Below are 57,671 nucleotides of genomic sequence, written 5' to 3' on the forward strand. Positions count from 1 at the left end.
CTGTTGAAACAGGCATTTGCCATTGCAAAATCCGGAATACCTTACGATGAGAACCATATATCGAGATTGGCTTAAAAAGACTTGCTTTTTAACTCAGTTCTTTGTTGTAGCAAGTTTTTTTTGAGTATTCGAAATCCTACCAAAATGATTCCAGTTCCGATTGCAAATAAATTTAACTTAATTCTATGCATATTCTCAATTCCGTGATACCTTTTTATTCCATCAAATTTGTTCATTAAAATGATAAATCCAATCGGTATTAAAAAAAGTAGTAATAATAGAAATTCAATTGAAGTGTCAGGTGATCCGTCTATAATTAAAGAGTTAATTAAATTAAACAGAGAAAAGTAAAACCAACCTGTTATTAATATCCATCCTGTTTTCTTTTTCAGAAATAGTCCAATTAACAAGGCGATTGACGCAATGGATGCGGTGAACATGTTTGAGATTTGAAGCCCATAAACAATGTTTGGCAAGTCATATCTTTCGTCCCAAGGAACTACTACTCCGAGAAAATCGTCAAACATTTTTAATTCCCAAATCCAAATTCCCACCACCAAAAGAAATAGAAGAAAATATATACTGAAAGTAATATGTCGGTTAGTGATTTTGATTTTCAAAATTTGCTACAACTTGTTTATATAGAAGTAAAATACATCTATATACACCCAAAATAGGAATAAAACCAATGATCGGCGTCATTTATTATTTAAAATCAAATAACTCTTTTACGTCAACCTCGAGAGCTTTGGCCAGTAATTTCAAATTGGATATTGTAGTGTTTACCTCGCCGTTTTCAATACGCCAAACTTGATTTTTGGATAATCCGGCGATGGCCTCCAGTTTAGTCTGCGACAAATTCCGTTCTTCACGCAAAGCCTTGAGATTCATACCAAAATCACGTATAAATAATTTTTCTTCAAGGCTCAATTTATTTCGCATGCTCCAATTTGCACTATATATAGAGATAAATCTTCCCTATATATAGTGATAGATAGAAAAAAGATATTATCTTTAAATATCTACTTAATCAATTTCGATGCTAAAAAGCCCAATACAAACCATTAGTAACTTCCTCCACCAAGCTTCCCCTGCCCCATTACAAATCACCTTTGCAACCTTAGAAATCCACAACTCCCAAAACGGGCAGTTCCTAAACCATGTTCGTCGCCCGCAGAGCCGCATTATCCTTAAAAAAATATCTTGTAGCGATGTAGCAGAACTTACGGTGCTGGACAATCTGGTGTTCCGCTTTTCCTTTCAATTCCGTATGCCGCCGACCAAAGAGTTTCATACTATAAAAATGCTATCCCTGCCCCGCCCCTTGGACCATGGTAAGCTGCTGGTAGATGAAGAAAAAATAATGCTATCCTTTAGGATAGATGCCCCGGACCCATCACTTAGGGTGGAGGTAACGCATACCTACCAAGGCATTTGCGACCTAAAAGAGCTCAGTGCGCCCGTTCCAGAAAAAACGTTGAAGCTGCACAACAAAGGCTAGCCCCCCACCTGGGCGCTTTTTTTACTGTTCTTGAACTCACTAGGGCTCAGCCCAAATTTCTCCTTAAAGATCTTGGAAAAATAACTCCGGCTCGTAAACCCGATGGAGTAGACGACTTCGGAGATGTTCATTTCGGTGGTGGCAATGTAGTTTCTGGCCAGCTCTAAACGGGCGTGCCTTATATATTCGGTCACCGTTTTGTTGTAGAGCAGCTTAAAGCCTTCCTGTAGTTTGGCCTGGGTGAGCCCGGTATCGGCCGAAATGTCCTCCAACGAAAAATCCTTGGCAATGTTCTTTTCTATCTTTTTGGCATAGTTGCGAACCACCTTTAACTCCCTTTTCAGCAAACTGGTCTGCGGTCTTTTGTCCAACACCTCTTTGTTGTGCTGGATCATGTGCATGGATAGAATCTGGTACACCAGCCCTTCGATCATCATAATGCGGATCATACCTTTGGTCTTCACCTTTTTTATGGCCGTTACCACCTCGGCCATTTTTAGGTTGTAGGACCCATAGTAGGCAAAAACCTTTTCGTGGTCGGTATCCAAAAATACTTCGTACAGCTTTTTATTGAGTTCTTCCCCTTGGTTTAATCTTTTGCGCAAAAATGGTTTTCTGCGCACCTGTATCACAGTTTGGGAAATTTTTACATCCTTGGGAAAATACCTGTCAGTAATCCCACCATCGCGATTGGTAAGGATAACGGACTGGAACTGCTCCATGATCTTTATCTTATCTTCTGGCTGGTACCCGAACTTATGGCCACAATAGCCCTCCAAACAATAATAAAAACTGATCGGGTTAAAGTCGGATGTGTCCACTTCTATCAAAACCTCATCAAAAAAGGTAATGTCCAACTCCAACAAGCTCACGCCCCAGTCAAACGTTATAAAACGTATAGTGCCCTTTGCCTTGTCGTTGGAAACTTTCAACTGGTGCTGCCCCCACTGCTCTTCAATAGCTCCTCCTAAAACATTTTTTATCTGCTCCACAGATTCCGCAGTATCTTGGGCCTTTACTTTAATTTTGATCATTGGGTTTACAACTGACTTTTGTTTGATTATTGGGTCTAAATCCTATAAATATACTCTTTGTTGGCCTTTGTACAAGGTCAGTCCCCTAATTCCATATATCAAAAGCAACACGATTAAAACTATTTGCGTCAACCTTTCCGAGCTTCTTTTGCTTACTTGGGGTCATATTACAGAAGATTATGATTTACAAACTTTCAAATGAAGCTAGCACAAGCGAGATAGAAAAGGAGTTTGGAATTCCCTTCAGATATCCAAATTTATACACTCCCAATCCATTGATCAACGGCTTTAATGAGACCAACATAAGCGTGGTGACGATGGAAAACAAAAATGAGATAACATTTGCCATATGGGGCCTTATGCCGCAGGACTTTAAAGAAGATTGGCACATTTTCCAAGACAATGCCAATACTTTGAACGTGCAACTGGATGAATTGGAAAACGTTTCTTGGATGAAGGATTCTTTTAAAGAAAGGCGTTGTGTAATTATTGTCACCGGATTTTACACTCATTTGTTGGACAACGGCAATACCTGTAGCTATTATATTCAACAAGAATCTGAAAAACCGTTCTACTTGGCGGGCACATACAATATGTTGAACGATGGATTTTTATGCGCCGCACTGATGGTCGGCAAAACCGACAACTTTGTTTCGAACTACCACAACATCAGCAACCTTGCCCCCATTATTGTTCCAAAGGAAAAAGTATCGGTTTGGCTGAACGATGGCCATGACATGGAAAGCCTAAAAGAAATCATTGAAAGACCACATAAGACCAAATTGAAGGCCAAACGTATTTCCAACGAATTCTTTCTAAAAAACTTGACCTCAAATTATCAGATAGATTCCCTGTTTTCCTGAAAAATTAAGGCAAACCACTATACATCAATATATTAAGATTCTATTTTTTTGAGTCAACATATAATCGGAAAACGGCAAGCTTAGGGAAAAAAGTAAACGACATTTGTAATGTACCGATTAAAGGATAATCGGGCACTAACTTAAAAAACACTACTATTATGTTACGTTGGACAATCATCTTTATCATCTTGGCCATTATTGCCGGTGTATTCGGTTTTGGTGGAATCGCTGCAGGTGCAGCAAGTATAGCCAAGATTTTATTCTTCATATTTATTGTGCTGTTTATCATATCGTTGATATCAGGAAGAAAAAGATTATAAAACCAAGAAACACAATAAAATCATTAACCCTTAAATATAGAACCCATGAGAAAATCAATAAGTTTATTCGCACTTTTTATTGCAATGGCACTTACCTTGAGTATGACGAGTTGCAGAGAAACAAATGAAGATAAGGCCGAAGAAGCCATCGAAGAAGTAGAGGATGCTGCTGAAGATGTAGGTGATGGTATCGAAGACGCGGCAGAAGACGTTGAAGACGAAGTAGAGGACGCTACAGACGACAGCCCTCAATAAAATAACCATTAGCACACACTAGAAAAACTCTGGCACCATCGCCAGAGTTTTTTTGATTGGCACCAATTTTACCACAAAATACGGGAGCGGTAAATTCATTTCGTTATACCTTAGGAGAAACAAACACCACCATTAGTTGTGAATACCGCTTTAACCACAATCTACATTCTCACCTCCATTTGGGCCATTGGGGCCGTTATCTACCACGGCAGGAGGCCATCAAGATCCATAAGTTGGGCGCTTGCCATTATTTTTCTTCCTTATTTGGGCGCGGCGCTCTATTATCTATTTGGTATGAACCGCCGAAAGTTCAAATTTTTCAATACCAAGGAGTTCGACAAAAGAAATAAGTACACCCACCCCAAGATTTCCACCCAAGAAAAATTCTTGACCCATTTTGATGACGATATCCGAAAAGAACGGCTCAATAGATTGATCGAGACCAATTCCGACAGTACAGCAAAAAAAGGCAACTCCATAACAGCGCTCCAAGATGGGGGCGAAACCTTCAATGTTCTTTTTAAGGCGATGGAGAAAGCCGAAAAGTTCATCCACGTTCAATACTATATTTTGGAAAGAGGCACCCTACTGGACAAAATGCTGGAGCTTTTTAAAAGAAAAATACGGGAGGGCGTAGAAGTTCGAATCATCTACGACTCCCTTGGAAGCTACAAGCTACGTGGGCGTCCCAGAAAAGAGTTTGAGGACATTGGTGTAAAAATATACCCCATAATGCCGATACGGCTGACCAATTTATTGTTCTCCCTTAATTTTAGGAACCATCGAAAAATCGTCATCATCGATAACAAAATTGCCTTTACCGGTGGTGTGAATGTATCGGACAAATATATAAGTCGAAAAAATGAGCTGGGCAAATGGAAAGATATCCATCTAAAGCTCGAAGGCCCCATTGTAAACGATCTACACCTTATTTTTCTGAAAGATTACTTTTTTGCGAGCAACAAGGAAGATTTTCATATCCCTGATTACCTTACCGAACAACAAAAGGCCGGCGATGTGGATGCACAACTCGTTGCAGGGGGGCCAGATTCGAAACATCCCACTATAATGCAACAATACATTGGGATGATGAACCAGGCTCAAAAGTCCATTTGTATAGCAAACCCCTACTTTGTACCGGGAGAGGCCTTTCTGGAGAACATGAAAATAGTTGCCATGGAAGGTGTGGAAATACGTTTGTTGGTTCCCAAAAAATCCGATTCGCAAGCAGCTAAATTTGCTATGTTCTCCCACTTTGAGGAATTATTGGAAGTAGGGGTCAAAATTTATTTTCGGCCCGATTTTTCCCATAGCAAGATCATGATCGTGGATGATGACCTGGTCTCCATCGGTTCCGGGAATTTTGACATTCGGAGTTTTGAGCTCAACTACGAGACCAATATTCTTATCTACAACAAGGAAATAACAACAGAAATGATAGGCGAGTTCGAAAAACTATGTGAAAAAGCGGATTTGGTCACATTGGAACGCTATCAAAACAGAACCATCTGGCTAAGATTTCTTGAAGGTCTTTTCAAATTCTTCAAACCCGTCATCTAATCTTCCTGCTTATTTGAATCAATGATTAATTTATTTGAGATAAGCAGATTCTGGGACAGAGTTACCTTTGTGTCAAAATAAAACTATCATGAAAAACGCAATTTTATTTCTATTTTTAATCGGAGCAACAGCACTTAGTGCCCAAAGTATATCCAAGAACGCATTGGGTATAAGAGTTGGCGACAATGACGGTTTTGGAGGGGAAATCTCCTATCAGCGTTATTTGCACGAGAACAACAGATTGGAGTTTGACCTTGGTTGGAGAGATTCCGATAATGTAGAAGCCTTTAAACTGGTAGGTCTTTATCAGTGGGTAATGCCCATAGATGGAGGATTCCATTGGTACGTAGGTGCCGGTGGTGGTGTTGGGTCTTTTGATGCTGGTGAAAACGATGGTGCATTTGCCCTGATCGCTGGTGATATAGGTATTGAATACGATTTTGATATTCCATTGTTGATTTCGTTGGATATGAGACCGGAAATTGGTTTCAACGATGACTACTCGGACGACCTTGACCTGGATATCGCCCTAGGGCTTAGATACCAGTTTTAGAAAAACAAATAATCACACTAAAAAGGGCAAATTGTAATTTGCCCTTTTTTTAACCCATAAATTTTGAAAAGAAAGCTAAAACTACTTTTACTACTGTCCCTATCGGTATTTTTAGTTATCAGTATTTTGAAGAAACCCAAAAACAGCATACCCGAGAGCATCGAGCAAGAGGCTAGAATTGCACTGGGCTACTTTCCGGAACTAGAGGGCATCCCTATTGAGTTCAAGTTCAAAAAGAACATCAAAAAATCGGTAATGCAGGCCCAACCTACTTGGAGCGGTCTGCTAAAACCAAAGAACAAGCGCAGCTATGTGATCTTGATCAGTGAAAAGTTCAAGATATCCGGTGAAGAGTTCAAGACCGTGGATGTACCCAAAGATGTTTTGGTCGGGTGGATAGGTCACGAACTGGGCCACGTAATGGACTACCAGCAAAGGGACAACCTAAACCTCATAGGATTTGGCATTAGATACGTTTTGCTAAAAGAATTTGTGAAAAAAGCCGAGCGTGCGGCAGATTCCTTCGCCGTGTCCAGGGGAATGTCCGAATACATTCTGAAAACAAAACGGTTTATCCTCGATAACTCTGAAATAGACGAGACCTACAAGACACGCATCAAACAATATTACCTTTCTCCGGATGAGATTATGGAAATGGTGAAAGAACTGGATTCGATAGAAGGAAATGGTTAAGCTTTTTGAGATACAAAATCTTCCCACTCCTTAAAACGCTCCTCTCCCATTACACGCTCCATTTTCACTTGTCCTCCTTTTTTCTTGTTGGCACCGCTCCATTCGGCAAACATCTGTTGGGGCACAAAGTGCACTTTCACACCTTCCAAGGCTTTGCTACGCGCCACTTTGTAGTTTTTATTGGCCCCTTTTAAATAATCGTCCAAAACGTTGGCAGTTTTCTCTTCGTCCAATTTACTATCAGAACCCAAATACCACGTGTGGTAAAAACCATCATCAAAACGTTTCGCACAAAGGGTATATTCCGGCACTTTAATGTCCAATTCATCTTCCAAATGCTTCACGGCATCGTTCAGTTTGTTCACAGAAAGTTGAGAACCCACTGTATTTAAGAAGAACTTGGTCCGGCCGGTGATTTTAATCTCGGCCCTTTCCTTATCGGTAAAGGCAATGGTGTCGCCAATAATATAACGCCAAGCGCCGGAAACCGTGGATATGATCAAAACATAATCCACATCTTCTTCCACCTCGCCCAACGAAATGGATGGGGCATCGTCTGTTAGCGACCCATCTTGGTTTACATATTTAGGCTCAAATGGAACAAACTCAAAATAGATCCCGTTGTCGGTAATCAATTTCATGGCTGTGGTCTCAGGCCTGACCTGACAGGCAAAAAAGCCTTCTGAAGCCAAATAGGTATCAATTATTTGGATGGGACGACCCAACAGCGCATTAAAACTTTTCTCGTAAGGATCAAATGCAACACCACCTGATGTGTAAGCCTGCAAGTTGGGCCATATTTGATGAATATTGTCTACATTGTGATAATCGATTACCTTTTTGAGCATAAGCTCCATCCAAGATGGTATTCCGCTCAAGGCACCAATATCCCAGTTTTTGGCATTTTTGGCTATGGTGAGCACCCTTTCGTCCCAATCGTCAATTTTGGCAATTTGGTCGCCGGGCTTATAATATTTTTTGAACCAAAAGGGTATGTTACTGGCACTGATACCACTAATCTCCCCCTCTTTTTTGCCATCTCGTTCCTGTAAGTTGGTGGAGCTTCCCAGCATCATAATTTCCTTCTCGAAAAAGTCCGCGGGCATATCAAAATTACTCATCGCATAAACTTGATGCCTCCCTGCTCGGGTTATGGAATCGATCATATCTTCGGTTACCGGAATCCTTTTGGATTTTTTACCTGTTGTACCTGAACTTAGAGCAAAAAAGTCAGGACTTCCAGGCCAAGCAACATCAGGTTCACCATCAATGGTCTTGCTCCACCACTCTTCGGTGATTTTATTATAATCGTGGTACGGTATGGCCTCCGCAAATACTTTTTGAATATTATCCGACTCCAAAATGGCGGCAAAATCATATCGCTTGCCAAATTGGGTATCCTTGGCCCTTTCCAATAATTCATTAAGTACCTCTTTCTGTTCGTCTATAGGATTGGGTTCGCTGCTCAAGGCCTCTTTTGCCTCGATAACCCCTTTGATAATGTTTCCAATAATTGCCATATCGAATACTTTTAATAAAGTAAAATTACCCATATCCATAGATTGGGATTTACTCAATCCATTTTTTGATCAACGTAAATGATCTTAAAAATTAAGCGTAGCAAAAACAGGTGAAGAGATTTTGGAAATTTTCTTGGAAACGGGCTGTTTCAATTTGTTGGCAATTTTGGAATAAAGAGGTTCAGGTGTATCTCCATGCACCGAGACGTTGCCTTTGACCGCATCTATTTCTATTGCCACCAAAGAAAGATAAGGCATTAGATGTTCTGCCTCTTTTATTACTATCTTTACCACCTGAAGCCGCACGGCATATTCTAAATCCACCTTTTGTTTGTGGTCTAAAGCAGTCTTTCCCGTTAAGCTCTTCCAGATGATTTCCAAGTCAAAAAATTTTGGACCAAAAGTACTTCAAATAATGATAAACTTACAATTAAGTTACATTAATTTAACATTGAAATTGATTTGGACTTGTCGTTTTCAACAAATTGTCCAATAAAAAAGCAACACAGAATCAATTACTTAACACTTATTTGACTATCCTATTTAGATTTTTTCAACACTTCACCAAGAGACTTCTTAATGTTTTCATAAATATGAAAATCAAATGGTTCCATAGGCAAAAAATATCAAACTAACTCTTATATTTAGCCGATTGCGAATAATTTTAAAAATAAAAAATGACCCACGAGTTACTAGAAAAGGCGGAAGAGTTTGAAAAAAGGCCTATGAGCCATATGTCCACCAGCGATAGGGTTAAGGCCTCAAGAGAAGCAAAGAGCTTGATTCTTTCGATCAACGAGATTTATAAAAAGACAAAGGATTCCAAATTAATGGAAACCATGAAGAACATTACTGCTAAAAAGCGTAAAATAGAAAAACGGCTCAAAGGTTCTCCTTTAGCTTAAATCATCTTTTGGGGAAGGGTGTTGGTTATAAAAAATACATCTTTCCCCAACAATATCTTCATACTCCTCCCCTCAAAACATTCCTAACACACTGTTTTTCAGCAAACAAACCGTTTATTGAACAAGAGCCTCTATATTCCAAAAAGAGCGCTTTTTCCATTTACATAACTTTTACGACCAATTATGCCCAAAAAAGTGCAACCAATAAAAATATAGATTGCACACGGGTGTGTTTTGAATAATTTAGGGCTGAAGTTTTAACTCAACTAAAAACAAACACCAAAAAAATGAACACTGTAGAAGCAAAGCTTGGATACCTATTTTGGTACGCTGTAATTGCACTATCCGTTTACTCTCTTTTTAGCAGCATATACTTATACATTAGTTAACTATACTAAACACTGGCCCAATCCAAATTGCCCATAGTTAAAAAATGTGTCTCAAAAAGGGCCCCCTTACAGGTGCCCTTTTTCATTGCTATCCCATCCCTTCAAACAACCATATCTCTTTTTTTAAAAATCGTACCGGAAAACATCCTGTCCTCAGAATTACTCTCTATCTTTAAGCAGCGTTTTTAATCCCAGCTAAATCCAAATAAGTTGAGCAAAAACCTACTTTTAATTCTTACCCGCAACCCCGAACTTGGTAAATGTAAGACCCGATTAGCTTCTAAAGTAGGGGATAAGGCCGCATTGGAAATTTATAAGTTTTTGTTGGACAAGACCGTGTCGTTCACCAAAGATTTGAAGGTTGAAAAATGGGTCTACTATTCGGAAGAGGTTTGGGAGAATGATATTTGGAACAACAACTTATATTCCAAAAAACTCCAAACCGGAACGGATTTGGGCGAACGGATGATGAACGCTTTTAAAGAGGGCTTCCAAGCAGGTTTTAAAAACATCATTATTATTGGAAGCGACATGTACCATCTGAATCAATCCGATTTGGAAGAAGCATTTTCAAAACTTGAACATCACGAGTATGTGATAGGTCCTGCAGAAGATGGGGGATACTATCTTTTGGGAATGAAATCTTTAAAAACAGCATTGTTCCAAAATAAAAAATGGGGAACAAACACCGTGCTTGCCGATACTTTATCCGATATAAAAGAGGACAGTTTCGTTCTTTTGAATGAAAAAAACGATGTCGACTACTATGAAGACATTAAAGATATTGAGGCCTTTGCGCCATTTTTAAAACACATGAAAAAATGACAAAAAAACAGATAGCAGAATCCGTTGAATACTTAAAAAAACGAGGATTTGAAACCCCTGAAATTGGTATTGTACTGGGCACAGGGCTAGGACAATTGGTGGACAGCATTGAAGATTCCATTGATGCACACTATAACCATATTCCTTATTTTCCGTTGGCCACAGTGGAATTCCACACGGGCAAATTGATTTACGGAAGCATTGAGGGCAAGAAAGTAATCGTAATGCAAGGACGCTTTCATTTGTATGAAGGTTATGATTTTTTGGATATCACCTATCCTATTCGTGTCATGCACCAACTTGGTGTCAAAAAACTGTTTGTCTCCAATGCTGCTGGCGCCATCAATCTTGACTTTAAAAAAGGGGAAATTATGCTGATCGAAGATCACATCAACCTTCAGGGAGGTTCACCTTTAGCATTTAAAAATGTATCCGAATTCGGCGACCGATTTGTGGATATGAGCGAACCTTATGACCCAGAAATGCGCAAAAAAGTCATTGCTATTGCAGAACGTGAGAGCATCTCATTAAAAAAAGGTGTATATGCCTCTGTAGTAGGTCCACAATTGGAAACCAAGGCGGAGTATCGGATGCTTAAAATAATGGGCGCCGATGCTGTAGGCATGAGTACCGTACCGGAAGTAATTGTTGCCAATCATTTACGACTACCTATCGTAGCGGTTTCCGTACTGACAGACGAATGCGACCCGGAGAACCTTGAACCCGTTAAAGTTGAGGAGATTTTAAGGATTGCTGGGCAAACGGAACCCAAAATGATCAAACTATTCAAAGAATTAATCAAAGAACTATGAGCTATTTAGACGCCACCCAAGACCTATACAAACAAGCAGCACTAACACCCGATGTGGGGCTTTGCTGCACCACTAACCCCATTTGGCAGTTCCCCGGGCTTTCCATTCCCAAGATCATGCAAGAGATGAACTATGGTTGTGGAAGCACGGTTTCCGCGCAAGACCTGGTAAACAATCCCAAGGTATTGTACGTGGGTGTCGGTGGCGGAATGGAGTTATTGCAGTTCTCTTATTTTTCTAGACAAAAATGGGGTGTCACCGGTGTGGACTCAGTTGATGAGATGTTGGAGGCTTCCCGAAAAAATTTCAAAATAGCCGAAGAAGAAAACAATTGGTTCAAGAGCGAATATGTGAATTTGGTGAAAGGTGATGCATTGAATCTTCCTGTGGAGGATGAAAGTATTGACGTGGCGGCACAGAATTGTCTTTTCAATATTTTTAAGATAGATGATCTTAAAAAAGCCGTTTCCGAAATGTACCGGGTACTGAAGCCCCATGGAAGATTGGTGATGAGCGACCCTATTTGCGAACAACCGATGAGTGAGGAGCTTCGTAATGATGATAGACTTAGGGCTCAATGCCTGAGCGGTAGTATTCCCTTGAAAGATTATGTAAAAGTGTTGACGGACGCTGGTTTTGGTACTATAGAAATTAGAGGTAAACGATCGTACAGGGTATTATCTCCCAACCATTACCCGACAAAAGAGATTATCCATATCGAGTCCATTGAAATAGCGGCTATAAAAGACCCTATGCCAGCGGATGGCCCCTGTGTTTTTACGGGTAAAACAGCCATCTATTTTGGGGATGAAGCCTATTTTGATGACAAAAAAGGGCACGTGCTACAACAAAACCAACCTTTGGCGGTATGTGACAAAACAGCCGCTGCCTTGGCCAGTGCTTCGGATGAAATATTTATAAGTGAAAGCACATACCACTACAACGGTGGCGGATGTTGCTAGTTTATTTGGAAACAGCTTCTTTAGAAGACTCATAATCCAACAAAATTCCCTCGGAAATCCATTTGGCCAGTGCCTGGCGGTTATCTGGGTCTAGGATTCTACGTTGGTCTTTTTTGCTTCTGATATTGCCTATTTCGATATAGGCCATGGCGGGGAGCGTGTTTTTAACTACGTACAAACTGCTTCTCTCCATAAAAGTTCCGTTGTACAGTCGGTTGGGCTGGAATTTTTTATACTTTCTTAAAAATGTCTGGTGAATGCTCTCTGCCAGCCTTTTTCCGTTGGTACTCTTTTCGTGATGGTAGAAAAACACATCGATATTAGTGCCCTCGCCACGGCTATCTACGTGGGTGACCAAAAGACGTTGATATTTACCCGTGTTCTTTGTGTATAGATCATTGACCGCTTTGGTCCGCTGTTTCAATCGTTCCAATTGATCTAAAGGGATAGGCTGTGACTGAACGGTTTCGTCCGTATCCAATTCAAGGACTCTTTTGTCCCTGATACCATCATTCTCATCTTGCACTATAATATGCACATCTGCTCCGTGGGATATCAGCTCTCGAGCCAATCTTAGAGTCACATCATAGGCATACTCATCCTCTGCAATCAATTTACCATTATGCTTTTCTATGGCTCCCGGGTCGGGGCCACCATGGCCGGAAATCAAATAATACACTGTATTTTTTAATCTTGAACTTGCCTTGTCCACCTTTTTAAAATCCTCCCCAAAAATGGAATAGGTGATTCCCTCTTCTACCGTTTCAACCGTTTTTGTTTCCAAAGTATCGGGCAGCATATACTGCCTGCCCAGAATCAAGGATTCATCCTCGCCCAAATCCTCTGCATTTAGTTTCACAAAGTTGTTGTAATGTTTTGTTGGGCTCACCCCGTGTCTTCGCAGTAACGAATAAATACCATCACCTTCTTCCGCCATGACCTTGGGAAATTCCTCTTGGCCCCATAGGGTGGACTGTGCCAAAAACAAAACACTTAAAAATGTGGTAAGCTGTAAAAATCTCATTTAGTTCTCGAATTCTAAATCAACATAATCATTAATAATGCCATTGCTGATCAAATCGGCAAATTCTTTTTTATTTGGTTTGAGTGATATCTTGCTTTTAGATGTCTGACTCGTGTTCTCTATCGTCATTATACTAATGGCAGGGAGAATATTTGTAGCCAGATACAAGCTGTTTTTGTCCTCAAAAACCAAACTGGATTCATCAATAGTGGTGCTGGAAACGTTGTTCTCCCTGAATACATTCTGTATATTCTCTGCAAAACGTTGGCCTTGGATGCTTTTGTCATAGTGGTATACAGCCACTGCCATGTTACCTTTCTCGATTACATTCTCTGTGCGGATCAACAACACCCGTTGGTATTTTCCAGTGTTCTTTATGTATCTTTTGTTGATGACCTGTACATAGTCTCCAAAAGTATTGTCAATAGAAACTTCTTTATCCTCTGAGTCACTTATCAAGTGATCACCCATAACATACACATGGGCTCCATTCAATATTAATTCTCTTGCAATACGTTGCGTAACATCATTCACAAAGCCGTTATCCGTTTCAGAGCTATTCTCAACAATAAGATAGTATACAGCATCTTTCAGCTTATCACTTTTAAGGGACATCTGAGCCAGTTCCTTATCAAAAATGGGAGTTTCAGAGTCTTTTACCGTCTCGACCATTACGCCAGTTTTCTTTAAGGAATCATCCGCATAAGGAACCCTGTACTCTTCACCCAGTTTGAGGGCGGTTCCCTCTGCTATTTTATCAGAATTCAATTCCAAAAATTCCCCGTAGTGTTTGGCAGGGTCAAGACCTTGTTTGCGCAGCAGCGAAAAAATACCGTCACCCTGTTCGGCAACCACATTGTAATAGGTACTTTCCTGTCCCAAAATAAATGTACAGGCCCATACCCAAAAAAGAAAGGATAATTTTAGTCTCATTACTGTATGTTTTTGGGTGGGATGTATTGCAAATATGGGGAAAAAACACATAGCATGGTCACGAATTAGTCCAAAATTTCCGACAAACCTTTCCTTGTTCCTAAAGACTTGATTTCTTTCCGTGGGCATACTGTCTCCGTATAACGGATTCAGCCGGTTTGTTCTGCGGTGTAAAGCGGTTATCCTCTATACCGCCAACTTCATCATGCTGCATAAACCACTTCCAAACAAACCCTCCTGCAAACCAGTCTTCGTTCCAAAATTGATCAAATATTACTTGCGTTGCATCGGCTTGCGCCTTTAGGTTCACCCGTTCTTGGTTGCGGTCCACCAACCAAGGTTTCTTGCCCGTAAAATCCATACTTCGGTATCCGAACTCAGTGAATAAGATTGGCCTGCCCTCTTTTCTTGCAAGTTCGCGCATTTTAGTCTTCCAAGGCTGCCAGCCCAGCGTTAGTGTTTCAATTGTAGGATTTTGTTTTTCGCATAACGGGAAATAAGCATTCACGCCAATATAATCCAATTCAGCCCAAAAAGGAGTGTCATCATATTCGTCCCAATTGGAGGCATAGGTGATTTTACCGTTATAAACATCACGGACCTTTACAATGAGCTGGTTCCAAAAATCAGGTCGCTCCATCACAAAGGTCTTCAGCTCCGTTCCTATACAAAAGATATCACTCCTGGTTTCCTCCGCCATTTCAGCATAAAGCAGAATAAAATCCTCGTAGGAAGCCTCCAGTTTTTGCCATTCCTCTTCGGATGCCATCTCCATATTTCCGGTAAATTTTCCATCCCAAATCCAGATTTGGGGTTTCACCATCACTTTTATGCTGTTTTGATGTAGCTTTTCTATGTACTGTTTCGCACCTTCTCTTCGCTCCCCAAACCATTGTCTATCCGTATTGAAAATCAGTTCTGGAGAATCCAGATCACGAATAAATCCAAAAGGCATTATGGCCGCATAGTTAGCCTGCACATCAAGAACTGGGTCAATGTGATGCTGCGCCACTTCCTCTCTAGACGAGACAAAACTGACACCATTGACTTTGTCAATCTTACTACTGGCGCAAGAAGCAAAAACAATAACCCATAAAAAATATAGCTTCTTCATACTAACTGTGAACCCCCTCTAAAAATAATAATTTTAAAACAGCTATTAGCTGCCAAATTCTTATTAATTTTCATTTTACTGTTAAGTTCTTTCCGCAAAACTCGACATACAAAACAATCAAACCCAACCCATGGAACACATCGTCATTATTGGAAATGGAATTGCTGGCGTTACAGCCGCAAGGCACATTCGAAAGCTTTCTGACAAAAAAATCACCATTGTTTCCGCAGAATCTGAATATTTTTTTTCCAGAACGGCTTTGATGTATGTCTACATGGGCCACATGAAGTTTGAACATACCCAACCCTACGAGAACCACTTTTGGAAAAAGAACCGAATCGATTTAATAAAAGGGTACGTTACCAACGTCAACACCAAAGAAAAATTCATACAGCTTGATCGTGCTGCAAATCTCCCTTACGATAAACTTATTATTGCCACAGGATCTAAACCCAACAAATTTGGATGGCCCGGTCAAGACTTGGACGGCGTTCAAGGACTGTATTCCAAGCAAGACCTGGAACTCCTAGAAGAGAACGCACCCAACAACAATATCTGTAAGCGAGCAGTAATTATCGGTGGTGGGCTTATCGGAATCGAATTAGCCGAAATGCTCCGCACTAGGAACATTCCCGTTACCTTTTTGGTGCGTGAGAAGAGTTTTTGGAACAGCGTGCTACCTGCGGGCGAATCGGAAATGATAAACGAACACATTCAGGAACACCATATTGATTTGCGATTGGGTGCCTCGCTAAAGCAAATCAATCCGGACGAAAACGGAAGAGTGAAATCCGTGACCTTGATAGAAACAGGTGAAGAAATTGAATGTAATCTCGTTGGTTTAACCACTGGCGTTACCCCAAATATTGATTTTCTGATGGATTCGGGCATCGAATTGGGGCGTGGTGTAAAAGTGAACCGGTTTTTGGAGACGAATGTTGATGATATATACGCCATTGGTGATTGTGCGGAACAGCACGAAGCCATTGGCCATCGACGCCCAATTGAAGCGGTTTGGTACACAGGTCGGATGATGGGCGAAACACTGGCCCAGACCATCTGCGGTAATAGAATGGAATACAAGCCCGGGCATTGGTTCAACTCCGCCAAGTTCTTGGATATTGAATATCAAACCTATGGTTGGGTATTTTCGGAAAGAAGAAAAAAAGAGAACGAAGTGCATTTCCATTGGAGACATCCCAAAGAAAAACTGTGCATTACCATAGCTTTTGATAAGGATTCCGAAACGTTGTTGGGCATCAACACCTTTGGGATTCGTTTGCGCCATGAAATTTTTGACCGATGGCTAAGCGAAAGTAAAAGTATCGATTATGTGATGGAGCATCTGAGGGACGCCAATTTTGATCCTGAATTTTACAAGGGTTTTGAATCGGACATTGTTTCAAAATACAATTCCGATTTTACAAAATCCATCAACCTGAAAAAGAAAAACCTAAAACGCATCTTCCAACTGAATTGATTGGTTTATGGTTAATGGTTTTTTAAAAGTTTAACCCCATAAAAAGATAAATTTTGATTTTGGGAAGTTGGTCGGAACTATTAGTCAAAAAACAATTAAAGCTGGGATAAGCAACATTGGAAAAGTCATCTCCAATTGGAAAATATCTGAATAAAGAAACAACAAAAAATGAACAGTCAAACATATCATAAAAGCATGGCCCTAACCGGCGAACCACCAAAAAGTTTGAGCATAGGTCAAAAACTTGCAGTCCTCTTAGGGTTTTCAGGACTGGGCATTTTATTTTTGGCCGTGTTTAACGTCAATTTTCCTAATAAGACCTTATGGCTGACCTTGTCTTTATTGGCTATCAGTATTGGAACCATTTGGTTTTCATGGGGTGCCTATTCGCAAAAAACGCCGGGCATTAAAAATGATGGTGTGTGGTTCAAGTCCATTTCAAGTCGTGGGTTATGGGCATGGATAGCGGGGTTGGCCCTTACAGGTTTTTATATCGTACTTTATTTTTATCCCGAATATCTTGGGCTGGTCAATGAGGGGAACAATAAAGGTGTTATTGGCCTTTTTGACCCCCTCAGTAAATTTTTGAACGGCAATCCGGCCAGTCAATGGTTTGTTTATGGCACACTCTACACCGTTGCCATCTTAGTTTTCGGTATCAAGTTCCTTTGGAAATTCCGTCACAACCGATATGAAAGATTACGAACATGGAGTGTGATGTTTTTTCAATTGGCATTTGCTTTCATCATCCCAGAATTGATGGCCCGTTTGAACGGTCATAAAATTTTGGATGGCGGGAGTTTGCCTTACTACGACCTCAAAAATATTTGGCCCCTCAATTATTACAATTTTGAAGGTTACCGTATCAAGGCCTTTTTAAGTTCAGGGGAAATCGGTTTTGCACTATTGATTTTTGGTATCCTTTCCATTTTTGTGATAACTCCTATCCTCACCTACAAATATGGCAAAAGATGGTACTGTTCCTGGGTCTGTGGTTGTGGGGGATTGGCCGAAACTGCCGGAGACTCCTTTAGACAGTTGAGCGATAAATCTACATTTGCATGGAAAGTGGAACGTTGGGTGGTGCACAGCGTTGTGGTATTCGTGACCTTGATGACCACCGCCGTAATCTACTCTTATTTGGGAACGGACACCAGCAAATATTGGCTGACCAAGGGCTCCTTTTTGATCGGGGTGGCCGTTTTACTGACTTTAGTTTTTGGTTGGGCCATGATCTTTAAAAGAAATCAACTTCAAAAAGATGCCCAATATGGAGCCATCGGTTACTTTGTAATCATCATTGCCCTGATCGGTTTTCACTTTTTTAGTGGTGATGGCGAGGTTTTTCTCTTCAAATCGGGAACGCTACGTAAATCCTATTCCTTTTTAATTGGGAGCATATTTTCGGGGGTTATCGGAACAGGGTTCTATCCCATTTTCGGCAGCAGGGTATGGTGCAGGTTTGGCTGTCCCATGGCGGCCATATTAGGCTTTCAGCAGAAACTATTTTCCCGGTTTAGGATCACCACTAACGGAGGTCAATGTATCTCTTGCGGAAACTGTTCCACCTATTGCGAAATGGGTATCGATGTTCGCGCTTATGCCCAAAAAGGTGAAAATATAGTACGTGCCAGTTGTGTGGGCTGTGGAATATGCTCCGCAGTATGTCCACGTGGCGTACTTAAATTAGAGAACGGCCCATTGGACAAAAGAATAGATAGTAATCAAGTTTTATTGGGTAATGATGTGGATTTGATGACGTTAGTGAACAAAAACTAAACATCCAATAAAACTATATCCCACCTCTTTTATTTTTAGATATCCTTAACATTTTTTCGGTTTATTGGTTTAGTTTTGATCCTGCAAACACTAACTAAATCGATTCCCGGCCAATGGCTGATATCAAAGTAATTATTCCCGCAATCAACGAAGGAGATTCCATTGGTTTGGTAGTTTCCGAAATCCCTGATCATGTATCAGAAATTGTAGTGGTTGACAACGGTTCCGAAGACGATACCGTAGCCAATGCAAAAAAAGCTGGCGCCACCGTAATCACAGAAAACCGCAAGGGCTATGGGTTTGCCTGCTTAAAGGGATTAAATTACCTATCCGAACGATCCAAAACACCCGACATCATCGTATTTATCGACGGAGATTATTCAGATTATCCAGAGGAATTGGATAAGATTGTTGCCCCTATTTTGGAAAATGACATCGATTTTGTGGTGGGAGCGCGAAAAAAATCACTTCGTGAACCGGGATCAATGACCCCACAACAGGTTTTTGGGAACCAATTGGCCACATTCTTAATGAGATTGTTTTTTAGGTCAAAATTTACGGATTTAGGACCTTTTAGGGCGATAAAATATGAAAAGCTCAAAGAATTAAAAATGCAGGACACTACGTACGGTTGGACAGTGGAAATGCAGTTAAAAATTTTAAGAAAAAAAATGTCATACATCGAAGTACCAGTGCGTTACAAACGAAGAATTGGTGTCTCAAAAGTTTCTGGTACGGTAAAAGGTACTATATTTGCTGGCATAAAAATATTGGGTTGGATCTTTAAATACAGTTTAAAATAATGGGACTCGCTATCGTTTACATCATCATTGCTATTTATAGTACCGCCTTAGTTTTAATATTCTTTTACAGCCTTGCTCAATTGAATCTTTTGATCAATTATCTAGGCTATAAAAAACGAAACGAGGAAGCCCCAAAATTCAACCTTCTCGATCCCAAGGAAATCCCATACGTTACCATTCAACTTCCCATCTATAACGAGGAATATGTAATGGAGCGTTTGCTGGACAACATTGCCAAAATAGAATATCCAAAAAGTAAATTGGAGATACAAGTATTGGACGATTCCACCGACGATTCTGTCATCGAAACGGCCCGTAGAGTTACTGAACTTCAAGAAACTGGATTGGATATTAAGCACATCCGAAGAGAAAACCGACAAGGTTTCAAGGCCGGTGCACTAAAAGAAGGATTGGAAATCGCCAAAGGTGACTTTATCGCTATTTTTGATGCTGACTTTTTGCCTGAAGCAGATTGGCTCAAGAAAACCGTTCCCTATTTTAAAGATCAAGAAATCGGTGTGGTACAGACCCGCTGGGGACACATCAACAGAGATTACTCTACCTTGACCCGTATCCAGGCCTTTGCCTTGGATGCACATTTCACCTTGGAACAAGTCGGAAGAAATTCCAAAGGACACTTCATCAACTTTAATGGTACAGCAGGTATCTGGAGAAAACAGTGTATCCTTGATGCTGGTAACTGGGAAGGCGACACCCTAACCGAAGATTTGGATTTAAGCTATCGCGCCCAATTAAAAAACTGGAAGTTCAAGTATTTGGAGGACGTGGAAACGCCAGCCGAGCTACCCGTAGTTATCAGCGCCGCACGTTCACAACAGTTCCGTTGGAACAAAGGCGGGGCCGAAAACTTCAGAAAAACCGTATTGAGCGTTATTACGGCCAAAAACATATCCTTTAAAACCAAATTCCACGGAGTAATGCACCTTTTGAACAGTTCCATGTTCCTTTGCGTGTTCATCGTGGCCTTGTTGAGCATTCCTATGCTCTATATTAAAAACACCTATGGTCATTTAGGGTGGGTGTTCGAGGTAACAAGCTTCTTTATTTTGAGTACCATTATCCTGTTCGTATGCTATTGGTTTACCTATAAGAGCATACAGGGCAGCAGCTTTGATAATTTTGTAGACTATATTAAACTGTTCTTTACCTTCTTTTCCGTTGCATTGGGCTTCTCATTGCACAATACCGTAGCTGTTTTGGAAGGACACTTGGGTAAACGAAGCGAGTTTGTACGTACACCAAAATTCAACATCAACAGTATAAAGGATACTTGGAAAGGCAATAAATATTTGACCAAAAAATTATCGCCCAATATGATCTTGGAGTTTGCCTTGATGATTTATTTCCTTTTTGGAATGTACAGTGCCATCCCATTGAACGACTATGGATTGTTTCCTTTCCACTTAATGTTGTTCCTAGGTTTTGGTTTTGTATTCTTTAATTCCTTAACTTCCAAGGCATAAAACACCACAATGCAATCTTATTGGCGACTGCATAGATACCCGATATTATTTGCGGTCGCTTGTATTTTATTCTACTGGAGCTTTGCTTACAATTTGGTCCGCACCGATTTTGTTAAGCTGTTCATGCTATTTGGTGCACTTTTTTACCTCACCTCCAAAATTATTCAGTTCGAAAAATGGAATTTCAAGTTCCTATTAGTGGCTGGAATAGTGTTCCGTTTGGTATTCCTGATGGCAGAACCCAATCTTTCGCAGGATTTCTATCGGTTTATTTGGGATGGCGAGCTTATTAAGAACGGCATCAACCCATATTTGTACACTCCCGACCAAATTATGGAGCAAGGGACCATATCATTTCCCAGCATGATGGAACTACGTGATGGGATGACCGACCTTAATGCAAGACATTATAGCAACTATCCGCCTGTCAACCAGATACTTTTTGCCCTAGCCGCTTTCTTGGGAGGCAGAAGTGTCTTGGGCGCCACAATTGCCATGCGTCTAATCGTAGTCATTGCCGATTTTGGCGCGCTCTACTTTGGAAGAAAGCTGCTGCAAAACATGAACAAGGCCAACCATTTGGCATTTTGGTATTTTTTGAACCCATTGGTCATCATCGAAATCACGGGTAACCTCCATTTTGAAGGCGTAATGCTCTTCTTCTTTGTTTGGGCCTTGTATCTCATATCAAAAAACAAATGGTTATGGGCAACACCAGTTTATGCCCTATCCATAATGGTCAAGCTAATGCCATTGATGTTCCTGCCACTTTTTATAAAATATCTCAGGTTTAAAAAAAGTGCCGTTTTTTACTCCCTCGTCCTACTGGCTTGTGCCGCTTTACTTCTTCCATTTTACTCTTCCGTTTTTATTGATAACTATACAGACACCGTCGGATTATGGTTTTCCAATTTCGAGTTCAATGCCAGTATCTACAACGTGGTAAAAAAGATTGCCGTAGACTATTACGAGGCCAAACCATGGGAATTGATTGACTCCTACGGTTCGTTAATTCAAAAAATTGTACTTGTCTTAATCCTATTGTTCGCTTTTATTCGCAAAAACAGGACTTTGGAAAGCCTTATTACCTCCATGGTATTTGCACTGGCCTGCTATTATTTTCTATCTACCACGGTTCATCCTTGGTACGTAGTCTTCTTGTTGGGCTTTGCCATCTTCACCGACTATCGGTTTCCCTTGGTCTGGTCCTGTGCTATCATTTTGAGTTATTATGCCTACACCAATCCAGACAATAAGGAGAGTTTATGGTTATTGGCGATTGAATATATTCTGGTCATCGGCTTTTTTATTTATGAAATGATAGGAAGCAGGCCGAAAAAGTTATATTTCTTCAAAAAGTAACCACAACTTCAGAACAATTCGAATTAATTTGTACTTTAGCCTTCATAATGAAAGGACACGAGTACATATTTTCTTCTTTGAGCATTGCTGCTCCCATCAGTCCATTTACCCCCCGTCGTCGTCGCCCGTAAGGGTGCATTATATCAATTGGAAATAGGTGAGTCCATTTCCGCAGAACGACCAAATCTATTTTTTTTTAATTTTTTCAGAATAATCGCTTGCAATGGAAATTATTGTTGCTAACGAATCTCATTTTAAATACGCACAGATCATAAGTGATACCATCACCGAATCGGCAAAAGTCCGCGGCACAGGTATCGCCAGACGCACACCAGAATATATTATAAAAAGGCTACAGAACGGCAATGCCATAATTGCCTTGGATGGCGATAAATTTGCCGGCTTCTGCTATATCGAAGTATGGGGCAACAAAGACTTTGTGGCCAACTCCGGTTTGATCGTACATCCCGATTACAGAAACCAAGGATTGGCCAAACAGATTAAAAAAGCTGTTTTTGACCTTTCTCGAAAAAAATTCCCCGAGGCCAAAATATTTGGCATTACCACTGGACTGGCCGTTATGAAAATGAACTACGAGCTGGGTTATAAACCTGTTACATTTTCCGAACTTACGGATGACCCCGAATTCTGGAAAGGCTGCCAGACCTGCAAAAACTTTGATATCCTAACACGTACGGAGAAAAAAATGTGCCTTTGCACGGGAATGTTGTACGATCCAGCATCAAAAAAGCAGGAAACCAAAAAATTGAACAACAAGGCATTTCAACGCCTTAAAAGCATAAAGGAACAACTGTTTCTAAAAAAGAAAGACAAATAAAATATTAATTCGAGCTCTAGTGGTAACAAATACAGCTCCACTGCGCTCGATGTTACAACATAAAGAATCAAGAAATGGAAAAATTAGTTTTAGCATATAGCGGCGGATTGGATACTTCATACTGTGCCAAATATCTATCTCAAGAAGAAGGATATGAGGTACATGCAGTAAGTGTGAACACAGGAGGTTTTAGCAAGGACGAAATAAAGGAAATCGAAGAAAAAGCCCTTGCTCTTGGTGCTTCCAGCTATACTTCCATAGATGCCGTAGCCACGTTTTATGAAAAAGTAGTAAAATTTTTGATCTTCGGAAATGTATTGCGGAACAACACCTATCCCCTTTCGGTGAGTGCGGAACGAATCGTACAAGCAATCGAGATCGTAAACCATGCCAAAAAAATTGGTGCAAAGCATATAGCGCACGGAAGTACCGGCGCGGGCAATGACCAAGTTAGATTTGATATGATCTTTCAGATCTTGGCACCGGAGATTACCATTATCACCCCTATAAGGGACAAAAAATTGGCCCGGGAAGAGGAAATCAATTACCTGCAGCAAAACGGTATTGATTACTCTTGGGAAAAAGCCAAATATTCGGTTAACCGTGGCTTATGGGGAACATCCGTTGGAGGCGACGAAACGTTGACCTCTCACCTCTCATTGCCGGAAAGCGCCTATCCGAGCCAATTGGAAAAAGAACTATCAAAAGTTCTGAAGCTCACATTTAAAAAAGGGGAATTGGTCGCTCTTGACGGCGAACAGGACATACCCGTGGCCAATATCGAGAAGTTGTCGGCCATTGCCTCCAAATATGCCATAGGCAGGGATATACATGTAGGAGACACTATAATAGGAATCAAGGGAAGGGTTGGTTTTGAAGCCGCAGCACCGTTGATCATCATTAAGTCGCACCACCTATTGGAAAAACATACCTTGAGCAAATGGCAGCAATTCCAAAAAGAACAGATGGGTAATTTTTATGGTATGTTGTTGCATGAAGGAAACTATCTGGATGAAGTAATGCGAAACATCGAAGCCTTTTTGACAGATACCCAAAAACATGTTTCCGGAGATGTCTTTATTACCCTACACCCATACCGATTCGAGCTGAACGGGATCACTTCCGAACATGATTTGATGAATGCTTCCTTTGGAAGTTATGGTGAAATGAACAAGGGATGGACGGCAGATGATGCCAAAGGATTCATCAAAATTTTGTCGAACTCAGGGAAAATAGCCAACCACGTAAACCAAGATTCATGATCAAAACAGGAATCATAGGAGGTTCGGGTTACACTGGCGGGGAATTGATCAGGATTCTGCTCAACCACCCTCAGGCCCAAATCGATTTTGTATATAGCACCACAAGAGCGGGAAAACCGATTAGTTCTGCGCATCAAGATCTATTGGGACTTACCGATCTCCAATTTTCCGGTGAGATCAACCCAGAGGTCGACGTAGTTTTTCTATGCCTTGGCCATGGCAATTCGACCTCATTTTTGAAAGAGAACCATTTTTCGGCCTCAACAAAGGTCATTGACCTCAGCAATGATTTTAGACTGCAAGCAGATTCGGTTTTTAACGGGCAACGTTTTATTTACGGGCTTCCAGAACTAAACAGATCTTCCATTCAATCAGCGGAGGCCATTGCTAACCCTGGTTGTTTTGCGACAGCCATCCAATTGGGGCTTTTGCCTCTGGCTAAAGCAGGTTTGCTTGGGGAAGATGTACATATCAACGCCGTCACCGGCAGTACCGGAGCGGGCGTAGGATTATCGGAAACATCCCATTTTAGCTGGAGGAACAACAATGTTTCGTGGTACAAACCTTTTACGCACCAACATTTGGGAGAAATTGGAGAAAGCTTGAATTCCTACGGGAAGTCTGTAGGCAAATTGATGTTCTTGCCGAATAGGGGCAATTTTACCAGAGGAATTTTGGCGACCGCTTACACAAAATATAGCGGAACCCTTGATGAAGCTTCGAAATTGTACAGTGATTTTTATAAAGATGCCGCCTTTACCCATATCTCGGATGAAGAACTGCATCTAAAGCAGGTAGTAAACACCAATCAATGCCATATCCATTTACACAAACATGATGACCTCCTTTTAGTGACATCGGCCATCGATAATTTATTAAAAGGGGCATCGGGGCAAGCAGTACAGAACATGAATTTGATGTTCGGTTTTCCTGAAACCGAAGGTCTGTTGTTAAAAGCAGGAGTATTTTAAAACAGGCACCCTGAGCGGAGTCGAAGGGTGCTAATAAACCAGATTCCTGCCTGCGCAGGAATGACAAACAAAAGAACAAATGAAAATAGCCATCATAGGAGCGGGAAACTTGGGGCTTGCCATTGCAAAGGGCATCTTGCACAGCAACGGGGCCACGACCATGTACCTCACCAAACGAAACACCAGATCTATTCAGGAGTTTGAAAAATATGGAATAGTAACCGTTACCTCGGATAATAAGGAAGCGGTAATCAACTCCGACATTCTCATATTTGCGGTGCAGCCAGGTCATTTTGACAAAATATTGAACGAAACCAAAGACCTACTTACCGAAAAACATGTGATCATCAGTACCATCACAGGTTTTAAAATCCCTAGGATTGAAGAAATCATCGGGTCGGATAAATTTATCATCCGAAGTATGCCCAACACTGCAATTTCCGTTGGCAAATCCATGACCTGTATTTGCAGCAACGAATTGGGCAAAAAACGAATCGATCTGGCCAAGGCCATTTTCAACCGAATGGGACATACCATGGAAATCCCAGAGGACCAAATGCAGGCGGCCACCGTAATCTGCGCGAGCGGAATCGCATTTTGGATGCGTTTGATACGTGCTACCACACAAGGAGCCATTCAATTGGGGTTTGATGCCAAGGAGGCACAAGAACTTGCTATGCATACCTGTAACGGAGCCGCAAGCCTATTGATAGAATCGGGCAGTCACCCAGAAGAAGAAATTGATCGCGTGACCACCCCAAAAGGATGCACCATTGAAGGTTTGAACGAAATGGAACATCAAGGATTGAGCTCATCATTGATCAGGGGAATTGTATCCTCGTTCGAAAAAATCAGTCAAATCAGAAAAGGATAAAGATATCAGGTCGAGCGATCACAAATAAGAAATTATGAAACTATTCGATGTATACCCCTTATATGATGTCACGCCGGTAAAAGCCTTGGGCATCGAGGTCTGGGATGAGAAAGGACAAAAATACTTGGACTATTATGGCGGACATGCCGTAATATCCATTGGACATACACATCCGCATTATGTAAAGCGCATCAAGGACCAATTGGAACAGATGGCTTTTTACAGCAACTCCGTACAAAACCCGTTGCAGGAAGCCTTGGCCAAAAAGTTAGGTGAATTGTCAGGCTGTGAAAATTACGATCTTTTTATGTGCAATTCAGGTGCAGAAGCCAATGAGAACGCCCTGAAAATGGCCTCTTTTCACAATGGCAAATCCAAGGTAATTGCTTTTTCCAACAGTTTTCACGGAAGGACCTCGGCCGCAGTTGCCGCTACGGACAATCCAAGCATCAACGCGCCCATTAACCGACAACAGGAGGTCACTTTTTTGACGTTGAACGATTTTGATGCCTTTGAAAAAGCTATTGAAACCGGCACCTATTGCGCCGTTATTCTAGAAGCCATTCAAGGTGTTGGGGGATTGGACGAACCTACAACCGAGTTCTTTCAATTTATCGCGGATAAGTGCAAGGAACACCATGTGGTCCTAATTGCGGACGAAGTACAGTCAGGATACGGACGTAGTGGTAAGTTCTTTGCTTTTCAGCACCATGGCATCGAACCGGACATCATATCCATTGCCAAGGGAATGGGCAACGGTTTTCCCGTAGGCGGTATTTTGATACATGAAAAATTTAAGCCATCATATGGTCTTTTGGGAACCACTTTTGGTGGTAACCATTTGGCGTGCGCAGCCAGTTTGGCGGTATTGGAAGTTTTGGAAGATGAGCATTTAATCGAGAACGCCTCAACACTTGGTTCGTATTTTAAGGAAAAAGCAGCCGAAATACCCGAAATTAAAAAAGTAAAGGGCCGAGGATTGATGATAGGCTTGGAATTTGATTTTGAAGTGGCCGAGCTCCGTAAAAAAATGATCATGGAGCAGCACATATTCACCGGAAGTGCCAAAAACAAAAAATTGTTGCGATTTTTACCAGCACTGAACATCACTAAAAACGACATTGACCTATTTTTTGAAGCGCTGAAAAAAGCATTATAATGAAGCATTATTTATCCGTAAACGATATAGAATCCCTACCCGATTGGGTAGATGAAGCAATAACCCTAAAAAAAGACCCATATCGGTTTGAAGATTTGGGCAAACGTAAAACCATATGCCTGTTGTTTTTCAACAATAGCCTTAGGACCCGTTTAAGCACGCAAAAGGCGGCCATGCACCTTGGTATGGAAGTAATGATCATGAATTTCGGCAACGAAGGCTGGGCGCTGGAATATGGTGATGGCACTGTAATGGACCAAGGCACTTCGGAACATATCAAAGAGGCCGCACAAGTGGTTTCCCAATATTCCGACATTGTAGCCATTCGCGCTTTTGCAGGTTTGGTGGACAAAGAAAAAGACGAAGCCGAGGAGGTAATCAATGGATTTGCCAAATATGCCACAATTCCAGTGGTGAACATGGAAAGTTCCGTAGGGCATCCGCTTCAGGCTTTGGCCGATGCCATTACTTTGAAGGAGAATGAAGTAAAAAAGAGACCGAAAGTAGTTTTGTCCTGGGCACCCCACCCCAAAGCATTGCCACATGCGGTGGCCAATTCCTTTATTCAGATGATGAAACTGCAGGATGCCGATTTTGTCATCACTCATCCCGAAGGATATGAACTTAATCCAGAACTGACTCAAGGTTGCACAATTGAATACGATCAGGACAAGGCACTGGAAGATGCGGATTTTGTATACGTGAAAAACTGGAGCAGCTATTCCGATTACGGAAAAGTATTGAACAAGGATAAAAACTGGACCATTACCAAAGAAAAATTGGGACATGCCAAATTTATGCACTGCCTTCCCGTTCGAAGAAACATGATCGTCGAGGACGCCGTTTTGGATGGGGAACAATCATTGGTGGTGGAACAGGCCAAAAACAGGATTTATTCCGCACAGATCGTATTGAAAAAAATATTGGAGGAAAAATGAAACTCAAGGACAAGGTCTGCATAGTTACAGGCGCAACCAGTGGAATGGGAAAAGCCATTGCCGAATCCTTTTCTTCTGAAGGAGCCAAGCTAATACTTTCTGGTCGTAACCAAGAAAGCGGCAAAGCATTGGAAAACTGCCTTAACAATGCGCTCTTTGTTCCAGGTGATGTTACCTACCCGTCCTACAACAAAAAGTTGGTGCAAACCGCTATGGAAACCCATGGTAAACTGGACATCCTATCATTGAATGCCGGCATTCTTGGATTGGGAAATGTTCAAGAACTGTCCATTGACACTTGGCGGCACACCATCGATACGAATTTGAGTTCCATCTTTTACCTTTGTAAATACGCACTTCCACAGTTGCAAAAACAACCGCAAGGCAATATTTTAATCAATGCATCAATTGCAGCCTTCAAGAGTTTCCCAAACCATCCCGCTTATTGTGCTTCCAAAGCTGCATCCGTAGCCCTGATGAAGCAAATGGCAGTTGATTATGCGCCAAAAGTCAGAGTGAATGCCATTTGTCCAGGCCCAGTGGACACCCCTTTGTTGTGGGAATCCGCCCAAGCTTTTGAAAATCCAGATACTGCTGTCGAAAATGCGAAAAGGACTACATTGTTAAAAAGGTTGGGGACGCCCAAGGATATTGCTAAACTTGTACTTTTCTTGGTTTCCGAGGATAGTTCTTGGATTACAGGAACCACAGTGACCATAGATGGAGGGATTATAAATACATAAAATGAAACAGAAATTATCCGTAGTAAAAATTGGTGGCAATCTTATTGAAGATGCTGCAGGATGCAAAAAGGTATTGGACCTGTTCTCCAAAATGGACGGCAACAAAATTTTGGTCCATGGCGGAGGCAAAAAAGCTACCGAATTGGCCAATCAGATGGGGGTAGAATCCAAAATGGTCAATGGAAGACGCATTACCAATGCTGAAACCCTCGATATTGCCCTGATGGTCTACGGAGGATTGTACAGTAAAAAAATAGTGGCCAAATTGCAATCGTTGGGTACCGATGCTATTGGAATGAGCGGTGCCGACGCCAATGCGATACGTGCCCATAAAAGACCCAAGAAAAATGTAGATTTCGGTTTTGTGGGCGATGTGGACACCGTGAACACCTACGGAATCTTTAAATTGTTGCAGGCAGGTTTCACACCCATATTTTGTGCCTTGACCCACGATGGTAACGGACAAATGTTGAACACCAATGCCGATACCATTGCCGCGGAAATCGCCATCGCCATGTCCGACCAATTTGAGACTACCCTTTATTATTGCTTCGAGAAAAAAGGGGTGCTTCAAGATATCGAGGACGAAAACTCGGTCATAAAGCACATCGATTCAAAAGGGTACGACGAGTTATTGGCATACGGCATCATTGCTGATGGTATGTTGCCCAAAATGCACAATTGTTTTTACGCATTACGGAACAACGTTTCCAAAGTATGTGTTGGAAACACGAACATGCTCGAAGCCAACAATTCTGAATATACGACATTGACTTTATGAACATAACCCAAGACATATTAACGAAAAAAGCCATTGAACTTCTTAAAACACTCATTCGCACCCAATCCTTTTCAGGGGAAGAAGACAAAACAGGGGATGCAATAGAGGCATTTTTGAGAAGCTTTGGTATCGAGACCAAGAGGCAGCACAACAATATTTATGCTTTCAACAAATATTTTGATGAGAGCAAACCGACCCTGTTGCTCAACTCCCATCACGATACCGTAAAACCGAACAGCGCCTATACCAAAGACCCATTTGATGCCCATATCGAAGACGGCAAACTTTACGGTCTTGGCAGTAATGATGCAGGCGGATGTCTGGTGTCGCTATTGGCCACCTTTGTTCATTTTTATGAAAAAGAAGGGCTAAGTCACAATATTATTATGGCTGCCACTGGTGAAGAGGAGGACGCGGGAGAGAAAAGCATTAGGGCCCTGCTTCCAATTTTACCACAAATTGATGTGGCCATTGTAGGCGAACCCACATTGATGGACCTGGCGATTGCAGAAAAGGGATTGGTGGTTTTTGACGCTGTTGTCTCTGGCACACCATCTCACGCAGCACATCCGAATGATGACAACTGCATCTACAATGCTATTGAAACATTACAATGGTTCAAGGATTACTCGTTTGATAAAGTATCCGATGCCTTGGGCGAGGTAAAATTGACCGTCACCCAAATAAATGCAGGCAAACAGCACAATGTGGTTCCTGCACAAGTGGATTTGGTGGTGGATGTAAGGGTAAACGATTGCTACTCCAATCAGGAAATTTCGGATATCCTTCAAAAAGAAGCACCTTGCAAAATGACCCCACGCTCCCTACGCTTGAACTCATCGTGCATTGATCCTGATCACGACTTGGTGAAAAGCGGATTGGCACTGGGCCGAAAAACCTATGGTTCTCCCACCTTATCCGACCAGGCTGCTTTGACCTGTCAATCGGTAAAATTGGGACCTGGGGACAGTACACGATCGCATTCGGCCAACGAATTTATTTTTGTAAGGGAAATCGAGGAAGGCATAGATATTTACATCAAAACCCTTACAGGATTTTTACAATAACCTGTCAGTTCGAGCGCAGTCGAGAACGATTTAATAAAATTCCCGTTTTCGAGGGAATGACAAAACGAAAATTATGAAACTCTGGGATAAAGGATTCAGTACCGATAAAAAAATAGACCATTTTACAGTAGGCAACGACCGCGAACTAGATTTAGTCTTAGCCAAGTATGATGTGATTGCCTCCAAGGCACATGCCAAAATGCTGGGTAAAGTTGGACTGTTATCCGAAGATGAGGCCAAAGAACTAGTGAAAGCTTTGGATGAAATTGCCAAGGACATCGAAAAAGGAAAGTTTGCCATAGAAAACGATTTTGAGGACATGCACTCCAAAATCGAGTTTATGCTGACGGAAAAGTTGGGTGATATCGGTAAAAAAATCCATTCGGCCCGTTCACGGAACGATCAAGTTTTGGTGGCTATGCAATTGTTCCTCAGAGATGAATTAACAGAGATCAAAGGTCAAGTAAAAGAATTATTCGACTTATTGATGAAACTAGCGGACAAACATAAAAATGTGTTGCTTCCTGGCTATACCCACCTTCAAATTGCCATGCCATCCTCCTTCGGACTTTGGTTTTCTGCCTACGCGGAAAGTTTGATAGACGACCTATACTTCGTACAAGCCGCCTATAAAGTTACCGACCAGAATCCATTGGGAAGTGCAGCAGGCTATGGAAGCTCCTTCCCTATCGATAGAAGTTTCACCACCGCCGAAATGGAATTTTCTACATTGAAGTACAATGTGGTGGCCGCCCAAATGGGACGCGGAAAAGTGGAGAAAGCAACCGCTTTTGGTATTTCCAGCGTTGCCGCTACCCTATCAAAAATGGCGATGGACATTTGTCTGTACATGAGCCAAAATTTTGATTTTATCTCCTTCCCGAACGAGCTGACCACTGGAAGCAGCATTATGCCGCACAAGAAAAATCCAGATGTGTTCGAATTGATCAGGGCCAAGTGTAACAAGATTCAAGCCGTACCCAACCAATTGATCATGATTATGAACAATTTGCCCAGTGGGTACCATAGAGACCTTCAATTGGTGAAAGAAGTCATTGTTCCCGCACTTCAGGACATGCATGCCTGTTTGGAAATGATGACGTTCAGTTTAAAGGAAATCAAAGTGAACAAGGCCATTTTGGAAGACTCAAAATATGATTATCTCTTCAGCGTGGATACCTTGAACGAGTTGGTAAAAAGTGGAATGCCTTTCCGTGATGCCTACAAGACCATGGGCAAAGCGATCGAAAATGGCAACTTTAAACCGAAACGCGATATTGAACATACCCACGAGGGTAGTTTAGGAAATCTGTGCTTGGAGCAGATAAAAGAAAAAATGGAAAAGGTTTTGGTCTAAAATAAATAAATTGGGTTGAAATTTAAGCCAAGGGCTTTCAACTTGATTTTATGTTCAAAAAAATTCTACTCAGCTTATCTCTTTTTATCGGGGTGCTCCATTTTTCCGTAGCACAGGATGTTTATGCAAAAAATGAATCGGTAGATGTCCAAAACTATGTTTTTGGTCTTCATTTAAACGATGCCTCCAACCAAATCAAAGGGGAGACCGAAGTAACGGTTCGTTTTAAGGAGGGCATGGTTCCATTTGCCTTGGACCTCATCCAAAAATCGGGAGAATTTGGCATGGAAGTCACCGAAGTATTGGAACAAAATACCAAGGCGAACTATACTTACACCAATAACAAAATCAACATCGTTCCTAAAAACTCGAACGATTCCGTACAGACGTTCACCATCAAATACCAGGGTGTTCCCGAAAGAGGCTTGGTCATTGATACCACTAAGTATGGCAAGCGCTCATTTTTTGGTGATAACTGGCCAAATTTAGCGAGGCATTGGTTGGCGGCCGTTGACCATCCATACGACAAAGCGAGCGTAGAATTTCGCATTACCGCGCCTGACCATTATGACGTAGTGGCCACGGGCAAAAAAGTGGAGGAAAGTAATCTGGAAAACGGCAATAAACTCACGATTTACAGCGAGCCTGCCCCAGTTGCCACAAAAGTAATGACGATTGGTGTCACAGAATTTGCTTCACGAGTCGTGGACAACATTAATGGAATTGAGGTTACGGCATGGGTATATCCACAGAACCGGTTGGAGGGTTTTAGCGATTATACAGTAGCAGGACATGTGCTGGAATATTTTATAGATCATATTGGACCCTATTCGTATGCCAAACTGGCCAATATGCAGGCGAAAACACAGTGGGGTGGACTGGAAAATGCAGGCACCATCGCTTATTTTGAAAATTCGGTGACAGGAAACAAAACAGTTGAACCTTTGATTGCACACGAAATTGCACATCAATGGTTCGGTAATTCAGCAACCGAAAAAAGCTGGAACCATGTGTGGTTGAGTGAGGGTTTTGCAACCTATTTCTGCATTCTCTATTTAGAAAACGAATATGGTGATGACCGCAGAAAAGAGGAGTTGGCCATCGATAAACGGCAAATCTTTGAGTATTACCGAAAAAACCCCGTCCCCATTGTTGACCTTACCATTAAGGACCCAATGAAGGTGTTGAGCACCAACACTTATCAAAAAGGAGGTTGGGTATTGAACATGCTACGTCACAAATTGGGTGATGGCGTATTCTGGGAAGGTATCAAAACCTATTATTCCAAGTATCAAAACAGCAATGTGTTGACGGATGATTTTAGAGTGGTAATGGAAGAGGCATCGGGAGAGGATTTGGAGTCCTTTTTTGAGCAATGGTTGTTTGTGAAGGGGCATCCACAAATCAAATGGAACTGGGATTATAGCCATGGGAACATCAATCTCAACATACAACAACTGCAAGACCATCATGTATTTGGTTTTCCTTTGGAAATAGGTGTGGTAAAAGATGGAAAGTTGACCGTCCAAACCATTGAAATAGCCCAACGTAATCAAAATTTCCAAATTGAGCTTGCTGGAGAACCCGATTCAATCATACTGGACCCAAATGAGTGGGCATTGTTTGAGGATATAGGAAAATTATAGCATCCGTCAATTCAAACAAGGCATTGGTCAATTTCCTCCTTAGTTTCGATCGGAAAACCTCTAACTTAACTCAGCGAAGACCTAAAATTCAGTTAATGGCTACAGTTGAGACAGAACATTTGAGACTAATTCCGTGTAACAGTGAAATTTTAAAAGCAGCTATTGAAGGAAATGATAGCATTGCCCAAAAACTGGGTGTTGTCATTCAGGAGAATTGGACAGAGTTTGGTGTTGGCGCTTTACAATACTCACTTGACAAGCTTACGGAAAATGAAGACGAAAAGGATTGGTGGACCTATTTCCTTATTCACAAAAAGGATAACAGATTGATAGGAAGCGGTGGTTACAAAGGAAAACCAACGTCAGATGGAACCGTTGAGCTTGGATATGAAATAGCTCCGGCCTACCGTAATAAAGGGCTAGCAACTGAAATGACAAAAGGGCTTATTGAAAATGCGTTTAAGAAGAGTAGCGTAAAAACAATAATTGCACACACCCTCGGATATGAGAACCCTTCAACCAAAGTGCTGCTGAAATGTGGTTTTGAAAAAGTTGAAGAAATCAATGACCCCGAGGATGGACCTATTTGGAAATGGGAACTACAAAGACAGAATAGGGATAGCCATGAACGGTAAAAAAATATTTCTGTTGATTGGGCAAAAAGGCAATGGAAAATACTTTACAACAAACTTTATGGGGGAAGAAGTGCTATTAAATCCATCAATTCAAAACAGCCATTCGTCAATTGATGTGGAAATTTCTGGCCCATATTCACTAACTTCATTATTTGATTTTTTCCAATCCCCACCACCTAGACTATTAACATTCAAAATTTTCATGAGTTGATTCATTAAAAATTAGGTTTGTGGTAGAGGTTTCAGATATAAAAGCTTGGCTGGGTTATTGGAAAAAAACTTTGTTGGATGTTGACAGAAAAAGAATTGATGTCTCCACACACCCGATTCCTGTAGAATCCTACTTTATCCGGCAAGTACCCCAAAAACACGCAAAATTCTTGTGGGAAATTTCTGTAGCCAATAGGGATACGCCATATATAAACGTAGATATTTGTCCTTGTTCAATTCAACCTGAATTTGAGCATGCACGATCAAAGGAGCTGGAAGAAGAAATAGCGTATCCTTTTTGGATCCCAGCAATAATGTACAAAGATGGGACACTTGAGCCACAAAAATCCAATAAGGGAGTATCCAGACCTTTTTTTGTTAGGGAATACCTTTCCCCAACCTACAAAGGTTCCTGTAATATCGCATCCATAAAAGATGTTGATATTGCCTTACAGAAAGTTGAGTTCAAAGACGATTCATGGGAAGCATACTGGAAAAAGTGTGAATCCTTTTTTTCGATTGTAACAGCGAAGAACTTTGATGAGTTCAACACAAAGCATGAAAAACATATATTCATACAAAAAGGCGAACTACGCGGCCTAACAGGAAATATCCGAAAACTATATAAAAGACTCGAAGAGGCACCTCCTAAAAACAGTTTGCTCAATAGCCTAATTGATGCCGGGAAAGTAGACTGCATGTCGATTCCTGATAAATCCAAGATCATTCGGAACAAAAATCACATTGGGCAAATGAGTGGAGAGTTTCCCCTATCCGTATCGCAAAGAGAAAGTATTGCCTGTTTTAATCTTCTCACGGATTCAAATATCTTGGCTGTAAATGGCCCACCAGGAACCGGGAAAACCACCTTTTTACAGTCCGTTGTTGCAAATAGTGTGGTCTCTACTGTTGTAAATCAGCAAAAGCCAGAATTACTGGTCGCATGTTCAGCAAACAATCAAGCCATAACAAATATACTTGACAGTTTTGTACTGGACTCAAAGGATAAATTGACCCAACGTTGGTTACCTGGTTTATCCTCATTAGGCCTATACCTATCCACCAATGAAAACAAAAAGTATCAGACCTGTACTTCTGAATTTGGAAACGGTTTTATAAATGATTTTGAAAGTGACCCGGTTGATGATAAAAAAGAGTTCTTTCTAAATGAGTTTGGAGCAAATATTGAAAAAAGCAAGGATATTGAAGAATGCAAACATCAATTATTCAATATAGTTCAATCAAAAGTCAATCACATTAGGGAGCATCTTGAAATTGCTGAAAACTATGAAAACATAGGTCTGCTTTTAGAAAAAAGTGGATGTTCCAATCTTGATGATTTAAAAGAACTTGTTTCCTCTATTCAAACCAAGGTTGAGAATTGCAACGCTGAAATTCTACAAATTTCGGATGCAGAAAAGAATCTGATACAAGCAGAAAAACAACAACCATTTATCCAAAAAGCATTTTCCTTTCTCCCAAAGTTTAAGGAGCGAAGGGCTTCACTATTTCAAAGAACACTGTTACATATTGACTTGAATGAAGTTTCGGACTACAGCAGCTACAGTGCTTTGATTCATTTGCTCAACGAGAGAATTATTTCAAAGACCAACTCGGCCAAACAACTGGACATAGAGTTGACCCATGCCATTGACTCTAAAAACAAGGTTGAGGAGTTTATTTCCAATTATCAATCCTGCATTAATGGCTGGAACAACAATTATGGCGACCAACTAACCAAACTTCAGTCCATGACCGGCAAAGAATATCAAAATTTGCAACCGTTGGAGGATATGCAGGTTAGAATGGATATTTCATTCCGTTATGAAGCTTTTTGGTATGCCATACATTTTAGAGAAGCTGAATACTTGCTGAACCTTGAGGCCAAGCTCCAAAAAAACAGCAAGGATAAAGAGCGGGGCAAGGTTGGATATAAAGAAAAACTACAGCGGTTTGCCGGGGTAACACCCATTTATATCTCCACCTTTCATTCAATTCCAAGGTTTAGCACCTTTTACGATAATGCCGAAGGTGAACAAGCCTATTACGATTTGTTCGACCTGATCATTGTTGATGAAGCTGGACAAGTTGCTCCAGATATTTCAATACCTTCATTTTCTTTGGCAAAAAAAGCAATTGTTGTAGGCGATGTATTTCAGATAGAACCTGTTTGGTCCGTAGAGGAAAAACTCGATATTGTCAATCTTAAAATGAACAATATCCTGGCCAAGGATGCTTCCGATGATGTAATCAATAACTATAAAGACTCAGGATTACTCTGTTCCTCCGGTAGCTTAATGAAATTGGCACAACGCTCCTGTTTTGTGAAAGATGGTGACGACGGAGGTACACTTTTAAAAGAACATAGGAGATGTCCGGACAAGATTATTTCATATTCAAACAAAAATGTATATCACAACAAACTGATCCTGACCAAAGGGAATAAAAGAAAGGTGGACATAGACCTTCCTTTAAAAGGATTTATGCACATTGAGAGTACAAGTGAGAAGGTTGTAAACAGTAGACAGAACAAGCAAGATGCCATCACCATTGCCAAATGGATTGAAAGCAAAAGGACGGAACTTGAAAATTCTTTTGGCAATTAAACCTATTGCTGAAATACTTGCCATAGTTACTCCCTATAAATCCCAGGCATCCCTTATTAAGGATGAGCTGCTAAAGATTGATAAAAAAGCATATGAACCGTTAATATCAGGTACAGTCCACGCTTTGCAAGGTGCTGAAATTGATATTGTTATTTTTTCAACTGTACTTACACCAGGCGACAGTACATTCTTTGCCGACAATCTAAATATGCTCAATGTAGCCGTTTCGAGAGCAAAATCAAGTTTTCTTGTTTTTGGTAATCTAAACGCCATTGATGCAACAAAGAACAATCCGTTGGGCCGTTTAAAACAATGGCTACAAGAAGATGAAAATTGTGAGTTGTCCAACAAGATTGTTTTTGATACTACAGAAACAAATCACGATGTAATTCGCGTCGCTGACTTAAAAACACATGTTGGCACACTTAACCGAGTTTTCGAAATTGCAAAATCCGAATTGATTATTGTTTCCCCGTTCATTTCTTCAAATGCGATAGAATGTGATACAATCAAGTGCTATGACAACAATGACAAAAGACAATTGAACTCAATTAAAATTGATTCTGTAAGGGAACAACTAAGCAATACCGTCAATAAAGGGATAAAGGTTACCATAATTACGGACTCAACACTTGACCTACAAAATAATCAGCTAAAACCTTTAGCCCAGAAAGGCCGTGAGATAATTATACAAAGTGGAGCGAAATTGAAATTGGTAAATGGCATCCATAGCAAAACAATTATAATTGACAATGACATAATTATTGATGGTTCGTTCAACTGGTTTTCTGCACTTCGTGATGAAAACAGCAAGTATTTTAGGAACGAATCATCTATTGTGGTAAAAGAAGAGCCTGCCAAAGCAATGATCAAAAAGGCCAAAACATATTTGGAAAAGGCAATCAAATAAATTGCGTACTCCGCAAGATTGATATAGATGCTTATTGCTAAAAATCTTCTTAGACACATCAACCAATTAATCTTTTGTCTAAAAATATGGCAAATTAGAGCATCCGTCAATTGAAGTAGGGCATTGGTCAATTTCTTCTGGAGATTCAACCGGAAATCTGCTAACTTCACTTATCGGTCGATATAATTCACCTTGTACTGAGCGTAGCCGAAGTATTAAAGCGAATCATATCTTTCATGTTACCCAAAATTAAAAAAAGTGACTAGACTTAAAACTATAGTAATTATATCTGTTTTTCTGACCTTGCTTTCGTGTAAGAATAGAAATAATGCATCACAATCTGATCATAATATTAAAAGTGCCTACATAGAAACAGATATAGATTCAGTTAATACAGAAACAATTGTTGACGCTGAGCCAGAAATTGTGACTTTTGACTGGTCAATAAATCAAGTGCTTAAAAGTACACTAATTTCGGAATTACAACAAGATTCAAAAAACATTGACAAGCATATTATGAAATTCTTAGATGAGTATAGCAAAGTCGAAAAGGATTTTAATGACACCTTATTTGATTTAAGTAATTATGACTCATTGAATACATTAGCTTATGCTCCAGATGATATTATTTATGAAAATGCAATTGAATTTAAGAATGAAGTAGAATCAAATGGATTTAGTATCGCACAATCCGAAGGGATGATATACATAAAAAAGAGTACTGACTTTATTAAATCAGATTTAGCAGAATTTCTTGACTCAACATCAATGGATTTCATAAATCTTTATTGTCAGGAAATTGATTCTATTTGCTGCGAAGACGCTGGAATAATAATATCAGAAAATCTTCTTGTTGAGAGAGCATTACTTTGGGGTAATTTACTGGAAAAATCGAAGGGTTTAGACTATAAACATGTTGCTGAATCAGAGTTCAATAGTTACCTTTTCCTAATATATTCAGGACAAGATAATACACCATCATTTGACTGGACAACAGGAAAGTTTAGTAAAAATCTATTTGAATTAATGAATAGTATTGTAACTGAATACCCAAGCTCGATAGCTTCTAAAGAATTTAAGGAATACATAGAATTATTGGAACAATCAGACTTAAAAAGGACAGATAAAATTGATGAGTATTTAAAGAACCTAATGAAATAACTGTGGATAACAAGTGGTAAAAGCAATTACTTTCGAAAATTTACAGTGCAGATTTTCAGTTTATCTTTATCAATAATTGAAACTAAAAATACACATGAAACAACACAACTGCCAGTAGCATTACCCATAACAACAGCACCTAATCCCCGCTCCCAATCACTTCATCCTAAATCCACTATTTTGTTATTTGACAATATAACCACACTAATTTTAATTCATTGTTAAAAAACAAAGTAAATTATTACATTTACCGCACTAAACAAACAATGATCAACCGAACCAACCTCACCCCCGTGCTCATGGCTTTGGCCATGTTCTTTTGTGTGTTTTTACATGCCCAAAAGAAAAATGCTGATTTCAAGATTCATCTGTTTCGTACTAGCGAAACCTTTACCATTGACGGTATTGGCAACGAGAACACTTGGCAAAAAGCCGAGCCCGCAAACGACTTTTTCATGGTTTTGCCCATGGACGATCGCAAGGCCACACAACCATCAGAAGTTAAAATGGCTTACGATGACAAACAACTCTATCTGTTGGCTACTTTTTTTAAGACTCCAGGTAACACCTATGTAGTGGAATCACTACGCAGGGACTTTTCCTTTGGGGGCAACGATAATTTTCTGTTGTTCATGGACCCTTTCAATAATCAGACCACTGGATTTAGTTTTGGGGCAAACGCTTATGGTGCCCAATGGGATGGCACCATGTCCAACGGTGGCAGTATCGACCTGAATTGGGACAGTAAATGGGTTTCGGAAGTTCAAAATTATGAAGACAAATGGGTGGTAGAAATGGCCATTCCCTTCAAATCCATCCGGTATGAAAAAGACGTGACCGAATGGGGCGTAAACTTTTCAAGGCTAGATTTAAGCACCAACGAAAAATCGAGCTGGACACCAATTCCAAGACAGTTCCCAACGGCATCTTTGGCCTACACCGGCACTATGGTCTGGGATAATCCACCCCCAAAACAGGGGCTCAATTATTCCATAATCCCTTATGTGTTGGGTACTGTTGGCAATTCGAGCATAGATAACATCAGCTATGATAACGAATTTAAGGTGGGTGGCGATGTGAAACTGGGACTCACCTCATCTTTAAATTTGGATTTGACCATAAACCCAGACTTTTCACAGGTTGAAGCCGACCGTCAAGTAGCCAATTTGACCCGATTTGAGCTCTTCTTCCCCGAAAGGCGTCAGTTCTTTCTGGAAAACGCTGACCTCTTTGCCAGTTTTGGATATGATGAGATACGTCCTTTCTTTTCCCGCAGAATCGGATTGGGCGTGCCCATAATTGCCGGGGCAAGGGTTAGTGGAAACCTCAACCGTAACCTCCGTTTGGGGATGATGGACATGCAGACGGACAAATTGGAAGAAACGGGACTGCCCAGTCAAAATTTTGCCGTACTCTCTTTACAACAAAAGGTATTCTCGCGTTCCAATATTGGTTTGATGTTCGTTAACAAGGAATCGCTGGATTACAATTCATTGGCCGATAGCCTTCAAACACAATACACGAAGTTCAATAGGAACCTTGGGTTGGAATATAACTTGGCCTCTGCAGACAATAAGTACAATGGAAAAGTTTTTATGTTGAAATCCTTCGGTCCCGACTCTTCCTACAATGGAATTGCACAGGGAGCCCATTTACAATATAGCAGCCGTAGATGGAATTGGCGGGTACAACAAGAATATATATCGGACGACTTTACCTCCGAGGTAGGTTTTGTTCCACGCAAGAATTACATCAAACTCGAAAGTTCCGTTGGTCATTTGTTTTTACCTGCCAGTGAAACCGTAGTGAGTCATGGACCACAATACACCGGTTTCTATTATTTTGATCCTAATATGAATTCTACAGATTATGTTTCCATTTTAGGGTATGCGGTAAACTTTATGGACCGTAGCTCGTTGGGCGTGGATGTTTTTAATGAATACGTACAGCTATTGGCTCCTTTCGACCCCACCAACACAGGCAAGGAGGAACTGGCAACCGGTACCCGCCATCATTGGAACGGCGTATACCTCTCTTACAATTCGCGTCCCAAAAGTTTGTTCACCTATAATCTGACTACCCGATTGGGCCGCTATTTTTCTGGGGGATACCGTACCAACCTGAATGCGGAACTGGGATATCGTTTTCAGCCATACGTGAGTTTGGGTGCCGTCCTCAGTTATAATAATCTTGATCTGCCCGAACCATGGTATACCACGGATTTTTGGCTCGTGGGCACCGAAGCGGATATCACTTTTACCAATAAATTGTTTTGGAACACCCTATTCCAGTACAACGAACAAATCAACAATGTTGGCATTAACTCCCGGTTGCAGTGGCGCTATGCACCAGCTTCCGATTTATTTTTGGTATTCAACAACAATGAGCAACTATCGCCGCTTGAAGGAAATTTATGGTCGTTAACGCTCAAATTCACCTATTGGTTTAATCGATAATGAAGGAGAATTCTTTTTGACGGACAAAACTTACGTTTGAACTAAGTCTTATCCTTTGTAGTATAGTTAATTGGTATTTTAAATTCTTATAAAAACTAACATGAAAAAGCTATTCTTTTTTTACTTTACGATTTTATTTCTTCTTTTTTCATGCTCCAAAGGTTCGACTGAGAATCCGGAAGAACCAAAATCGGAAGAACCCGACAAAGAAGAGCCTATAACGGATGAGGAAAATACTTATTTTACCATTCGCGTACCTGAAGATTATTTCTCAATTATTACCGAGAACTGGGTTGTAAGCCATGATGTAAACAATGGAAACATCTTGGATTATGCTCGGTTGAAAAATGGCTCGGAAATAACATTGAAAACCAACACTTCATCTCTAGTGACCGAACATAATATTAGCATTGTAAATGTTGAACTCCGTGATTCACTAAATAAATATAAAATTACCAGTTATACTTCAGTTGAAACTAATGCTATTTGGCAACTTGGCGAAGATGGGCTTAAATATAATTATAATGTTTCCCCTATTGGGAAATTGACCTTTAATGCTGTAAATTTAGATTCGCCCGCTTCTTGGATTTTGTCAAACAAATATGGAACGACACTTTTGGCCAGTCAATCTTTAACCAGGTCGGAAAATTTGACCGATATTTCAATAGACTCACTTCCTGTGTTCCAAGAAAACAGATATCTACTTTCTATTTACGATGTATACGGAAATGGTAAGTATTTGTTTATTGACAATCTAAGTAATGCCACAACTATAACCGTTAACAGCGAACAAATGAAAGGTTTTGATAAAACAATTCCTCTCTCTATTCCTGAAGTAGGTGAATACCATGTATCAGTTTTTGGGTTTGAAGATACTGAGGAATTTGCTGAACAAGGAGGTCATATTTTAGCACTGATTTTCAACACTGTCAACGATGAAATAATTGCTGACACCCTCAACGTTGGTTATTTGGATGCCTTCGATAAATATATAACCTACTTTGTTTATACCAAGGACAACATTAAATATAGTTACAGGAAATATGGAGACCCACCTACAGGTCTTTCAGGGGCCGGTGTCGAAGGTTGGAGCTTAGAAGTAATAGATTCGTCGGTGAATAATTTTCAATTTAATGTGACATCTCCGAAAACTTTCTCGCAACAAAGTCATTTCTGGAGTGCTTTTTCAGATTCTGAAGATGTAGGTTCCAATTATACGGATTGGACCATAAACCATGGAAATTCCTATAAAACATTTTATTTCAAACTCCCTGAGGAAATATTGACTACTTATCCTCAAATGGATATTGAAGGTCTAAATTATCAAAATAGTACCTTTCACTTTAATGCTTATGATTATCAAGAGTTTTTGAATGCCTCATTTGCTCAACCAAATCCTGAAATGTTACATGACCATGAGTTCTATCTGATAAGTCAATAAGCATTAATATTTGAACAAAAGGTGCCCAAAAATTTGCAAACTTTCACACATTGCCTCAATATCTATCAATCCAAAAGGGGCATCCGTCAATCTAAGGCATGCGATAACCTGAAATTTTCCGAACTTGGGTCGTGTTATCAATATTCCCGAAATAATGCTTGACGAAAATACCGGCACCTTAGTAATTGGCAAAGACATAGCATTTGGCACCCATGTCGATTTTAATAGTGTACAAAAATGGACAATTGGAAAAGAAAGTCCTGAATTCGCTGGAACAGAAGGCGCTCAACAACAAAAAATAGTATTTAGAAATGTGGTGGTTGATGGCGAGTATTTTATTTTCCGTTTGAACTTCACCAACAACAAATTATTTCTCCTTGAAATTTTTATCAGCCCAGTCCCCTTTGAATTTAAAGAAAATTGGAACGATTGGAGCTATGAAGACGAAATGAAACATTTAGAATATTATAAATCCTGGCTCCAAAAAGAGGTTGGAGGTACAACCAATTTTGATTGGGGACACATCTGGTGTGGCTATGATAGTTTGGGCGGATTTAGCAGTATTAAAATAAGATATCATTAAAAAAAACAGGTATCCGTCAATTCATATCATGTAACGGTCAATCCAGAATGGCATTTTTATTCAAAAAAAAAAGCTAACTTCACTTATCGTACGCTAAAAATCATTGAAACGATATTTAGCTAACCGTTGTACACAAGCTCTGAAAAGCCAACCGCACAGTCAAGCACATTTCATTTTACTCGTACCTCACAAAATAAAAAGAACTTGCCTTTTCCCTTCGCTAATTGAAAACAAAAACCGAAAGTTGATATAAAAATCGCAATTTATTTTTACATTTGCTAAAAATGGGTCAAATGACAAGTTTCGGAAATTATATTAAGACTGAAAGAGAAAAACGAGAATGGACACAAACCGAACTCGGAACTAAAATCGGAATCAATACAAGTGCTATTTGCAGAATTGAAAACGGAAGTCAAAAATTCAGTAAATCGAAATTGAAAAAACTTGCTGAATTATTTCAAACTGATTTACAAATTATTACCGATTTATTTTTTGCTGACAAGTTTGTAAAAGAAGCTTTAAAATATAAATGCTCTGAATCCATTTTTTCTGTAGCAGAAGATACTGCTAACTATTACAGAAATGTGAATGTAAAACAAGGAAAATTAGAATTATGAAAAAACCATTAACATATATTAGCCTTTTCAGTAGTGCAGGAGTTGGATGCTATGGCTTCAAACTTAATGGTTTTGAATGTATTGCAACTAACGAACTACTTACTAAAAGACTTAAAATTCAAACTTTTAACAACAAATGTAAATATGAAAGTGGATACATTGATGGAGATATTACCAAACAAGAAGTTAAACATAAACTTCTTAATGAATTAAAGTATTGGCAAGAGAAACATAAAATTAAAACACCAGATGTTTTAATAGCAACACCACCTTGTCAAGGTATGTCAGTAGCCAATCACAAAAAAAATGACGAAATATCAAGAAATTCCTTAGTTGTTGAATCAATAAAATTAACTAATAAGATTCTTCCAAAATATTTTGTCTTTGAGAATGTTCGAGCATTTTTAAATACAACGTGTACAGATATTGATGGTGTTGTAAAACCAATAAAAGAAGCTATTAAATATAATCTTGGAGGAAATTATAATATTTTATACAAAATTGTAAACTTCAAAGAATATGGTTCCAATTCAAGTAGAACAAGGACATTAGTTATTGGAGTAAGAAAAGATATTCCAAACATAACACCTTATGATATATTTCCTAAAAAGCAAAAATCAAAAACTTTGCATCAGTTAATTGGAGATTTACCATCATTAACAGAAATGGGAGAAATTTCAAATGACATTTTTCATTCTTATCGCGAATTTGACCAACGAATGCTTCCTTGGATTGAAAATTTAGAAGAAGGTCAATCAGCATTTGAAAATTCCGAACCTGAAAGAATTCCTCACAGAATTATTAACGGAGAAGTTGTTTATAATAAGAGTAAGAATGGAGATAAATATGCTCGTTGGTATTGGAATAAAGAAGGTCCTTGTGTTCACACAAGAAATGACATTTTAGCAAGTCAAAATACGGTTCACCCATCAGATAATAGAGTCTTTTCAATAAGAGAATTAATGAGAATGTTATCTATTCCAGAATCTTTTGAATGGTCGCATATTAAAATTGATAAACTTAATGTGTTTACAGAATTAGAAAAAAAGGCTTTCTTAAAAAAGGAAGAACTTAACATTAGACATTGTTTAGGAGAAGCAGTTCCAACAGGGGTTTTTAAAAACATTGCTTCAAATATTAAAAAAGCTAACAAAAGTGAAAGTTTGTCTTTATCTCAAATAAAATCTCTTGAAGAAGAATTCAAGCTAAACGAAACAGATAATATTGTACGTTTCATCAAGACTAACTTTAAAAACTATTCTTTAAATAATATTTTTTTAATAGCAGAACATTCAAACTCGGAAAGATTAAAAACGAGTGCCTATTTTACAAGAAAGGATATTGCTTATTCTGTAATAAAAGATTTACCAGAACTAAAAAAGAAAAAGAAAATAAGAATTCTTGAACCATCTGTAGGAGTTGGTAATTTTATCCCTTTGTTGTTTGACAAATATGAAAACAAAGACGAAGTAATTCTTGATGTTTGCGATATTGACAACAATTCATTGCAAATTTTAAAGACAATTTTGTCAAAAATTAAAGTTCCACAAAACTTTAAAATTAATTTCAAACACATTGATTTTCTACTATGGAATTGTAAAACAAAATACGACATTGTTGTTGGAAATCCACCATATGGAAAAGTAACAAAGAACAAAGAGTTATTAGACTTATATAAATTTAAAACTCACAATTCTGACACCAATAATATATTTTCCTTTTTTATTGAAAAGTCATTGCGATTAGGAAACTATGTTTCTTTAATAGTGCCTAAAAGTTTATTAAATGCACCTGAATTTAATAAAACAAGAGAGGTTTTAAAAGGTTGTGATTTACAGAAAATATGCGACTATGGCGAAAAAGCTTTTAAGGGTGTAAAAATTGAAACTGTAAGTTTTTTATGCTCTTCTTCTGTTCCAACAAAAGATAGTGTAATAATCGAAAGTTACATCAAAAACTCTTACAAGGATGAAAGTAAAAAATATATTTTTTCTGATGATTTTCCTTATTGGCTAATTTACAGAGATGCAAGTTTCGACAATGTTGTCTCTAAAATGAAACTTGATATTTTTAATAGTTTCAGAGATAGACAAATAACAAAATCAATTACACAAACTAAAGGTAAAGTAAGAGTTTTAAAATCAAGAAACATTGGTAACAATGAAGTAAAGGAAATTGATGGCTATGATTGTTACGTTGATGAAATTGATGAACTTGCTGTTTCTAAATTCTACAACGAATCTGATGTAGTAATGGTTCCAAATCTAACTTATTACCCAAGAGCAAGTTTTTTACCAAAAAATTCAATCACTGATGGTTCTGTTGCTTTATTAACCTTAAAAAATGGAAGTCGTTTACCAACAGAACAAGATTTAGAATTTTATAGTAGTGAAGAATTTGAAAACTATTACAGAGTTGCAAGAAACTACGGAACAAGGTCTTTAAACATTGACAATAACTCTGTATTTTTCTTTGGCTTATTGAAAGAAATAACTGAATGAGTAAAATAATAGACGACCATTTTAATGGTATAGATTTAGATATTAGGAAAAAAAATATTGGAACTTTTATGGACCAAAAAGTAACACCTGATGTAGTTTCAGGTGTTGCTGAATGTATTTTGGAGTATTTGAGCGAAAATGAAGAACCATTTACCATAAATGACATCAGATATTTTGATTATTCAAATCAGCTTGTGAAAGAAGTTTTCAACAAACCAGATGTTCAAAAAGCTGAAAATGAATACGATAAATTCTTTTCTCAACCAATCAAGATGTTTGCATATGCAGGAATATTAGAAGAAGATTTAACAAAGCGACCTTATAAATATACTGTTTCAAACAATGATGTTTTAGAATATATGGGAATGCGTGAAAGAAATGCAGTAACGTATTTACAAAAATATTTAGAGAGATTAATTACAGATAGTGGTATTAAAATTCTTTTTGATGAGTTTTTTATTTCTCAAAATAAAACTGGCTACGAACGATTAAAAACTCGTTTCATTGATTTTATTATACAAAATACGCCAAAAAATGACCCAGTAGATATTTCAAGAATATTTACTAAAATCATAAACCCATTAGCTTACAGAGAGAAAAAATTCGGAACTAGAAAAGGGAGAATTTCACAAACAGTTATTTCTCTTGATGAATTATACTACAACAGACCTAATTGGCGAGATATTAATAAAGATAAATCTCTTACAAGAGAAGAAGCAAAAGCTCTATTTGAAGATGTTGTTGACAATAAAAATTATTTTAGATATCAAGTTACTAAAGCAAAGAATTTTGTTAGAAAACTTCAACCATACAGTGAAATACATCGATTTGAACAATATCCAGGTTTACAAGCGCATCATATATTTATGGAAAGTGAATTTCCTCAAATTGCAGATTTACCGGAAAATATAATAATCTTAACACCTAATCAACATTATTATAGAGCTCATCCAAATAATAAAACATCTGTCATTGATGAAACTTATCAGACAATTTGTCTGATTTCTAAATTAGATTCAATAGAAATCAATATTTGTTCTGGAGAAAATGATTACTCACTAGAAGACTTTATAGACGTTTTGAATTTAGGGTACGAAACTGACAGGTTTAATTATGGAATGGACTTTGAAGAAGTAAAACATAATATTTTAAAATTCAGAAATTATGTATAAACAATACTTTGGAAAAAGAAAAAAAATGAGATTTGATTCACCTGAAGAATACTATGAAACTTTAGGTTTTATTGCTAAAGGTGATGGTTCTTGTGATTTGTATAGAGAAGAAAATCAAAATCAAGGAGCTTGGGGTCCAGAAATTAGGATGAATTGCTATAATAACCTCAATAAATTTACACCACCATTAAAAAGAAAATTCACAAAAGGAAGAGGAAAAAAAGTTTTACACCGAATAAATTGTAATGAATTTATACAAGATTTAATTGATAATCACCAATTTACTTTTGGCCCAACGCAAAATGCTTCATTGATTAGAACTTCTGTACCAGCCCAATACCAAGTTGATTTCGATAGAGGTTTAGCTCTATAGACAGCGAACACACAAAGCCATACACATTGCCAAGTCGCTCAAAAGCCAACAGCTAAAGCCACAAACTTGGCAAAGAGTATGTCTTTCGCCAACGCTGAATGACAATCTGAACCAAAAAAGCCAGTGTACAACAACGTATATAAAAAATAGCGGTTTAAGAGCTTAATCGAAAATAAATAAATTAAAGGTCAGTTATAATCCGAAAAGTTAGTGCATAAAATTCGCTACTTTTCATATACAAACCGATAAGTGCAACAAAAAAATCTTTCTTAAATAAGCGACTATTTAATATTCCTCAAATTGACCACCTCCTGCTCGGTCAAGTGTCTCCAGTGCCCACGTGGCAAATCCTTTTTGGTCAACCCGGCGAAGATTACCCGATCTAGTTTGGTCACATTATAGCCCAAGTGTTCAAAAATGCGGCGTACAATTCGGTTTCTTCCACTATGGATTTCTACCCCGACCTCACGCTTTGGTGCACCTTGAATGTAACTCACGCTATCAACGGTAATGGGGCCATCTTCCAGTTCCAAACCGGCTTCAATTTTATGGAGGTCGCCCAAACTTAGGTTATTGTCTAAATGTACGTGGTAGATCTTACGGATATTGTGCTTTGGGTGCGTCAATTTTTTTGTGAGGTCACCATCATTGGTAAAAAGTAACAAGCCAGTCGTATTTCGGTCCAATCGGCCTACGGGCAACAAACGGTTGTTCGATGCGCTCGAAATCAGTTCCATTACGGTACGGCGCCCTTTTTCATCACTTGTTGTAGTAATAAAGTTTTTTGGCTTGTTCAGCAACACATACTCCTTTTTTTCCAAACTGAGTCGCTTTCCATCAAAACGGACATCATCGGAACGTTTTATCTTGTAGCCCATCTCGGTTACCGCTTTGCCGTTTACGGTAACATTACCTGCAGCAATATAGGTGTCGGCTTCCCTTCTGGAACAAATGCCCGCATTGGCAATGTAGCGGTTCAACCGAATTTCATCCGGATTGGATGGCTTTTTAGGAGCGCTCTGCCTTGGTTTGGATGCAAATTTTTTGTCAAACGGTTTCTTTCTGTCCCCGCTCTTGAAGTTTTTTGAGGGCCTTTTGCCCCTATGGTTGTCTGATTTCGCCATCAGTCGATTTTTTTGCAAATGTAGTCTTTTTAAGTTCCAAAAATCCTAAAGAACAAAGAATTACAAAATTCGGTTCAGTACCACATCCACATCTATCAACAAAATACTGAAAACGCCCACCACAATAATAAATTTGATGATGTTGTGCAGCCAAACGTAGTGTCTTTTTCCTTCCGCCTTCCATAACAGTGCCAAGAAAAAAATCAAAAATACCACGCAGGCCATAAAGTAGTAATGCATATACCCAACATCGAACGTTTTGATCAACAAAAGTGCGGGAACCAAAGTGAGTACAATCAAAAATGTGATAATGGATTTTGAGACACCAGCCCCATATAATATAGGAATGGTTTTATAGTTCTGTGCCAAATCGCCTGCCATACTCTCCAGATCCTTGATCATTTCCCGGGCCAAAATCAATAGGAACAAGAAAAGTGCATGTACAAAAATCACAGTCTGAAAGTTCTGGTAGTAGACAAAAACCACAAAAAACGGGGCAATGGCCAAAGTTGACGATACCAAATTGCCGACAAAAGGTATACGTTTCAGCTTGTGCGAATAAATCCAGATACCAAAAATATAGGCCGAAAAGAACAATACCGCCCTAAATGAAATATAGCTCGCTGCAAAAACAGTCAAAAAGTTAAGAATAAAATAGGTGGTCAGTTTAAAACGCTGGCTAACCAAACGATCCAACATACTTTTGGTAGGCTTGTTGATCAAGTCCTTTTCCGCGTCATAAAAATTATTTATGATATACCCGCTCGCTATGGTAAGTGCAGAAGCAGTTACGATAAGGAACAAATTTACATCCAAAACCACTTTACGCAAAGGTATGTTGGGTGACAATATGTAGATAGAGGCCAAGTACTGTGCAAAGGTTATCACGAGGATATTGTAGCCCCGAACCACAGAAAACAGACTCAATAGCTTAAACAGCAAGAGTTTGTTTTTTCTACTAAGCATGCGTTTGCTTTTAGAAGTTGTACACTACTTCCAGATTATGGCCTTTGAGTGCTTTTTTGGCTTTTTCCAAGTCCTGGGTAAAGCCTAAAATATATCCACCGCCACCGGAACCGCAAAGTTTGAGGTAATAATCGTTGGTTTCGATACCTTTTTGCCAAAGTTGGTGAAACTTAGCCGGAATCATTGGTTTGAAGTTGTCAAAAACCACGTGGGAAAGTTGTTTTAAGTTTCCGAACAAAGATTTCACATTGCCGTTCAGGAAGTCTTCCACACAGGCATCTGTATGTTTGATGAACTGGTTCTTGATCATATTACGGAAACCTTCCTGCTTCATGTTCTCCATAAACAATTGTACCATGGGTGCAGTCTCTCCCGTCATACCACTATCCAATAAAAAAACTGCACCCTTTCCCTCCGTATTCTGCGAAGGAATGCTTGTGGATTCGATATTGTCCTTGGAATTGATAAGTATGGGCAAGCTCAAATAACTGTTCAACGGGTCCAATCCAGAGGACTTACCATGGAAAAAAGATTCCATTTTCCCGAAAATCTTCTTGAGTTGAAGCAATTTTTCGCGGGTCAGGTTTTCCAGTACCGTGATTTTATCGGTGGCATAACGGTCGTAAATAGCAGCGACCAATGCACCGCTACTGCCAATTCCGTAGCCTTGGGGAATGGAACTGTCAAAGTACATTCCATCGGCTACATCTTTTTCCAAAGCTTCAATGTTAAAAGAAACCAACCCAGGATTTTCGAGTTCAAGGTTTTTCAAGTATTCGGCAAAAGCCTTCAAACTTTTGTTGGATGCTTGGGCCATTTGGGAATCGTTTTTGTCCCTTTTGAGCGCCCCCTTAAAAAAATTATAAGGTATGGATAGTCCTTTGGAGTCCTTGATGATGCCGTACTCCCCGAACAATAAAATCTTTGAATAAAATAATGGACCTTTCATATACTACCACTAAGATACAAACAAATTTTGTTTAATTTTTAATAAATATCGATAAACAAACTGATTTCATCTTTAAAAACCTGTTCCTGTCCGTTCAAAATCTTGGCAAATAACGTAAAAAAACAGCTTAGCTGTTCATTTTTAGCCCTTTATTTTAACAGCTCCCTTCCCTACATGGTCGTGGATATACTGTCCATTTTCGCAGTGCTTTGCCAATGTATTTTTGATGAAATCGCGCACTCTTTCCTTTTCAGCATCGGGATAGAGCAAATGCACGTTTGCGCCGGCGTCCAAGGTGAAGCAGACGGGGGTTTTGGTGGTTTCTCGGTATTCCCAAATTTTATTGATGATTTCCAAAGTATCCGGTTTCATCAAAATAAAATAGGGCATACTGGTCATCATCATGGCATGTAAGGTCAATGCTTCACTTTCCACTAGCTTGATGAATTCTTCCAAATCGCCACTTGCCAAAATCGGTTTTAACTTGTCCAAGTTATCAAATGCCTGTTGAAATCGATTTTCCGCATACGGGTGACCGTGCATCAATTGGTGCCCCATCGTGCTACTGACCTGTTTTTGTCCCTTGTGGACCAACAAGATGGTATCGCAATAAGTTCTAAAAACTTTGTTCACCTCGAAGGGGTATTCAATTCCGTACACATCAGAACTATTTGGAATATTTTTGTGTTTTCCCCATTGAACCAGACTGCCCTTAATACTTCGGCAGGCACTTCCAGAACCCAAACGGGCCAAATGCGAAGCTTTGGCATAAAAGGATGCTTCATCCAAGGCAGGGTCTAGTTGCTTTTCTATATCCATCAAACATAATGACAGTGCTGCCATGCCACTGGCAGAGGAGGCAATACCACTGCTATGCGGAAAGGAGTTTGAGGTCTCGATGGTAAAATAGTATTCCTTTAAAAAGGGAAGGTACTTTTCTATGCGCTCCAAAAAGGTTTGGATCTTCGGTTTAAAATCGTCCTTCGGTTTTCCCTCAAAAAATAAGTCAAAAGAAAAACCTGTGTTGTTGTCTTTTTTTTCAAAAGCTACGGATGTGGTCGTTGCGCAAGTATCCAATGTAAAGCTTATGGATGGATTGGCAGGCATTTGAACGGGACGTTTTCCCCAATATTTTACAAGGGCAATATTGCTTGGTGCTTTCCAGGCAACCTTGCCTTTTACTGGCAATTTTTGATAATTACCGGGCAAAAAATCATTTTCCGTCATGGAGGATGGATTATTTCAACAAATATAAGCAGCGACAAACTTACTGGAAATCGGATGCAAATAAATTCTTATTTTAGTCGAAGTTGTACCAACCATGAAAAAAAGAATTATCTACATAACCCTGAGCGTTTTGGTCTGCCTTGCCATTGGTTTTTTGGCGAGCATCGCCACCCAAAGCTCCGTTAACGATTGGTACGTTACCCTGAACAAGCCTTCTTTTACGCCCCCAAACTACCTTTTTGCCCCAGTATGGACAGCATTATATATTATGATGGGTGTGGCCGCCGGTCTGGTTTGGTCCAAGGGCTATCACCATATTTGGGTAAAAACGGCATTGTACCACTTCGTATTTCAGTTATTGCTCAACGCCTTATGGAGCATCGTTTTTTTTGGTCTAAAGAATCCATTGGGCGGTATGATTGTGATTTTGGCCCTCTTGACAATGATCATACTTACCATAAAATGGTTCAAGGTCATCAGTAAGACTGCTGCCATCCTAATGATACCCTATGTCCTGTGGGTAGCCTTTGCTTCGGCACTGAACTACAAAATTTGGGAGCTCAACGCCTAATCCGAAACCAATTCCAATAATTTCAACATGGTTTTGTGGTTACGGGTAGTAGCCTTTACCTTGAGTTTGTTTTCAATGAGATTGTTGTTGAGTTTTGCCTTACCATAGCCACTTTTACAGAAAAGATATACACAGGTATCGGTGATTTTAAAACCTTCATTTTTAAACTGAAGCTGACTGAACTGTTGCGCCAATACTTCTTCGGGAGTATTTTTCATCAACACATAATACAACTTGCTTTCATCCGCTTCTTCCAAATAGGGATTGGATTTCAATATGTGTTCCACATCATTCTTCCTAAGCACCAAGGTAGGTACATCAAATCCAAATTGTTGACGTATAATTATCGCTATTTTTTCCTGAAGTGCACTCCTATCCACCGGTTCACTATCAAAAATAATATTGCCGCTTTGGATATAGGTTTTGACATTTTTTAGTCCATTTTCCTCCAAAATTTGCCTTAAATCGGCCATTTTTATCTTTTTTTGACCACTTACATTGATTCCGCGCAACAAAGCTATATGTGTATTCCCCATAATGATGGATTCCAAACCCGAATTAATTTTAGTAAATTCAAACGCACTTAAATTAGCAAAATGAATCAATATATCCTTGCCTTGGACCAAGGCACTACAAGTTCCCGTGCCGTGGTCTTTGATCAAAAGGGAACCATTATTTCCGTAGCACAAAAAGAATTCACACAGATATTTCCAAAACCGGGATGGGTAGAACATGATCCCGATGAAATCTGGTCGACCCAAGCAGGTATGGCCGCAGAAGCCGTTAGCAAGAAAGGATTAAAAGCATCACAAATGGCTGCCATTGGTATTACCAATCAGAGGGAAACAGTTGTGGTGTGGGACAGGAACACGAGTGAACCAATATATAATGCCATTGTTTGGCAAGACAAACGTACAGCAGATTATTGCGATGAGTTGAAAAAAGAAGGTAAATCCGATTTGATTCGAAAAAAAACCGGTCTGGTCATCGATTCCTATTTTTCCGGTACCAAAGTAAAATGGATTTTGGACAATGTGGAGGGCGCTCGAGAAAAGGCAGAAGCGGGCGATTTGATCATGGGAACCATAGATTCGTGGTTGATATGGAAAATGACGGATGGTGGGCTTCATATTACCGATGTGACCAATGCGTGCCGCTCCATGCTGTTTAATATCAACACCATGGATTGGGACGATGAACTCTTGGATTTGTTGACCATTCCCAAGAGCATGCTTCCCGAAGTGAAGCAATCCAGTGAAATCTATGGTGAAACAACTCCTAATCTATTTGCTACTCCCATTCCGATAGCTGGAATTGCAGGTGACCAACAAGCCGCTTTGTTCGGGCAAATGTGCACCAAAAAAGGGATGGTCAAGAACACCTACGGTACAGGTTGTTTTATGCTGATGAATATTGGGGAAAAACCCATTGTTTCCGACAACAACCTGCTTACCACCGTCGCATGGAAAATCGATGGAAAAACACAATATGCCCTCGAGGGAAGCATTTTTATTGCCGGAGCTGTGGTGCAATGGCTACGTGACAGTCTAAACATTATAAAAACCTCAGCTGAAGTGGAAAAACTTGCCAGTTCCGTAGCCAGTACAGAAGGAGTGTTTTTTGTTCCTGCCTTTGCTGGGCTAGGAGCTCCACATTGGAACCAAAAGGCGCAGGGAACTATTTTTGGGCTTACACGGGGTAGTACCGATGCCCATATTGCACGTGCCGCTTTGGAGTCCATTGCCTACCAGACCATGGATATCCTAAAAGCTATGGAAGCGGATTCCGGTATTTCCATAAAAGAACTACGTGTTGATGGCGGTGCCACTATAAATGATATGCTGATGCAATTTCAGGCCGATGTTTTGAACACTGTCACGGTACGACCAAAGATTGTGGAAACTACCGTAATGGGAGCCGCCTATTTGGCAGGCTTGGCCGTTGGGTATTGGGAAAGCGCAGAAGAAATCCAAAATATTTGGCAAACCGACGTGCATTTTAATCCAACTAAAGAGCGTGAAGCCATTGATGGAGGTATCAAAGGTTGGTATAAAGCAATAAAAGCGTTGGAGTTCTGGACCGAGAACACTTAATTTGTCAAGTAACATAAACACTAACACTTTCTTTATATGACTCCATTTGTATCTGAAATTGTAGGTACTTTTTTGCTGATGGTACTCGGATGTGGTGTAAACGCCAACGTATCCCTACAAAAAACCTATGGTAACGGCTCTGGCTGGATTGTAATCACTACAGGCTGGGCTTTTGCTGTTTATACCGGTGTTGTTGTCGCTGGCCCATACAGTGGTGCGCACATAAACCCTGCAGTAAGTATTGGATTGGCCGTTGCTGGTGAATTTCCTTGGACAGAGGTTCCCTCATATATATTGGCCCAGTTTATCGGTGCAATGTTTGCGGCTCTCTGTGTATGGTTGGTCCATAAAGATCATTTTAACGCCACAGAGGATGGAGACACCAAGCGAGGAGTTTTTTGTACAGCGCCAGCTATCCCAAATACATTTATAAATCTGTTCTCCGAGGTATTGGGAACATTTGTATTGGTCTTTTCCGTACTCTATTTTACAGACGCAGTACTATCTACGGAGAATGTGATTATAGGTCTGGGTTCTCTGGGCGCTTTGCCAGTTGCTCTCATTGTTTGGGGCATTGGTTTATCACTAGGGGGAGCCACAGGCTATGCCATTAATCCTGCACGGGATTTGGGTCCGAGCATTGTTCATGCACTTTTGCCTTTAAAAAACAAAGGAAATAGTGGATGGGGCTATGCTTGGATACCTGTTGTTGGACCTATTTTGGGAGCCTCGATAGCTGCATGGATTGCTTTGGCCTTATAATGTTTTCATGAAACAATGGCTTGCGCAGCAATGTAAGCACCTGTCCATGCATTTTGAAAATTGAACCCACCTGTGATAGCATCCACATTAATGATTTCTCCTGCGAAATAGAGATTGGGATGTAATTTACTCTCAAAGGTCTTAAAGTTGATTTCTTTTAAATCCACTCCACCTGCAGTTACAAATTCTTCCTTGAAGGTACTTTTCCCCTCAACCTTAAAGGATGAAGCTGTCAGTTGTTCGGCCAACGCAAGTAGCTGCTCTTTATTTATATCGCCCCAGCGTTCATCTGGCATTATATTGGCTGCTTCCACCAAGCGCTTCCATAAACGTTTGGGCAATTCCGTAACATTGGTGCGCATAACAGTTTTTTTGGCCTCCACATCTTTGAGCTCTTTAAGGTAAGCCTCCATGGATTCGGTACTGTATTCGGGCAACCAGTTCACTCTTATTCTGAAAGAATAATTATAATCGTGCAAAATATTCGCGCCCCACGCAGAAAGCTTCAGAATGGCAGGCCCGCTCAAACCCCAGTGTGTAATCAAAAGTGGTCCATCTGAATAAAGAACCGGTTCATCTTTTACGTTACTCTTAAGGTTCAAGTTTTTTTTATCGGTATGAAAAGTCTTTTTTGGAAGTACCTCTACGGTAGCATACGCACTTATCCCTTGAATTCCCTGAATCCTTTTATCCTTTATATTGAATGTGAACAAGGAAGGTACGGGAGATATTATCTGATGTCCCAATTTTTGTAGCTGTGCCCAAATTTTAGGGTTGCTCCCTGTAGTCAGCAGTAACTTTTTGGTATGGTAATGCTTGTTCATGGTTGTTACCTGCCAACCATCATTCAATTTATCGATGACCTTTACCGAACTGTTTTTTAAAACTTGCACACCTAAACGCTCTGCCTCAGTGACCAAGCAATCTATTATACTTTGGGATGAATCACTTTTAGGAAAAACCCGTCCGTCCTCCTCTATTTTGAGTGGCACTCCCCTTTCTTCAAAAAATGCCATAACATCCATTGGGGCATATTTATGAAAGGGCCCTAAAAGCTCTTTTTCTCCACGAGGATAGTTGGTGGCCAATTCTTTGGGAAGAAATTCGCCATGGGTTACATTGCAACGTCCCCCGCCTGAAACCTTTACTTTGGAAAGTACGGTTTTACCTCTTTCAAAAATGGCTATATTTAACTCCGGCGACAATTCCGCAATTTGAATTGCCGCATAAAATCCTGCTGCTCCTCCCCCTGCTATAACAATATCGTACATTACTTCACACGTTCCGGATAATTGGTAATGATTCCATCTACCCCGAACTCGGTCATTTTTTGGATGTCCTCGGGTTCGTTAACCGTCCATGTGTACACTTTTAATCCTTCTTCTTGGATTTTTGCCGTATTCTCTTTCGTAAGTGTTTCAAAATGAGGATTTATAGCAACGGCCTTCAGTTCTTTGGCCACAACAATCGCTTTGATTGGGTCTTCCGAAGTCAGTATAGCAATTTT

The 57,671-nt window shown here is 39.8% G+C and carries 56 protein-coding genes (1 of these 56 running past the window's edge); 41 read left to right on the forward strand and 15 right to left on the reverse strand.

The window, feature by feature from the left end:
• Window positions 1-71: 71 nt before the first annotated feature.
• Window positions 72-620, reverse strand: a complete 549-nt coding sequence (locus DCK90_RS09420; protein WP_108245957.1) for a hypothetical protein — start codon at window positions 618-620, stop codon at window positions 72-74.
• A gap of 85 nt (window positions 621-705) precedes the next feature.
• Window positions 706-942, reverse strand: a complete 237-nt coding sequence (locus DCK90_RS09425) for a helix-turn-helix domain-containing protein (RefSeq protein ID WP_108245958.1) — start codon at window positions 940-942, stop codon at window positions 706-708.
• A 97-nt stretch (window positions 943-1,039) separates the two neighbouring features.
• On the opposite strand from DCK90_RS09425, the gene DCK90_RS09430 reads away from it, so the two are divergent.
• Complete coding sequence (locus DCK90_RS09430; RefSeq protein WP_108245959.1) at window positions 1,040-1,501, forward strand: hypothetical protein; 462 nt, start codon at window positions 1,040-1,042, stop codon at window positions 1,499-1,501.
• Here the strand turns inward: DCK90_RS09430 and DCK90_RS09435 are convergent.
• Window positions 1,498-2,535, reverse strand: coding sequence for a helix-turn-helix domain-containing protein (locus DCK90_RS09435; RefSeq protein ID WP_108245960.1), 1,038 nt, complete (start codon window positions 2,533-2,535; stop codon window positions 1,498-1,500). The genes DCK90_RS09430 and DCK90_RS09435 overlap by 4 nt on opposite strands.
• Before the next feature lie 179 nt (window positions 2,536-2,714).
• Between DCK90_RS09435 and DCK90_RS09440 the strand changes: the two genes are divergently transcribed.
• The 6 genes from DCK90_RS09440 (at window position 2,715) to DCK90_RS09465 (ending at window position 6,779) form a co-directional block, all read left to right on the forward strand.
• Entirely contained in the window at window positions 2,715-3,398 is a 684-nt protein-coding gene (locus tag DCK90_RS09440; protein ID WP_108245961.1) for an SOS response-associated peptidase family protein, read from the forward strand.
• 158 nt (window positions 3,399-3,556) lie between these two features.
• Window positions 3,557-3,718: a DUF1328 family protein gene (locus DCK90_RS09445; RefSeq protein WP_108245962.1), complete on the forward strand. Its 162-nt coding sequence runs from the start codon at window positions 3,557-3,559 to the stop codon at window positions 3,716-3,718.
• 84 nt (window positions 3,719-3,802) lie between these two features.
• Window positions 3,803-3,973 (forward strand): hypothetical protein, encoded by a 171-nt coding sequence (locus DCK90_RS09450; RefSeq protein ID WP_234414711.1) that lies wholly within the window; start codon window positions 3,803-3,805, stop codon window positions 3,971-3,973.
• A 138-nt stretch (window positions 3,974-4,111) separates the two neighbouring features.
• Window positions 4,112-5,533 carry a cardiolipin synthase gene (cls, locus tag DCK90_RS09455; RefSeq protein ID WP_108245964.1) on the forward strand — a complete coding sequence of 474 codons (1,422 nt, stop codon included), beginning with the start codon at window positions 4,112-4,114 and terminating at the stop codon, window positions 5,531-5,533.
• An 88-nt stretch (window positions 5,534-5,621) separates the two neighbouring features.
• Window positions 5,622-6,086: a hypothetical protein gene (locus DCK90_RS09460; RefSeq protein WP_108245965.1), complete on the forward strand. Its 465-nt coding sequence runs from the start codon at window positions 5,622-5,624 to the stop codon at window positions 6,084-6,086.
• A gap of 63 nt (window positions 6,087-6,149) precedes the next feature.
• On the forward strand, window positions 6,150-6,779 hold the full coding sequence (locus tag DCK90_RS09465; protein WP_108245966.1) for a hypothetical protein: 630 nt from the start codon (window positions 6,150-6,152) through the stop codon (window positions 6,777-6,779).
• Here DCK90_RS09465 and DCK90_RS09470 read toward each other — a convergent pair.
• A complete protein-coding gene (locus DCK90_RS09470; protein WP_108246039.1) occupies window positions 6,776-8,299 on the reverse strand; it encodes a GH3 family domain-containing protein in 1,524 nt (507 codons plus the stop codon). The two genes, DCK90_RS09465 and DCK90_RS09470, sit on opposite strands and share 4 nt — an antisense overlap.
• 84 nt (window positions 8,300-8,383) lie before the next feature.
• Entirely contained in the window at window positions 8,384-8,680 is a 297-nt protein-coding gene (locus tag DCK90_RS09475) for a hypothetical protein (protein WP_108245967.1), read from the reverse strand.
• Between the two features lie 296 nt (window positions 8,681-8,976).
• Between DCK90_RS09475 and DCK90_RS09480 the strand changes: the two genes are divergently transcribed.
• The 4 genes from DCK90_RS09480 to arsM all read left to right on the forward strand — a co-directional run bounded on the left by DCK90_RS09480 (window position 8,977) and on the right by arsM (window position 12,192).
• Window positions 8,977-9,204 carry a hypothetical protein gene (locus DCK90_RS09480; protein WP_108245968.1) on the forward strand — a complete coding sequence of 76 codons (228 nt, stop codon included), beginning with the start codon at window positions 8,977-8,979 and terminating at the stop codon, window positions 9,202-9,204.
• A gap of 599 nt (window positions 9,205-9,803) precedes the next feature.
• Window positions 9,804-10,418 (forward strand): TIGR04282 family arsenosugar biosynthesis glycosyltransferase, encoded by a 615-nt coding sequence (locus DCK90_RS09485; RefSeq protein WP_108245969.1) that lies wholly within the window; start codon window positions 9,804-9,806, stop codon window positions 10,416-10,418.
• Window positions 10,415-11,230, forward strand: coding sequence for a purine-nucleoside phosphorylase (locus DCK90_RS09490; RefSeq protein WP_108245970.1), 816 nt, complete (start codon window positions 10,415-10,417; stop codon window positions 11,228-11,230). The genes DCK90_RS09485 and DCK90_RS09490 overlap by 4 nt, the downstream gene beginning before the upstream one ends.
• On the forward strand, window positions 11,227-12,192 hold the full coding sequence (gene arsM, locus DCK90_RS09495) for an arsenosugar biosynthesis arsenite methyltransferase ArsM (RefSeq protein ID WP_108245971.1): 966 nt from the start codon (window positions 11,227-11,229) through the stop codon (window positions 12,190-12,192). Before DCK90_RS09490 ends, arsM begins: the two co-directional genes overlap by 4 nt.
• A 1-nt stretch (window position 12,193) precedes the next feature.
• On the opposite strand, the gene DCK90_RS09500 is transcribed toward arsM, so the two are convergent.
• From DCK90_RS09500 to DCK90_RS09510, 3 genes are all read right to left on the reverse strand, one after another.
• A complete protein-coding gene (locus DCK90_RS09500) occupies window positions 12,194-13,216 on the reverse strand; it encodes an N-acetylmuramoyl-L-alanine amidase family protein (protein ID WP_108245972.1) in 1,023 nt (340 codons plus the stop codon).
• A complete protein-coding gene (locus DCK90_RS09505; protein ID WP_159075800.1) occupies window positions 13,217-14,149 on the reverse strand; it encodes a hypothetical protein in 933 nt (310 codons plus the stop codon).
• Between the two features lie 100 nt (window positions 14,150-14,249).
• Entirely contained in the window at window positions 14,250-15,263 is a 1,014-nt protein-coding gene (locus tag DCK90_RS09510) for a glycoside hydrolase family 113 (RefSeq protein WP_108245974.1), read from the reverse strand.
• A 130-nt stretch (window positions 15,264-15,393) separates the two neighbouring features.
• Here DCK90_RS09510 and DCK90_RS09515 point away from each other — a divergent pair, with 130 nt between their 5' ends.
• From DCK90_RS09515 to DCK90_RS09650, 27 genes are all read left to right on the forward strand, one after another.
• Window positions 15,394-16,743 (forward strand): NAD(P)/FAD-dependent oxidoreductase, encoded by a 1,350-nt coding sequence (locus tag DCK90_RS09515; protein ID WP_108245975.1) that lies wholly within the window; start codon window positions 15,394-15,396, stop codon window positions 16,741-16,743.
• Between the two features lie 168 nt (window positions 16,744-16,911).
• Window positions 16,912-18,522, forward strand: coding sequence for a 4Fe-4S binding protein (locus tag DCK90_RS09520; RefSeq protein ID WP_108245976.1), 1,611 nt, complete (start codon window positions 16,912-16,914; stop codon window positions 18,520-18,522).
• Window positions 18,523-18,635: 113 nt separating this feature from the next.
• Window positions 18,636-19,325, forward strand: coding sequence for a glycosyltransferase family 2 protein (locus DCK90_RS09525; protein ID WP_108245977.1), 690 nt, complete (start codon window positions 18,636-18,638; stop codon window positions 19,323-19,325).
• Entirely contained in the window at window positions 19,325-20,809 is a 1,485-nt protein-coding gene (locus tag DCK90_RS09530; protein WP_108245978.1) for a cellulose synthase family protein, read from the forward strand. Before DCK90_RS09525 ends, DCK90_RS09530 begins: the two co-directional genes overlap by 1 nt.
• A gap of 9 nt (window positions 20,810-20,818) precedes the next feature.
• Entirely contained in the window at window positions 20,819-22,171 is a 1,353-nt protein-coding gene (locus DCK90_RS09535; protein ID WP_108245979.1) for a glycosyltransferase 87 family protein, read from the forward strand.
• A 223-nt stretch (window positions 22,172-22,394) separates the two neighbouring features.
• A complete protein-coding gene (locus DCK90_RS09540) occupies window positions 22,395-23,009 on the forward strand; it encodes a GNAT family N-acetyltransferase (protein ID WP_108245980.1) in 615 nt (204 codons plus the stop codon).
• Between the two features lie 74 nt (window positions 23,010-23,083).
• Window positions 23,084-24,271 carry an argininosuccinate synthase gene (locus DCK90_RS09545; RefSeq protein WP_108245981.1) on the forward strand — a complete coding sequence of 396 codons (1,188 nt, stop codon included), beginning with the start codon at window positions 23,084-23,086 and terminating at the stop codon, window positions 24,269-24,271.
• Window positions 24,268-25,242 (forward strand): N-acetyl-gamma-glutamyl-phosphate reductase, encoded by a 975-nt coding sequence (argC, locus tag DCK90_RS09550; RefSeq protein ID WP_108245982.1) that lies wholly within the window; start codon window positions 24,268-24,270, stop codon window positions 25,240-25,242. Before DCK90_RS09545 ends, argC begins: the two co-directional genes overlap by 4 nt.
• Window positions 25,243-25,321: 79 nt before the next feature.
• On the forward strand, window positions 25,322-26,116 hold the full coding sequence (gene proC, locus DCK90_RS09555) for a pyrroline-5-carboxylate reductase (RefSeq protein WP_108245983.1): 795 nt from the start codon (window positions 25,322-25,324) through the stop codon (window positions 26,114-26,116).
• Window positions 26,117-26,150: 34 nt separating this feature from the next.
• Entirely contained in the window at window positions 26,151-27,275 is a 1,125-nt protein-coding gene (locus DCK90_RS09560; protein ID WP_108245984.1) for an aspartate aminotransferase family protein, read from the forward strand.
• The gene (locus tag DCK90_RS09565; RefSeq protein WP_108245985.1) at window positions 27,275-28,213 is read left to right on the forward strand and encodes a Rossmann-fold NAD(P)-binding domain-containing protein; all 939 of its coding nucleotides are present in this window, start codon (window positions 27,275-27,277) and stop codon (window positions 28,211-28,213) included. The genes DCK90_RS09560 and DCK90_RS09565 overlap by 1 nt, the downstream gene beginning before the upstream one ends.
• Entirely contained in the window at window positions 28,210-28,956 is a 747-nt protein-coding gene (locus DCK90_RS09570) for an SDR family NAD(P)-dependent oxidoreductase (protein ID WP_108245986.1), read from the forward strand. The genes DCK90_RS09565 and DCK90_RS09570 overlap by 4 nt, the downstream gene beginning before the upstream one ends.
• A gap of 1 nt (window position 28,957) precedes the next feature.
• Window positions 28,958-29,737 (forward strand): acetylglutamate kinase, encoded by a 780-nt coding sequence (gene argB, locus DCK90_RS09575; RefSeq protein WP_108245987.1) that lies wholly within the window; start codon window positions 28,958-28,960, stop codon window positions 29,735-29,737.
• Window positions 29,734-30,804: a M20 family metallo-hydrolase gene (locus DCK90_RS09580; RefSeq protein ID WP_108245988.1), complete on the forward strand. Its 1,071-nt coding sequence runs from the start codon at window positions 29,734-29,736 to the stop codon at window positions 30,802-30,804. The genes argB and DCK90_RS09580 overlap by 4 nt, the downstream gene beginning before the upstream one ends.
• 73 nt (window positions 30,805-30,877) lie before the next feature.
• Window positions 30,878-32,161: an argininosuccinate lyase gene (gene argH, locus DCK90_RS09585; RefSeq protein ID WP_108245989.1), complete on the forward strand. Its 1,284-nt coding sequence runs from the start codon at window positions 30,878-30,880 to the stop codon at window positions 32,159-32,161.
• A 50-nt stretch (window positions 32,162-32,211) separates the two neighbouring features.
• On the forward strand, window positions 32,212-33,807 hold the full coding sequence (locus tag DCK90_RS09590) for a M1 family metallopeptidase (RefSeq protein WP_108245990.1): 1,596 nt from the start codon (window positions 32,212-32,214) through the stop codon (window positions 33,805-33,807).
• A gap of 95 nt (window positions 33,808-33,902) precedes the next feature.
• On the forward strand, window positions 33,903-34,442 hold the full coding sequence (locus DCK90_RS09595; protein ID WP_108245991.1) for a GNAT family N-acetyltransferase: 540 nt from the start codon (window positions 33,903-33,905) through the stop codon (window positions 34,440-34,442).
• Window positions 34,443-34,672: 230 nt separating this feature from the next.
• Window positions 34,673-37,258 (forward strand): AAA domain-containing protein, encoded by a 2,586-nt coding sequence (locus tag DCK90_RS09605; protein WP_108245993.1) that lies wholly within the window; start codon window positions 34,673-34,675, stop codon window positions 37,256-37,258.
• Complete coding sequence (locus tag DCK90_RS09610; RefSeq protein ID WP_159075801.1) at window positions 37,236-38,168, forward strand: AAA domain-containing protein; 933 nt, start codon at window positions 37,236-37,238, stop codon at window positions 38,166-38,168. Before DCK90_RS09605 ends, DCK90_RS09610 begins: the two co-directional genes overlap by 23 nt.
• Window positions 38,169-38,426: 258 nt before the next feature.
• Entirely contained in the window at window positions 38,427-39,329 is a 903-nt protein-coding gene (locus tag DCK90_RS09615) for a hypothetical protein (protein ID WP_159075802.1), read from the forward strand.
• A gap of 266 nt (window positions 39,330-39,595) precedes the next feature.
• Window positions 39,596-41,785, forward strand: coding sequence for a DUF5916 domain-containing protein (locus DCK90_RS09620; RefSeq protein WP_108246040.1), 2,190 nt, complete (start codon window positions 39,596-39,598; stop codon window positions 41,783-41,785).
• A gap of 100 nt (window positions 41,786-41,885) precedes the next feature.
• A complete protein-coding gene (locus DCK90_RS09625) occupies window positions 41,886-43,226 on the forward strand; it encodes a hypothetical protein (RefSeq protein ID WP_108245996.1) in 1,341 nt (446 codons plus the stop codon).
• A gap of 124 nt (window positions 43,227-43,350) precedes the next feature.
• Complete coding sequence (locus DCK90_RS09630) at window positions 43,351-43,809, forward strand: hypothetical protein (RefSeq protein WP_159075803.1); 459 nt, start codon at window positions 43,351-43,353, stop codon at window positions 43,807-43,809.
• A 293-nt stretch (window positions 43,810-44,102) separates the two neighbouring features.
• Window positions 44,103-44,426, forward strand: coding sequence for a helix-turn-helix domain-containing protein (locus tag DCK90_RS09635; RefSeq protein ID WP_108246041.1), 324 nt, complete (start codon window positions 44,103-44,105; stop codon window positions 44,424-44,426).
• On the forward strand, window positions 44,423-46,927 hold the full coding sequence (locus DCK90_RS09640; RefSeq protein WP_108245998.1) for a DNA cytosine methyltransferase: 2,505 nt from the start codon (window positions 44,423-44,425) through the stop codon (window positions 46,925-46,927). The genes DCK90_RS09635 and DCK90_RS09640 overlap by 4 nt, the downstream gene beginning before the upstream one ends.
• Window positions 46,924-48,099, forward strand: coding sequence for a restriction endonuclease (locus DCK90_RS09645; RefSeq protein WP_108245999.1), 1,176 nt, complete (start codon window positions 46,924-46,926; stop codon window positions 48,097-48,099). The genes DCK90_RS09640 and DCK90_RS09645 overlap by 4 nt, the downstream gene beginning before the upstream one ends.
• The gene (locus DCK90_RS09650) at window positions 48,092-48,472 is read left to right on the forward strand and encodes a hypothetical protein (RefSeq protein ID WP_108246000.1); all 381 of its coding nucleotides are present in this window, start codon (window positions 48,092-48,094) and stop codon (window positions 48,470-48,472) included. Before DCK90_RS09645 ends, DCK90_RS09650 begins: the two co-directional genes overlap by 8 nt.
• 281 nt (window positions 48,473-48,753) lie before the next feature.
• Here DCK90_RS09650 and DCK90_RS09655 read toward each other — a convergent pair whose 3' ends face one another.
• The 4 genes from DCK90_RS09655 to mvaD all read right to left on the reverse strand — a co-directional run bounded on the left by DCK90_RS09655 (window position 48,754) and on the right by mvaD (window position 52,738).
• Window positions 48,754-49,596, reverse strand: a complete 843-nt coding sequence (locus tag DCK90_RS09655; protein ID WP_199912676.1) for a pseudouridine synthase — start codon at window positions 49,594-49,596, stop codon at window positions 48,754-48,756.
• A gap of 60 nt (window positions 49,597-49,656) precedes the next feature.
• A complete protein-coding gene (locus DCK90_RS09660) occupies window positions 49,657-50,562 on the reverse strand; it encodes a geranylgeranylglycerol-phosphate geranylgeranyltransferase (RefSeq protein ID WP_108246002.1) in 906 nt (301 codons plus the stop codon).
• 10 nt (window positions 50,563-50,572) lie between these two features.
• Window positions 50,573-51,511 carry a mevalonate kinase family protein gene (locus DCK90_RS09665; protein WP_108246003.1) on the reverse strand — a complete coding sequence of 313 codons (939 nt, stop codon included), beginning with the start codon at window positions 51,509-51,511 and terminating at the stop codon, window positions 50,573-50,575.
• Between the two features lie 141 nt (window positions 51,512-51,652).
• On the reverse strand, window positions 51,653-52,738 hold the full coding sequence (gene mvaD, locus DCK90_RS09670) for a diphosphomevalonate decarboxylase (RefSeq protein ID WP_108246004.1): 1,086 nt from the start codon (window positions 52,736-52,738) through the stop codon (window positions 51,653-51,655).
• 94 nt (window positions 52,739-52,832) lie between these two features.
• Between mvaD and DCK90_RS09675 the strand changes: the two genes are divergently transcribed.
• Window positions 52,833-53,309, forward strand: a complete 477-nt coding sequence (locus DCK90_RS09675) for a TspO/MBR family protein (RefSeq protein ID WP_108246005.1) — start codon at window positions 52,833-52,835, stop codon at window positions 53,307-53,309.
• Here the strand turns inward: DCK90_RS09675 and DCK90_RS09680 are convergent.
• Window positions 53,306-53,860, reverse strand: coding sequence for a DUF1697 domain-containing protein (locus DCK90_RS09680; RefSeq protein ID WP_108246042.1), 555 nt, complete (start codon window positions 53,858-53,860; stop codon window positions 53,306-53,308). The genes DCK90_RS09675 and DCK90_RS09680 overlap by 4 nt on opposite strands.
• A 45-nt stretch (window positions 53,861-53,905) precedes the next feature.
• Between DCK90_RS09680 and glpK the strand changes: the two genes are divergently transcribed.
• Together glpK and DCK90_RS09690 are read left to right on the forward strand one after the other, a co-directional pair.
• Window positions 53,906-55,402, forward strand: a complete 1,497-nt coding sequence (gene glpK / locus DCK90_RS09685; protein WP_108246006.1) for a glycerol kinase GlpK — start codon at window positions 53,906-53,908, stop codon at window positions 55,400-55,402.
• Between the two features lie 36 nt (window positions 55,403-55,438).
• Window positions 55,439-56,164 (forward strand): MIP/aquaporin family protein, encoded by a 726-nt coding sequence (locus tag DCK90_RS09690; protein ID WP_108246007.1) that lies wholly within the window; start codon window positions 55,439-55,441, stop codon window positions 56,162-56,164.
• A 5-nt stretch (window positions 56,165-56,169) separates the two neighbouring features.
• Here the strand turns inward: DCK90_RS09690 and DCK90_RS09695 are convergent, their stop codons facing one another.
• On the reverse strand, window positions 56,170-57,435 hold the full coding sequence (locus tag DCK90_RS09695; RefSeq protein ID WP_108246008.1) for a BaiN/RdsA family NAD(P)/FAD-dependent oxidoreductase: 1,266 nt from the start codon (window positions 57,433-57,435) through the stop codon (window positions 56,170-56,172).
• Window positions 57,435-57,671, reverse strand: the final stretch of a protein-coding gene (locus tag DCK90_RS09700; RefSeq protein ID WP_108246043.1) for a glycerophosphodiester phosphodiesterase. It continues 459 nt past the right edge of the window; the window shows 237 of its 696 coding nt (coding positions 460-696); its start codon lies beyond the right edge, outside the window — the gene reads right to left on this strand; the stop codon is at window positions 57,435-57,437. The genes DCK90_RS09695 and DCK90_RS09700 overlap by 1 nt, the downstream gene beginning before the upstream one ends.

The organism is Muricauda brasiliensis (genome assembly GCF_003057865.1).
Taxonomy (GTDB): Bacteria; Bacteroidota; Bacteroidia; order Flavobacteriales; family Flavobacteriaceae; genus Flagellimonas; species Flagellimonas chongwuensis.

Coding starts and splice junctions, on each gene's coding strand:
- DCK90_RS09425 (WP_108245958.1), bottom strand. CDS start 942: ATGCGAAATAAATTGAGCCTTGAAGAAAAATTATTTATACGTGATTTT.
- DCK90_RS09430 (WP_108245959.1), top strand. CDS start 1,040: ATGCTAAAAAGCCCAATACAAACCATTAGTAACTTCCTCCACCAAGCT.
- DCK90_RS09435 (WP_108245960.1), bottom strand. CDS start 2,535: ATGATCAAAATTAAAGTAAAGGCCCAAGATACTGCGGAATCTGTGGAG.
- DCK90_RS09440 (WP_108245961.1), top strand. CDS start 2,715: ATGATTTACAAACTTTCAAATGAAGCTAGCACAAGCGAGATAGAAAAG.
- DCK90_RS09445 (WP_108245962.1), top strand. CDS start 3,557: ATGTTACGTTGGACAATCATCTTTATCATCTTGGCCATTATTGCCGGT.
- DCK90_RS09450 (WP_234414711.1), top strand. CDS start 3,803: ATGGCACTTACCTTGAGTATGACGAGTTGCAGAGAAACAAATGAAGAT.
- DCK90_RS09460 (WP_108245965.1), top strand. CDS start 5,622: ATGAAAAACGCAATTTTATTTCTATTTTTAATCGGAGCAACAGCACTT.
- DCK90_RS09470 (WP_108246039.1), bottom strand. CDS start 8,299: ATGGCAATTATTGGAAACATTATCAAAGGGGTTATCGAGGCAAAAGAG.
- DCK90_RS09480 (WP_108245968.1), top strand. CDS start 8,977: ATGACCCACGAGTTACTAGAAAAGGCGGAAGAGTTTGAAAAAAGGCCT.
- DCK90_RS09490 (WP_108245970.1), top strand. CDS start 10,415: ATGACAAAAAAACAGATAGCAGAATCCGTTGAATACTTAAAAAAACGA.
- arsM (WP_108245971.1), top strand. CDS start 11,227: ATGAGCTATTTAGACGCCACCCAAGACCTATACAAACAAGCAGCACTA.
- DCK90_RS09500 (WP_108245972.1), bottom strand. CDS start 13,216: ATGAGATTTTTACAGCTTACCACATTTTTAAGTGTTTTGTTTTTGGCA.
- DCK90_RS09505 (WP_159075800.1), bottom strand. CDS start 14,149: ATGAGACTAAAATTATCCTTTCTTTTTTGGGTATGGGCCTGTACATTT.
- DCK90_RS09510 (WP_108245974.1), bottom strand. CDS start 15,263: ATGAAGAAGCTATATTTTTTATGGGTTATTGTTTTTGCTTCTTGCGCC.
- DCK90_RS09515 (WP_108245975.1), top strand. CDS start 15,394: ATGGAACACATCGTCATTATTGGAAATGGAATTGCTGGCGTTACAGCC.
- DCK90_RS09520 (WP_108245976.1), top strand. CDS start 16,912: ATGAACAGTCAAACATATCATAAAAGCATGGCCCTAACCGGCGAACCA.
- DCK90_RS09525 (WP_108245977.1), top strand. CDS start 18,636: ATGGCTGATATCAAAGTAATTATTCCCGCAATCAACGAAGGAGATTCC.
- DCK90_RS09530 (WP_108245978.1), top strand. CDS start 19,325: ATGGGACTCGCTATCGTTTACATCATCATTGCTATTTATAGTACCGCC.
- DCK90_RS09535 (WP_108245979.1), top strand. CDS start 20,819: ATGCAATCTTATTGGCGACTGCATAGATACCCGATATTATTTGCGGTC.
- DCK90_RS09540 (WP_108245980.1), top strand. CDS start 22,395: ATGGAAATTATTGTTGCTAACGAATCTCATTTTAAATACGCACAGATC.
- DCK90_RS09545 (WP_108245981.1), top strand. CDS start 23,084: ATGGAAAAATTAGTTTTAGCATATAGCGGCGGATTGGATACTTCATAC.
- argC (WP_108245982.1), top strand. CDS start 24,268: ATGATCAAAACAGGAATCATAGGAGGTTCGGGTTACACTGGCGGGGAA.
- proC (WP_108245983.1), top strand. CDS start 25,322: ATGAAAATAGCCATCATAGGAGCGGGAAACTTGGGGCTTGCCATTGCA.
- DCK90_RS09560 (WP_108245984.1), top strand. CDS start 26,151: ATGAAACTATTCGATGTATACCCCTTATATGATGTCACGCCGGTAAAA.
- DCK90_RS09565 (WP_108245985.1), top strand. CDS start 27,275: ATGAAGCATTATTTATCCGTAAACGATATAGAATCCCTACCCGATTGG.
- DCK90_RS09570 (WP_108245986.1), top strand. CDS start 28,210: ATGAAACTCAAGGACAAGGTCTGCATAGTTACAGGCGCAACCAGTGGA.
- argB (WP_108245987.1), top strand. CDS start 28,958: ATGAAACAGAAATTATCCGTAGTAAAAATTGGTGGCAATCTTATTGAA.
- DCK90_RS09580 (WP_108245988.1), top strand. CDS start 29,734: ATGAACATAACCCAAGACATATTAACGAAAAAAGCCATTGAACTTCTT.
- argH (WP_108245989.1), top strand. CDS start 30,878: ATGAAACTCTGGGATAAAGGATTCAGTACCGATAAAAAAATAGACCAT.
- DCK90_RS09590 (WP_108245990.1), top strand. CDS start 32,212: ATGTTCAAAAAAATTCTACTCAGCTTATCTCTTTTTATCGGGGTGCTC.
- DCK90_RS09595 (WP_108245991.1), top strand. CDS start 33,903: ATGGCTACAGTTGAGACAGAACATTTGAGACTAATTCCGTGTAACAGT.
- DCK90_RS09620 (WP_108246040.1), top strand. CDS start 39,596: ATGATCAACCGAACCAACCTCACCCCCGTGCTCATGGCTTTGGCCATG.
- DCK90_RS09625 (WP_108245996.1), top strand. CDS start 41,886: ATGAAAAAGCTATTCTTTTTTTACTTTACGATTTTATTTCTTCTTTTT.
- DCK90_RS09635 (WP_108246041.1), top strand. CDS start 44,103: ATGACAAGTTTCGGAAATTATATTAAGACTGAAAGAGAAAAACGAGAA.
- DCK90_RS09640 (WP_108245998.1), top strand. CDS start 44,423: ATGAAAAAACCATTAACATATATTAGCCTTTTCAGTAGTGCAGGAGTT.
- DCK90_RS09645 (WP_108245999.1), top strand. CDS start 46,924: ATGAGTAAAATAATAGACGACCATTTTAATGGTATAGATTTAGATATT.
- DCK90_RS09650 (WP_108246000.1), top strand. CDS start 48,092: ATGTATAAACAATACTTTGGAAAAAGAAAAAAAATGAGATTTGATTCA.
- DCK90_RS09655 (WP_199912676.1), bottom strand. CDS start 49,596: ATGGCGAAATCAGACAACCATAGGGGCAAAAGGCCCTCAAAAAACTTC.
- DCK90_RS09660 (WP_108246002.1), bottom strand. CDS start 50,562: ATGCTTAGTAGAAAAAACAAACTCTTGCTGTTTAAGCTATTGAGTCTG.
- DCK90_RS09665 (WP_108246003.1), bottom strand. CDS start 51,511: ATGAAAGGTCCATTATTTTATTCAAAGATTTTATTGTTCGGGGAGTAC.
- mvaD (WP_108246004.1), bottom strand. CDS start 52,738: ATGACGGAAAATGATTTTTTGCCCGGTAATTATCAAAAATTGCCAGTA.
- DCK90_RS09675 (WP_108246005.1), top strand. CDS start 52,833: ATGAAAAAAAGAATTATCTACATAACCCTGAGCGTTTTGGTCTGCCTT.
- glpK (WP_108246006.1), top strand. CDS start 53,906: ATGAATCAATATATCCTTGCCTTGGACCAAGGCACTACAAGTTCCCGT.
- DCK90_RS09690 (WP_108246007.1), top strand. CDS start 55,439: ATGACTCCATTTGTATCTGAAATTGTAGGTACTTTTTTGCTGATGGTA.
- DCK90_RS09695 (WP_108246008.1), bottom strand. CDS start 57,435: ATGTACGATATTGTTATAGCAGGGGGAGGAGCAGCAGGATTTTATGCG.